A 57,671-nucleotide genomic window follows, 5' to 3' on the forward strand; every position below is an offset into this window, starting at 1 on the left:
GCCTATTTATGGCGGTCAGAGCATGCATCAGCAGTTGCAAGCACTGCGCCGTGGGCCACAGGTAATAGTCGGTACACCGGGTCGTGTGATGGACCATATGCGTCGTGGCACGTTGAAACTGGACACCATCAAGGCGCTGGTGCTGGATGAAGCCGATGAAATGCTGAAAATGGGCTTCATCGATGACATCGAATGGATCTTGGATCAGACTCCAGATGACCGCCAATTAGCCCTGTTCTCAGCGACCATGCCAGAACAGATCAAGCGCGTTGCCAACAAGCATCTGGCAAGCCCAATCAATATCAGTATCGCCGCTAGTCATGCGACGGTTGACTCTATTGAACAGCGCTTTATTCAGGTGTCACAGCACAATAAGCTGGAAGCGCTAGTGCGGGTGCTGGAAGTGGAAAACACCGAAGGCATTATTATCTTCGTGCGTACCCGTAACTCCTGTGTTGAGCTGGCTGAAAAGCTGGATGCGCGTGGTTATGCCTGTTCGCCGCTGCATGGTGATATGAACCAGCAGGCGCGTGAACGTGCGGTTGACCAGTTGAAGAATGGCAAGCTGGATATTCTGATCGCCACTGACGTCGCCGCTCGCGGTCTTGACGTAGAACGTATCGGCCATGTGATCAACTACGATATTCCTTACGATACTGAAGCCTATGTACACCGTATTGGTCGTACTGGTCGTGCCGGCCGCAGCGGTATGGCAATCCTGTTTGTGACCAGTCGTGAAATGCGCATGCTGCGTATGATTGAAAAGGCCACTAACAGCCGTATTTCGCCAATGAAAGTGCCAAGCCCAGAAACTGTGGCAGAACGTCGTCTGTCGCGTTTAGGTGATCAAGTTGCCGAAGTCATCAATAGCCAACAGTTAGACTTCATGAAAGGTGCAGTGGCACAGCTGTGTCAGCAACTGGAAGTCGATACGGATATTCTCGCTGCCGCACTGTTGTATCAGGTACAGCAAGAACGTCCGCTGCAACTGCCAGCCATGCAGGAGCGTCAGCGCGATGTGCAGGACAGCAAATTCCAGAGCGGTGATGACCGCAGCAGCCGTCGCCGTCAAAGCAGCCGAGCCACACCTGGCGATCTTGGCAGCGCCGAAGAACTGAAAGACAATCCAGATATCAAGATGTGCCGCTATATGCTGGAAGTTGGCCGTGATCACGGTGTAGGTGTGGGTAACATCGTGGGCGCCATTGCTAACGAGGCAAATATTGACAGCCGTTATATTGGTCAGATCCAGCTGCTGGATCAGATCAGTACGATAGATCTGCCTGCGGGGATGCCAAAAGATATTCTGATGCATCTGAAAAAAGTGCGCGTCTGTGGTCGTCCAATCAATATCAAAGAAGTTGGCACACAGCTCGATAGTGGCAAAGAGCAGAGCAAACCGCGTCGTAGCCGCAAGCAGGAAGATGAAGGTCATGCGGATCGTGAACGCAGTCCACGTACCGAACGTAGCAAGCCACGCTTTGAAGGCGAACGTCGTCCGAAACGTCGTGAACGCAAAGAGTAATTACCGCTACTACTGATAAAAAAGGAGCTGCAAGGCTCCTTTTTTATGCTTCATTGGCGAGTTGTGTTAAGACCCAAAACGGGTGGACTCAAAGCTATTCAGTAATCGGTGGATCATATAACAGATGCATAAGGTACCGACGATAGCCCCCATAATGCTGCTAACACGATAAAGTGCGCTGAAAACCAGGTCATTGCCGGGGGCGAGATACTGCCCGAATAAAATGCCCAAGGTGGTCATCGCACCAAAACCGACCCCTGAACCAGAGGCCTCTTTTACATGTGCCTGGGCAAACAGCATAGTGCCAAGCCACAATAATGGCGCCACCAGCAGCAATAATCCGGACCAATCGTACAGCAGTAACTGCACTGACAAACCGTAGAACACCCCAAGAATGGTGCCCATCGCCCGCTTTTTCGCATAACCGAGCGCACCGTTCCAATGCATCGGAAATAGCAGCAGCAAAGTCGTCGCCTGGGCGGATAATGAGTCCTTCAAATCAAACAGCTGAAACACCAGGAATGAAATGGTCGCCATACTAGCACCTAGCAGCGCTTCATGACGCATTCGATGTGGCTGTTTCGGTTCTGCCACATGACTGGCTCGCGGCTCGACATCTGGGAAAACTGCCTTCATCAGATAAGCAATTAATACCGATAAGGCACAGGCAATCAGGTTACTGCAGATTAAATCATTCAGGTCAGTAGCGGGATAACTAGCAAAATGCAGCATAATGCTGAGGTTGATGACCCCATTGGCGCCAAACAGAAACAAACTGCCTTTCGACATACAGGCAAAGCGATACAAAAACAGCAAAAAGACCAATGGTGTCATCAGTCCAATATGACCGCCAAACAGACCACCGATAATGCCGACTTCCAGGCCACATAGCACGCCGGCCGCCAACAATTGCCGGGCGGCATGACCGTTCATGGTCGGCACTAACCCTAGTAGCAGCATCGGAGTGACGACATAGAACACCCCATAATTCCAATTCATCGCTTTACAGATCAGAAAACCGATAGTGGCCCCGGTCGCAACCCGCAAACACTGACGCAAGTCATTGGTGGTCAATGGCTTATTACGCAACAACATCGTCAGCCTCAGTAGATGTAATGCAGCAAGCTGATGAATTTGATCTGCAGATGCGCCAGAAATCGCAGCACCCCGTGCTCCGGCAACAGCTGTACCGTGGCTCGCGCACCTGCCGCCAGGCGCAGTTTATCGTTGTGGCTCAAGTCCAGATGTAAGCGTAAACGCTGGGCGTCGCGGACCCAACGATCTGACTCGGTAGGGGTGGCTAGCGAGCCGTCAGCAACAAACTGACCAGCGCTGACCCCCGCGTCAATGCTGCTGACAGTAGCGTTGTATAATTGACCGGGTTCGCCATCAAATGCCACCCAGGCTTCACTGCCAGGGCGAATATCTTTGAGGGTCTTTTCGCGAAAATCGGCAATGATATCGGTCTGTTGAGACACCAGCGCCAACACTGGGTTGGCATTACTGACCACACTGCCCTGCTGCAATTGCAGGTTGGTCACCACGCCATCTTCTGCGGCAGTGACTCGTGTGTAGGCCAGATTCAATGTCGCCGTCGCCAGTTGGTTCTGTGCCTGACGTAATTTCAGATTCTGCTCACCGGGCAACCCACGCGAGACCTTAAGTTTGGACAACTGAGCATTCGCTGATGCCAGTGTTGCCATCTCAGTACGTACGGTGGTTTCAGCCTGCTCCAGACTCTGGCGCGAAACGCTATGATCGTTAAACAGCGAGGCCAAACGTTTGGCTTCACGCTGTGCCTGGGCTAACGCTACGTCACTGGCAGTCACACTCGCGGTTGCCGCGGCTATCGAGGCATCCAGTTCAGCGTTGTCTTGTTTGGCCTGCTCGACGGCCAGTTGCGCTTGTTCCAGCGCCAATTGATAGGGTTGCGGATCAATCACAAACAACAGGTCGCCTTTTTTTACCTGCTGGTTATTCGTCACCGCCACCTGAACCACTTTACCCCCGACCTGCGGTGCTACTTTGGTCACCAAATGCGTCGCCATGGCCTGTGGCGTCAGTGGAATTTTCAAATCCGCCAGCATGAAATAGGCGAAAGTAAGGCCAAACCCGAACATGGAAAATTTAATCATGCGGGCAAACTCTTGGTCCGGCGTCATAAAACTGGAAACTCTCCTGAATCTGTTATTTTTTAGCAGCTAATTTTCGCTGGGCATTAGCGGTGATGCGTTGCAAGGTCTGTTCAAATTGCGCCAGTTCGGCTTCGCTGATGCCATCGAGCAAATCCAGCCGGACTTGCACAATCAGCGTTTCCATTTGGCTCAATATTTGTCGCCCACTGTCGGTCAGCCAGACGATGCGCGCGCGTTTATCCTGATTGCAACAGTAGCGGCAGATCAGTTGCTGCTGCTCCAGTTGTGCCAAGGTTCGCATCAAGGATGGCAGTTCAATCTCCAGCGCCTCCGCCAGCGCTTTTTGACTCACACCATCGCCCATACGCCGTAACTTCCACAAGGCGGTCCAGCGAGGATGAGTCAGCCCCAGCGGCACCAGTTCGGTGTCAGCCACCATGCGCCATAACCGGTGGCTACGGCCAAGATGCTCTGCCAGTGACAGTTCGCGCAGCTGATCGAGCTTTTTATCCATCATGCATCTCTAATTAATTAGCAGGCGAAGCATTATATTTATTTAGCAGGCTAAGTAAATCCCTGTCACGAAATAATCCGAAAGAGTGATCCACCGCTTAAATTCAACAATGGTTAATATGTTCATCTTAAAAACTTTTCGTTTCACACACTTGCGCAAACTTGCGGTAACTATAATTGGCGCTTATCTGACAAAGGATTGGTATTCGGAGGTTAGTTGTGTTTTCCAAACTTAAAGTGGGAACCCGCATTATTCTCGGGGTATGCGTGATGTTGGTGGTGGTAATGACGTTTATCATGCCAATGGTGTTGTCCCAATTTACAGCACAGGTCGCGCAATCAGAGCAACGTGAATTGCAGAAGTTGTATCAAACAGCCGTGGCAGAAATTCAGGGGGCGGGCAAATTGGCAGAAGCGCTTGCCACTGTGGTTGCCCATACGCCGGAAATGCAGGCGGAATTTGCTGCGGGCCAACGACAACAACTCAACGAACGTAGTCAGTTGATATTCAAGCCATTAAAGCAGAACTTTGCCGTACAGCAGTTTCAATTTCACACCCCACCTGCAATTTCGTTTTTACGCGTGCACAAACCAGAAAAGTTCGGCGATGATCTGTCTTCTTTTCGTGAAACTGTAGTGCAAACCAATAATACCCAGCAGCCGCTCATGGGGCTGGAAAAAGGTGTTGCCGGCCTCGGCATCCGCGGCTTAGCCCCTGTCAGTTATCAGGGTAAGCACATTGGCTCAGTCGAATTTGGCATGTCATTCGGCCAGCCATTTTTTGAGGAATTTAAACAGAACTATCAGGCCGAAGTCGCGTTGCTGATCCCGACGGATCAAGGCTTCAAACGTTTTGGCGGCACCTTCGAGTTACCGCAGTTTCAGAATAGTGCGCTACTCACCCGAGTGATGCAGGGACAAGCACAAAATTTCAAGGAAGCCAGTAACGGCATCAGCCATGCCATCTATCTGCATCAGATACAGGACTTTTCCGGTAAAGCCATTGGGGTACTGGCGATCGGGATGGATCGCAGTGATACCGAACAGGCATTATGGAATATCAATCTTAAGTTGGCGGGCATTGGGCTGCTCGCATTACTGATTGGCACGCTGATAGCGGTACTTATCGCACGCAGTATTACCGGCCCCATTGGCGAAGCGACCCGAGCCATGAACAATATCGCCGAAGGTGAAGGCGACCTGACCCAACGGATCAAAGTCCACAGCAAAGATGAAATTGCCGAACTGGCACAGGCGTTTAACCGCTTTGCCAGCAAAATTCACGGGACTATGCAAAGCGTGGCACAGGTGACTGAATCACTGGCAACCTCGGCAGAAGAGATGTCTGGCATTACCGGCAATAGCCGCCGCAGTGCCGACCAGCAGCAGCGAGAAACCGAACAGGTCGCGACTGCCATGAATGAAATGGCCGCAACCGTACAGGAAGTGGCACATAATGCCACCGATGCCGCCACCGCCGCCGAACAGGCAGACAGCGCCAGTGATGCCGGTAAACAGGTCGTGCAGCAGGTGGTGCAACAGATTGATGGTCTGGCAAAGGAAATCAATAACGCTGTTGATACTATCGATAAATTGGCACAAAACAGTCAGGCCATCGATACCGTGCTGGAAGTGATCCGTAACATTGCTGAACAGACAAATCTGTTGGCACTGAATGCAGCCATTGAGGCCGCGCGTGCCGGCGAACAGGGCCGAGGCTTTGCGGTAGTGGCCGATGAAGTACGGTCACTGGCGAGCCGTACCCAGGCATCTACGGCGGAAATTCAACACATCATCGAGCAGTTGCAACAAGGAGCTCGCTCTGCCGTCAGCGTGATGGAAAAGAGCAATCAAACCACCGCACATTGTGTACAGGAAGCCAATAACGCCGGGAAAGCATTGGAACAGATCCGCTCCGCCGTTTCGACCATTACCCAAATGAACATCCAGATCGCCAGTGCAGCCAATCAACAGGTGGCCGTCTCGGCGGAAATTAACCGCAATGTCAGCAATATCAATGATGCCGTCGCCCACAACAGCGACAGCTCAGCTCAGATTGCTGAAGCTAGTGGGGAATTGGCCACCCTATCTGGTCGTTTGCAACAATTGTTGGGGCAATTCCGCCTGTAGCTGATGTCAATAACAGCAAAAAGCCTGCATCAGCAGGCTTTTTTGTAGCACATTATCAACTATTCAGCGGCGCTGGCTTTTGGCCGCACGCCCAGAATATGACAGATGGCGTAGGTTAATTCAGCCCGGTTCAGCGTGTAGAAATGGAAGTCCTTGACACCTTCTCGAGACAACACTTTTACCATATCAATAGCAACGCTGGCACCGACTAAGGAACGAGTAGAAGGATCTTCATCCAACCCTTCAAACTGCTGATGCAACCATCCCGGCAGATTAACGTTGGTCATACCGGCAAAACGCTTCAATTGCTTGAAGTTGGTGACAGGTAAAATCCCGGGCACGATTTCGACATCAATACCGGCCGCCACGCAGCGGTCACGAAAACGCAGATACGCTTCTATATCAAAGAAAAACTGAGTGATAGCGCGGTTGGCACCGGCGTCAATCTTACGCTTGAGGTTGACCAGATCGGCTTGAGCATTAGCCGCTTCTGGGTGTACTTCCGGATAAGCAGCAACCGAGATATCAAAGTCTGCCACGCTACGCAGCAACCGCACCAGATCGGCAGCAAATCGTGTTGGCTTGGGGCTGCCTTCAGGCAAGTCTCCACGCAACGCCACTATATTGCGAATGCCGCTATTCCAGTAGTGCTTTGCTAATTGCAGTAATTCTTCATCACTGGCATCCACCAATGTCAGATGGGGCGCGGCCACCAGATCGGTTTCTTTCTGGATACGTTCGATGACCCCATGGGTGCGATCGCGTACCCCAGAGTTTGCACCGTAGGTGACCGATACAAACTTAGGCTGTAACGGTTGCAGGCGCTGAATGGAGTTCCACAACAAGGTTTCCATTTCCGGCGTGGCAGGCGGAAAAAATTCAAAGGAAACATTGATATCGCCATTAAGCTCGGCAAGGCTCTGGTTCAAGGAGCTGGCGTACTGCGCGTGGTGAAAAGCCATCGAAAATCTTCCTCAAGTTTATCTATCTGGACGTTTGGACGTCTATATGGCTGTATACTAGAGATTCTGTGTTCGAAGTCAAGCCTAAAGATCGTCGCAACTGACAGAAAAGCCATCAGCATTGTGGATCCTATAATTTTAGTTTGGGCTTTACTGCCAATTGAAAAATTCCGCAAGTTAAGTGCCCCGATGCCGAGATGCAGGGAAAAATGCTGAACGCGTGTTATTGATGGTCGCTATCGCTAGAATATATTTCACAAACCGATGAGCTGCTGTGGTACCGATCAGCCCTAACATCACCTGAAGGAACGGCAATTGAGCTACCCAGTAGTAACCGAAATACCTTCGGCAGAAGAGTATTGTCGGTTGCGGTTGGATGTTGGCTTATCAGCAAAATCGACTGCTGCGGCAAGGATTGGCTTAAGTCATGCGCCTTATACCATTTGTGTTCGTGATAACGGCCCATTAATCAGTATGGGTCGAGTGATTGGCGATGGTGGCGGCTTCTTTCACATTGTCGATATCGCCGTAGCCCCGAAATATCAGCGACAAGGTTTAGGCATGCGCATCATGGATAAGATTGAACAGTATCTGGATACCGTGGCACAGGAAGGTTCTTATGTATCGTTAATTGCCGCTAAACCGGATTTTTATGCCAAGCGCGGGTATTTACCGACGGCTCCGGCCGGCTATGGCATGTCTGAAAAGTTTCAGTGGTATGCCTGGCACAGCCTGATGTTGACGTTAGTAACTTAGTCTCTGCTGGTGCGATTAATAGCGGTACGGCTTACGTGCCGATAATATGCTGCTCTTCTTTGGGAAACCGTACTTTGACAAAGATATATCTGTTTGACTGGGGTAACACCCTGATGGTCGATGATCCGCATCAGACGGGCAAAATGTGTCATTGGGAGCATGTCGCAGCTGTCGCGCAGGCGCATGAAACGCTGCAGGTTCTGGCCAAATGCCATCGCCTCTATGTGGCAACCAATGCTGCGGATTCTGCCGCTGATGATGTGCGCCAAGCATTGGAACGCGTTGGACTGGCACAGTACATTAATGGCTACTTCTGCAAAGACAGTCTGGGGCTGAGCAAAGATAACCCGGAGTTTTACCGCACCATCATCCGCTTACTGGGCGTTGCTGCCGACGACCTGGTCATGGTGGGAGATTCGCTTGAAACCGACATCAAACCCGCAGCCGCCGCAGGGCTGAATGTTGTGTGGTTCAATCCAACAGCCGTAAATGACATGTCCGAAGCGGGATACCGCCAAATCCGCCAGTTATCAGAGTTATGCTCCAGATATCAGTGTTAGCGATTGGCTACATCCACGGCCACAGATGCTCTGCTTCAGCCACCGGAGTTGATGGCTAATTCACCATCGCAAACAGCAACAAAAAGGCCTCAATGCTGAGGCCTTTTCGTCATCCATCAGTCTTCCAGCAAATCTCGACAGATTTGCACTAAGTCAGATTGTACTGCCGCCGCCGTGACTTCGCGCCCGGCCCCCGGGCCACGAATAATCAGCGGATTGCCCTGATAGAACGCACTGCGGATCACAAACACATTGTCACCTGGCGTCAAATTCGCGTACGCGTGATTACGCTCAACCCACTGCAATGCCACTTCAGCAGTGGCCCCTTGCTCACCACGTTCCAACGCTGCCACGTAGCGTAATACCTTACCTTGCTCGTTAGCAGCGGCAAACTGCTGTGACAGTTCCGTGTCCAGTTCAGGTAATCGTTGCAGAAACTCTTCTAGCGGGATCTGCGCTAGATGTGCCGGAACCAAAGAACTCAGGCGAATATCCTCAAGTTCCAGTTCCAACCCGATTTCTCTGGCGAGAATCAACAGTTTACGCTGCATGTCTCGGCCGGAGAGATCATCGCGGGGGTCGGGTTCGGTAATGCCTAGCGCTTTAGCTTCCAGTACCAGTTCCGAGAACGGACGTACCCCATCATATTTTTCAAACAACCAACACAGGGTCCCGGAGAAAATACCACCGACCGCTTGTACCTGATCGCCACTGTTATGCAGGTCGTTCAGCGCATGTTGTACCGGTAACCCGGCGCCACAACTGGCGTTATACCGCCAAAATAGGCGACGATTACCCAGCATTTGTTTCAATTCACGGTAAAACGCCAAAGGTCCAGAACCCGCGAGTTTGTTAGCGCTCACCATGTGAATACCGTGGGCAAAAAACTCCGGATATTGCAGTGTCAGACTGGCGCTGGCACTGATATCCAAAGCGACCAATTCGTCACAGGATAAATCATCGGCCTGCTCAAACAGGTGCTCATACTGCCACGGAGTCGCTTCAGCTTCGAAACGTGTCTGCCACTCAGCAACGGCAATACCTTCGTTACAAAACAATGCCTTACTTGAACTGGCCAAGCCGACCAGCACCACTTCGGCTTCGAGTTGCCGATTCAGTTGTGCCGCTGATTTGCCAAACAAGGTCACCCAGGCTTCGCCGATATTGCCCACCCCTAACAGAATGATGCCAATACGTTTACGGGGGCCAGCACAGCGACGATGTACTTTCTGCGTCAATAACGCTACCTGCTGCTGCGGAACTAACGTCACCAGACTCAGACCATCCTGATACAGCGGTCTGGCTTCACGGCTAAGCAATCGGGCGAAGCTACGGCGATAGAGATTGGCGGCGGCGCTGACCAGTGCCACCAGCCCAAAGCCAGTATGGGTTTCGACATTACTGATCCCCAACTCATCGGTAAACTGCAGCAATAGCGCCGCCAATTGTTTCCGCGATTCTAAGGTATACGCCAACTCATGTTTTTGTTTACCCAGCGACCAGTGCGCTAAAGGTTGTAACCCTGCGTGTTCCAGTGTATCCAATAAGGCTTCCCACGGTGCCTGCAACTGCAACGTGACGGTAAAGACTTCATCGAGACTCGTCACCACCGGGGCACTGGCAATATCACTTTGTGGAGCCACCAGCGTAAAGTCAGTCTGCGGCGCATAACTGGAACGCACCGCCAAGCTCACCTGCGTGTTATACAGCGGTTGCAGCGTACGAGAATGTAAGACAGGAGACCCCAAACGCGCTAAGCGGTCAGCTTCAGCCAGTGACATCGTTTGCAGCAGTTTGGCATCCTGAATTTTGTTGGGGTCGGCATTAAATACCCCTTCCACGTCAGTCCAGATGGTGACGCGGTCAATATCCGCCAGGCTGGCAATTAATGTTGCGCTGAAATCGGAACCATTGCGCCCCAGTAACAGCATCTCCCCGTGAGGATTGGCGCAGATAAAACCCGTGATCACCAACCGTTCATCTGGATGCGCCTGCAGCATTTTCTGTACCTGAGCCCGAGACTCTTCCATGCGAATTTTCGGCACGGCGGCTTCATCGGCGATCAATAAGCCGCGGGCGTCGATGTTAGAGGCTGCCACCCCAGATTCTCGCAGCAGCGCCGCCATCAATCGGGCAGACCAGCGTTCACCAAAACCAACCACCTGATTGCATTGATATTCGCTACGAATATCCAGCGATAACAAACTCATCAAGGTGGCCCGATCATTCGCCAGCCGTTCCCGCAGCTGACGCGCTTGGGAATTACTCAATAACTGTTCAATCAGGTTTTGCTGGTAACTCATCAAAACCTGTAGTTCTTCCTGCCACAACTTGCCCTGTTCGCGCAGCGATAATAGTTTGTAGAGAAAATTAGTGGTTTTGCCAGCTGCGGATACCACGATCAGGTCATCGGGACGACCATGAGTCAGTAAAATATGCGCCACACGCCGATAACAATCCGGATCCGCGAGACTGCTACCCCCAAACTTATGTAAGTGACTACGCGCCATCAATCAATGCTCCCCAACTCAACAAGCGGCGACCGCTGCCAAACCAGCAGCGATATCGTCCAGCAGATCCTGTGGATCTTCGATCCCCACGGATAAACGAATAAGTGTATCTTTGATGCCGGCTTCAGCACGGGCTGCCGGTTCCATTGCCCGGTGTGTCATAGTAGCAGGAACCGCTACCAGACTTTCCACGCCCCCCAAACTTTCTGCAACAGAGAAATAGCGCAAAGCGCCAAGAAAAGCTTCCACTTCGGCATCACTGCCTTTCAGTTCGAAACTGACCATAGCACCAAAGCCAAGTTGCTGTTTCGCCGCAATTTCATGACCCGGATGCGTTTTCAGCCCAGGGTAATACACCTTCTGTACTTGCGCGCTACTTTGCAGCAGATCCACAATTTTAGCGGCATTATTTTGGTGCTGCTGAATACGCAGTGCCAGTGTGCGCAGGCCGCGTAATGTCAGATAACTGTCGAATGCACCGCCGGTCAGCCCCAAGGTGTTAGACCACCAGTGTAGCTGTTCTGCCAGCGCCGCATCTTTTGCAATCACCGCACCACCGACAACGTCACTGTGACCGTTGATATATTTGGTGGTGGAATGCACTACGATATCGGCGCCCAGCAATAACGGTTGCTGTAATGCGGGAGACAGGAAGGTGTTATCCGCCACCAACAGTGCTCCCACGGCGTTACAGGCCGCGGCAACACTGGCGATATCGATTACCCGCAGCAAGGGGTTGGAAGGCGTTTCAATCCATACCATCTTTGGCTTACGCGCCAGAGCTTGTTGTAATGCCGCCGCATCGGTCTGGTCGATAACCGCCAGCTTAAACTGGCCTTTTTTGGCTAAATGGGTAAATAACCGATAACAACCGCCATAACAATCATGGGGTACAACCAGCAGATCATCGGGGCTCAATAGACTGGTCACCAACGTAACCGCCGCCATACCACTGGCGGTAATAACTGCTGGACACCCTTGTTCCAGTTCACCAATCGCATTTCCGAGAATACTGCGAGTTGGGTTACCAGAGCGACTGTAGTCAAACTGCCGCGGAGTTTTATGCCCATCAAAGGCATAATTGGTCGAAAGATAGATGGGCGGAACCACTGCACCATGCTGATTATCGGTTTCAATTCCCTGACGGACGGCGATGGTGGCCATTTTCCGCTCTGTCATTTTCGACTCCTTAAATTCTTTTCAAGAAACACCATAAAGATGTCTGGACGGCTAAATTCTACCAAGTCGCTTGTTGGCGTCAATAGGCATCGAGACGTTTAGACGTCCAAATGTATAGAATTCCATTTTTGTGATACAGTATTATGGCCCGACATTTGACTGTCGGATGTAAGAGTTTAAAATCGGCAGCGAATTAGTGACATAGCAGGTGCAACATGACTGAATGGAACGGCGAATATATCAGCCCTTACGCTGAGCACGGGAAGAAAAACGAACAAGTAAAAAAAATCACTGTGTCTATTCCGCTAAAAGTGCTCAAAGTACTGACGGATGAACGCACCCGGCGTCAGGTGAACAACCTACGTCATGCCACCAACAGCGAATTGCTGTGCGAAGCATTTCTGCATGCTTATACCGGCCAGCCATTACCAAATGATGAAGATCTGTCCAAGGATCGCCCGGACAGTATCCCGGCCGAAGCGAAACAGATGATGGAAGATATGGGTATCGAATGGGAAGAAATGGAGTAAATGCACTGTTTCCATCGCTGCTGTTTTAACCCTTCTCTATACAGCCGGGCAACGCCCGGCACAGTACTTCCGTCATGTGGTCGTTAGTCGATCCGATCACCCTGATTCTGGCATCACTGATCATTTTTCTGGGTGCCATCACCCAAAGTCTGCTGGGCTTCGGACTGGCAGTGGTCTCTACCCCGCTGTTATATATCGTTGATCCAGAGTTGGTGCCGGTACCGGTGATCATCCTCAGTTTTTCTATCGCGCTGCTTACCTTATTACGAGAACGCGGCAATCTGGAACTCGGCGGGCTGCAATACGCCTTAGCCGGCAGAATTCCGGGCAGCTTACTGGGCGTTACTTTACTGCTGGCACCACGTGCGATTCTCGGTTTAATCATTGCGGCCATTGTAGGACTGGCAGTGTGGATGAGCCTGAAAAAGCTTACCGTCGCCGTCAACCGCCGCAGCTTGTTCATCGCCGGGCTGTTTTCAGGTATTTTTGGCACCGTAGCTGGCATTGGCGGCCCACCGATGGCGTTATTGCTGACGGGCCGAGACGCCGGAAAATTTCGGGCGGCACTGTCAGCCTTTTTTATGGCAAGTACCTGTATTACCTTGGCTATTCTGGCAGTATCGGGCCTCATCACAGTACGACATCTACTACTATCGGCATTATTACTACCCGCAGTATTTTTAGGCTTTCTCGCCTCCGGCACCCTTATGGGACGGGTGGACAAACGTCGCACCCGCACGCTGACCCTGACCTTATGTAGCGCCAGTGCCTTGCTGCTGGCGCTAAAATCCCTTTGGGCATTAATCTAGTTTGTCGCTACCAAACTCAGAAATGATAGGAGGTCTGCAGCGCACCGCCCACCGCGTTATCGCTGCCGAACATCCCGGTCAAATCCAATCGGAAGAAATTGCCAATCGCAATCCCCGTTCCCACCGAATAGATATCGGTAGTCACATCATTGAGATCCTGACGATAACCTAATCGCAGTGCCAGCCAATCGGTAGCCTTGATTTCACCGCCTACACGCCAATATTTAGGCCCGTCCAACTCCGCAAATTTCTTGTTGTCGGTCAGATCAATATCCGACGTTAATGTCATTGCACGCCACTCATAGGCAATACCTGCGGTGACTGCGGGCTTAATCTGATAGGTAAGCTGCTGCCCTTCTGACGCCATGGTTTGCAGATCTTGCTTCACTAAATTCCGCCCACTCAGCGCCAATGTCAGACCGGCCGTCGGTTGCATGGCAACACCCACGTCGACGTTAAACCCCGTATCGTCATTACGATAATCGTCACTGTTAAAATCATTGACGTCGAAATTGTTGGCAGATACTGCGTAATTAAAGGTATCTAAACGCTGCAACTTAGGCGTAACACCAATACTGACCGGCATATTGCCGACGGTAAAGCTATGGCTTAAGGCAACGCCCAGATCAGATACTGCACCGGCGATCACACGGCCTTGGGATGACAGATCATCCAGCGAAGGAGGAGTCAGAGGATCGATGGCACTGAGGAGCGCCAGATCAGCATCACTGATCTCTGCCAACGCGAATCCATCCAGATAGGTTTTGGCAACGATAGCCATGGACACTTTACTGCTGCTCGGCAGCACGACAGCAAATCCCAAACCGACACTGGCATAAGCACTGTCACCTTGTAACGACTCCAAGTTTCCTAGCAACAGGTCTCGATAATGGATGATGCCCTCGACATCCCGCTGATTAATGGCGTTATCCAAGCCGTCATAGTTATCCTGTAAGTCGTCAAATTCATCCACCATTTTGTCTTTATCTGCCCCATCCGCCCCGATGGCTGGAAGTAACAGACTCACATCGGCGCTCTGACGATCGGCCAGGCCCAACAATGCCGGATTAATAAATCCGGCAACCATCCGGTCACCGGCAGCGACACCAGCACCACCCATCGCATCAGTTCTGGCTTCAAATACATCTTGCCCTGCCCAGACTGAGCTACAACTTAAAGCCGTACCAACCAGCAATGCCAGCGTTTTGAATTTCATCTTCTATCCCACTCACCATGATTTTATTTTCTTGTTAAAGATAGCCGTTAACGCACCATTCTTCAGACAAAAGCGCATAAAAAAGCCCTCAAGTTAGCGAGGGCTTTGATTACTTAACGTAATATTTTCTAGCCGAGATAACTTTGGCCAGCATAGAGGATGAAATGACGTAATGCCAAGACCCCGGTCAAACTACAGAGTGCGCCAATCACCATCACGCCTTTACCATGACGTTGAGCGGCGGGCAACAACTGCGATAACAGTGGGATACCGAAACCCACCGCGACCACCAAAGTCCAGAACACCGCCGCCCAGGTGCCGCTAGTCAGCGAGGCCAACGCCATAGCAGCGGCACCACCTTTAAAGTACAGGGCGCTGAACAACATAAACAGGAACAGAATTTCAATCGCTGCCACCGGCAGTTCAAGTCCGTGCATCCGACTGAGATCGTGATCGTGAGAAGTGGTGTTAAACAGCAACAATGCCACAACGGCGTTGGCTGCCGCCCCAGCAGAGATCCCCGACACCAAAAACAATGCCGGTAAAATTGCCGTATTAAGCATCGGGTAGATGTTCATCGCTGAAATCAGGAATCCGGTATAAGCACCGACGACAACCGCCAGGACCAACAACAACACTTCAATGGCCTTTCTAACACCAGCCAAAGCGTCAGCAATCCCTTGCAGCAAACCAACACCGATGCTTGCCAATTGCTCGCGAAAGACAACCAGTGCATAAAGGAAGGTCAACGGAATGTAGACCAATAAGGCCAGTACGCCAATGGACATCACTGACGTGAAGTTATAGTTGAGCAGAATCAACCAGAAATGGAATGGCCGGGTCAGGTCAAACACCAGACACAACATGCCCAGACAGATAGCCACCGGAGCAATGAGTGCAGCAGCCTTGAGGACGGGACTCTCCTCGTGGTCACCTTTCACCCAACGCATCGCAATCGCAATCAGCAAACTGCCCGCGGAGAGGCCAGCCAAAAACAGATATACGGCAATCACCCAATGCCATGTCACTGGATTGTACTGTGACATATCACCCCAGATATTGTTCATGCTTCAATCCCCCCTTTACGGCCAGGAATACGATAAATCCTTGGCTGAGTGCCAAGATGGAGTTTTTCTCGGTAGGTAGGTGCACTTAGCAGCAATTTGGCCACGTCGCTCTGAGGGTCGTTGGCATCGCCAAACACTAGCGCGTTCGTTGGACAAATCGTGACACAGGCAGGCTGCTCTCCACGCGCCAATCGGGTATCACTGCAGAAATTACATTTTTCGGCAGTTAGTGAGACCGGATTGATAAACCGCACCTTGTATGGGCAAGCAGCGACACAATACTGGCAACCGATGCAGTTATCGTGATTGATGGTGACAATGCCATCGGCATTAATGTATGCCGCGCCGGTTGGACACACCTTAACGCACGGGGCATTTTCACATTGCTGGCATGACACCCGGTTAAACTTGAAATGTAAGTCGGGTATTTCACCAAAAGGACCTTCTACGCGTACTTGCAGACGAGTCACGCCTTCCGGTACCTGATTTTCACTACGGCAGGCGACATTGCACGCCTGACAGCCGATGCACTTGTTTTCATCGTGCACCATGACGTATCTCTTATTCATCATCAGCCTCCCGTTATGCCTTTTCCAGTTTCACACCCGTGGTGTGTACGCACATACCGCACACTGGAGCCGTTGCGTGAGGTAAAAGATTGCCACAATGCACTCCTTTACCACTGGCGAGGGTCAATTCTTTGTTTTTGGAACCAAAGCCCATGTAGGCAAAGACAGTGTCGGGACGAATGCCCTTGGTGACTAAGGCGTGACCAGTTTCACTGCCTACGCTAGACGTCAGGCGGATATCATCGCCATTTTTGATTCCGAACCTGGCAGCCGTTTCCGGGTGGATCCACACCGCGTTATCCGACATCAGGTTGGCGAGCATAGGGATATTGTGAGTGGCGCCGTTGGTATGTACCGCCACTTTGCCTTGAATGAAATACAGCTCGTCCGGTTGCTTCAACTGGGGCTCGTGATAAACGATGGTGCCTCTTCCCGGCGCCATCGCCTCAACTTCGACAGAGTACAACTCAATCTTGCCGCTCGGCGTTTTGAACTTCAGCGCACTGCCATAGGTTCCGTCATCATCGGCCGGGCGGGCACCAGGATAGGCAGCGACAAAGTCGGCCACCATCTGTGGTTCGCGTAACATCAATGGTTTACCGTAACTGATATAGCCTTTGGCTTTAATCTCTTTTAAGAGCGCATCATCCTTGTTGACCTGTGCTAACTGCAGGGTCTGAATATTGTCCCAAGGGTAGTAAGCGTCTAGCCCTAGTTTGATCCCTAACTCGCGGAAGATCTGCCAGCCAGGTTTAGCCTCGCCAATCACATCGACCACCTGCTGACGCACATAGTAGCCGGGATTCTTGCCGGATTTGTCGGCAATCTCTTCATCACGTTCCAGATAGGTACATTCCGGCAGAATGTAGTCCGCAAAGGCAGCGGTTTCGCTGACATACAGATCGCAGCACACAACCAGATCCATCTTTTTCAGGGCCTGTTCCACTTTGCTGCGGTCAGTGACCGTTTGCATCGGGTTGGTTCGCGTCATCACCCAGCCATGAATGGGATATGGTTTCCCGGTCGTCACCGTATCGATAATCGACTGGTAAACGCCGCCCATCTTCCATGTAAAGGCGTATTGACCATCAAGTTGATCGATACGTTTAGCCGCCGGTTTGGGGATCTTAACCCCAGGATTAGCCAGAGCCGGAGCCACATCAGCGCCTGCCAGCTTGTTGTAACTGCTGGCTTTTTTACCCATATAAAGGCCGCCTTTACGTTCAAAATTGCCAAGCAGCACGTTAAGCGCATAGATGGTTCGGCGTAACTCAAATTCTTCGGGGGTAAACGTACTGCGGTGACCAAAATCGACCAGCGCATGCGGTGCAGCCTTGGCCATTTCATGCGCGATACGGCGGATATCTTTGGCCGGGACATCGGTAAGTGATGCCGCCCATTCCGGAGTATATGCCGCGACCTGAGAAGCAAATTGAGCAAACCCTTCAACGTAACGTTCTACAAATGCCTTGTCGTAGAGATTATCGGCAATCAACACCTGACAGAGTGCCAGCGCTACCGCGACATCGCTGCCGGGGCGCACGGGGTACCATTCATCCGCTTTAGAGGCCACCACGGAGAAGCGAGGATCAAACACCACCAGCTTGGCATGCTTGTCCATCTGCGCGTTCATGAGCGCGCGAGTTTCGGACATATTGATCCCTTCATAGAGATTATGACCAAAGTTAATGATGAACTTACTGTTGCTGAGATCGCGTTTTAGTTTAGTGCCATAAATTGCGTGGGCGGCGACTTCATAGGCGCCTGGGCAGGTTGACAAATGGGTGAAGGTGTTCGGGCTGCCAAAGGCATTTGCCATATTGAAGATATGCGTGTGTTCAGAACCCGATTTAGAAGAGAACACCACAGTTTCCGGGCCATATTTGCTTTTCAGTTCATTCATTTTGGCCGCGATTTCGCTGTAGGCTTGCTCCCAACTAATGGTCTGCCATTTGCCTTCACCACGTTCACCAATGCGCTTCATCGGCTTCACAATCCGTTGTGGATCGTAAAGCAGACTGTGACCGGCACCACCGCGAGCACAGACCTTTCCACCAAAAGATTTAGCTGCGGCATTTCCTTGAATAAATACCGTTTTGCCATCTACTACCCGGGCCGCTATCGGGCAACGAGTGGAACACATCTCACAAATACTATAAACGGTTTCCCCACTTCCCTTCAGTGCCGGGGCGCCTATCGCGGCTAAAGAGCCAGGCACCACACTTGCCAAAGCACAGGAAGCACCAGTCGCACCTGCACCTTTTAGGAAAGCCCGTCGATCAAGCTTTATCATGTTTAACCTCCATCATCTCCGTCAGAAGATGAATAGTTTCACTTGGAATCTTGTTATTCAGACACGCGGCTTATATCCCACAAAGTGTCTGTGCTGATTTCAGGTAAATTGTTAATCCACGAATGTTTTACCGATATTGTGGTAAACCACAATGGCATTCCAGATGTGATCTAAGGCATAAGAATTTGGCGATTCCGCCACCAATGTGTGAACGGAATTACATTAATTTAATTACTTAAACGAACCTTAAAATAACTAATCACCGTATGCATAAAATAACAAATATTAATTTTTGTTAACTTCGTCACTTTGAAAAAAATGTGATATCACCTGCAATATCTATTTTCTATAATTTAATAAACTAAAAATCATCATATTGTTTTTTATCATTATTTTTAAACCTCAATCTCGATCAATTAGATTTTTTTCAATGATATTTTTTTCAATTAGAAAAATTTTATGGAAGTGATCGTTATCAAATATTGACACTATTTACTTTGTTAAATTAATTCCTGAAATAAAACAAAGCGCATTCAAACATGAAACGCTTAATTAAAAAATCGCAACATGAGGACATTAATGATGAAAACCAAAATCCAGCTCGGTGTATTACTGCTGGCCACTGTGCTGGCGGCAGGAGCTTCCGCTGCCGATGGCGGCAATCCTAAAAAAGGGAAACATCTTTATAAGAAAGAATGCAAAGTCTGCCACAGTAAAAACGATGCCGCTGGCGAACTCACCCCGATGACCAAAACCATGGCGCAATGGGATCGCTTCTTCGATAAAGACAAACACAAAGCTAAGCCAGAAGTTTTTGAAAAGCTGAGTGAACAGGATCTGAAAGACATCCAACAGTTCCTGTATGACCATGCTGCGGATTCCGCTCAACCTCAAACCTGCGGTTAATCCCGGCCCTTAAGCCAACACAACCCGACAAACTGACAGCAACAGTATGGAGCATGCTCCAGGGCCTGTTGCTGCCTGAAAAAGACCAGAACTTCTGGTCAGGAGATAAAAATATGCGCACTTTAGTCGCGATTGTTGTCGCTCAGGCTTTAGGACTTGCCGCCATGGCTAGCCCTGCTGTTTATGCCGCAGAACAAACAGATAATGCCAAGATTACTGAACTGAAACAGCAACTGGCGGATATCACCGAGGAGCTGGAAAATCTTAACGCTCGGGTCAATAAAACCGAACGTCATGCCGCGCTCGACCGTATTACTTTCACCGGTGATTTCCGAGTGAAAGCCCATTCGCTGCACTACCAAAATGTTACCTGGAATCCAGCAATTCTGGTGAACTTCAGTGACTTTGGCGCACGTGCAATGGCCGGGGAATATGGTAATCCAGCCGATGCCAGCTCACCGCTGGGCCAAATGATGGCAGCCAATCCTAGCCTGGCCGCCGCTTTTCAAAGTGGCCAGTTAAGTGGCGTTATGCCCTATGTATTGGCCGGAAAAACCCAGCAAGACATCGATAACGATCTTCTGTACACCACCCGCTTACGTCTGAATATGAAAGCCCAGGTGTGGGACAACGTGGATTTTGCTGGTCGTCTCAGCATGTATAAAAACTGGGGGGATTCTACCGGGGTGCAGGTATTTGACTCCTGGCGCTCCTACACTATGGATGGCACCGATTCCGGTAACACCTCTGGCGATTGGCTGCGGGTAGAACGTGCCTATTTCGACTGGCGTAACATCGGTGGCTCAGAGTTCTATCTGTCCATCGGTCGTCGTCCGTCAACTTATGGTCCTCCTAGCCAGTATCGTGAAAACGAACTGCGTGGTGGAACCCCATCCGGCCATCTGGTGAATTTCAACTTCGACGGTCTGACACTGGGTTACAAACTGGGTGAAATTACCGGGATTGACGGCCAGGTCGTACGGTTCTGTTACGGTCAGGGCTTCGAGTCTCAATGGGGCAACGGCGAGCTGTTTGGCGATACCGTGACGAAAGACACCCACCTCGGGGGCTTTAACATCGATGCCATCAACGATGGTAACCACTTCCTGCAATTGACCTTGTTTGCCGCTAAAGACATCAACGATGGCTTTAAAGGCACCATGGCGTTTCCGAATCAGTTTGCCTCTATCTTCGCCCCCACTATGTATCAGGATCTGCAGAAGTTTGACAACTTCAACTTCGTCACCCGAGTACAACCCAGTGGTGTGATTGGCGATATGTATCTGGGCGGCATTGGCTATGCCTATGAATCTGATGACGATATGAAGTTCTTTGCGTCTCTGGGCTGGACTCGCACCGTAGGTAACGGTTATGCCGGTATGTTTGGCGGCCTGTTGTCAGACGCAGTGTTCACTGCTGAGCTGAACAGCGATGGCACTGAAATCATCATGTCGCCATCTGCTGCAGACAGCAATGAGAACCATGACGGTTATGGGGTTTACGTCGGCATGCAGATCCCTGCGCCTTACGGCAAAGTCGGTCTGGAATATAACTATGGTTCCAAATACTGGACCCCATTCACTCAAGCACAGGACGACCCTATCGGTAGCAAACTGGCAACCCGTGGCCATGTGGTTGAAGGCTATTACATCTTTGATGTTAATCCGAAGATGTTCATCAAACTGGCAGCACTTTATTACAACTATGAATACACCGGTAGCGGCACTCCCGTAGGCGCGCCACAGAAAGTCAGCGACGTGCTGAACGGTACTGCGTATTCACTGTTGCCAGTGATTGATACCGCTATCGACGTTAATGCTTCCCTGACCGTTAACTTCTAACCCCATACAACAGCCCCGGGCAACCGGGGCAGGAGACACACTTATGAAATCACTTGCGTTACTCCTGTTGCTGGCGGCCGGAAGTGCCAGCGCAGCAGCGCCGCATAAAGATGTACTTAAAGGGCCATACGCCAATGGTCCTGAAGTCACCAAGGCCTGCTTGCAATGCCATGAGAAAGAAGCGAAAGATGTCATGAAAACCTCCCACTGGACCTGGGAGCTGAAACAGCAATTGCCTGGCCGCACGGTAATGCGCGGCAAGAAAAATGCAATTAACAACTTCTGCGTATCTATCGCCGGTAACCAACCACGTTGTACGGTATGTCACGCCGGTTATGGCTGGAAAGATAATAACTTTGATTTCACTGATGAAACTAAAGTGGATTGTCTGGTGTGTCACGACACCACGGGGACTTATGCCAAGACAGTGGCTGGCGAAGCGTTTGAAAACGTTGACCTGGCGAAAGTGGCTCAAAACGTTGGAAAGCCAGTCCGTGATAACTGCGGCTCTTGCCACTTCTATGGCGGCGGCGGCGATGCGGTGAAACACGGCGATCTGGATTCATCTATGGCCTATCCAGATAAAGCACTGGATGTGCATATGAATGCCGATGGTAATGACTTCCAATGTCAGGACTGTCATAAGACCAAAGACCATGACATTAGCGGTAATGCCATGGGCGTATCTCCTGGTGGTGAAGATCATATTGGTTGTACCAACTGCCACGATGCAGCCCCACATGCCAATAAACGTCTGAATACTCACGCCGAAACAGTCGCCTGTCAGACCTGTCACATTCCGTACTATGCCCGTCAGGAAGCCACCAAGCTGACCTGGGACTGGTCAACTGCCGGCGAAGACAGAGAAGATGCCGTCGATGAATATGGTCGTCACACTTACCTCAAGAAAAAAGGTTCATTCACTTGGGGCAAAATGGTGAAACCAAGCTATGCCTGGTACAACGGCAAAGCCGATGCCTATATGGCTGGTGACAAGATGGACCCTACCAAGGTGACCAAACTGGCTTATCCAATGGGTGACATCAAAGATCCAAAAGCGAAGATCTATCCGTTCAAGGTATTCACCGGTAAACAGATCTACGACAAGAAGAACCATATCTTCCTCAACCCGAAAACGTATGGTAAAGGGGGATACTGGAGTGACTTCGACTGGGATAAAGCTGCACGTCTGGGGATGGAAGCCAGTGAAGCAATGAAAGCTGTAGGTGCGACCTATAGTGGTGAATATGGGTTTGCCCCAACCGAAATGTGGTGGCGCATTAACCATATGGTTTCACCCAAGGAACAGGCGCTGAAGTGTAGCGATTGCCATAGCGCTAATGGTCGTCTTGACTGGAAAGCGCTGGGTTATGAAGGTGACCCAATGAAAGTAAAAGGTACTCGCCACACTAAGTAAACCCTAACCCGCGTTCCTTGTTTTGGTCGGTCATGTTGAATGCTCCCGACCGGGACCAACCCCAATCCCTGCTCGGGGTTGGTCCCATCTTTCCAGACAATAAGACCCACTCATAATCCAAACTGTCTCAGTTCGGCTAAACTGAAACTGAATAATTCAGAAAATCTCGGTATCCAGAGAAATAATGGCGCGGAAAAACTGGCACTATTATTGCGGTTATTCCGATAACTGATACAACGGCAACCTTTATGACCCAACCCAGTACTGTCTCCGTCAACGTCAACCGCACCTTAGGCGAACTCAGCGGTGCCTTTGCTGATCTTGGAACCTTCTTACCTTTAGTACTCGGGCTCATCGCGCTAAATCAATTCTGCCCACAAGGTATATTTCTCGGCTTCGGCGTGTTTGCTGTCGCAGTAGCCTTATTTTATCGCCGCCCAATTCCTATCCAGCCAATGAAAGTGATCTCCGCCATGGTGATTGCTCAGGGGCTTACCCCCGGCATGATGCAAGCCAGTGGGATGCTGATGGGGATAATCCTGTTGCTGCTGGCCTTCAGTGGTGCCATCACCTGGTTATCAAAACAGATTTCTCAGGCCATCAGCGTTGGCATCCAGTTCGCTATAGGCATTCAACTGCTGATGATGGGCGGCAAGATGATGACTGTCACCCCGTTGATTGGCTTTGGCGCTTTTGCCTTTATCTTTATTTTGCGTTTTTTGCCATTACGTTACGTGTCCATGCCGTTAGTGTTATTTGCCGGCATGTGGTGGCAATACCACAATGGCAGCGATGTGACAGGTTTTAGCTTTAATAACACCCCTTGGCAATTCCACTGGCCGCTGGCGAGCGAATGGTCGCAGGCACTCACCTTATTAGTGCTGCCACAACTGGCAATGACCCTGACTAACGCGGTCATTGCTACATCAGTTGTCGCCAAAGAGAAATTCCCGGAAGATGCCGAGCGTTTTACGCCAAAAGCCTTTGCCACCAGCTCTGGACTGGCCAACCTGCTATTAGCACCGTTTGGCGCAATCGCCATGTGTCACGGTGCCGGCGGCTTAGCAGTGCAGTACCACTTTGGTTCCCGGCGGTTGTGGGCCCCCCTAATTTTTGGCATCACCTGTATCACCGTGGCCTTGAGCTGGGGCGAATCAGTTGCCTGGTTGCTCAGTCTGATCCCCATGGCCATACTGGGCAGCCTGTTATCCATTGCCGGATTACAACTTGCCTGGTCTAAACGGTTACTTGATGGTCGACCATTTTGTATGGCCGTCATTGCGTCCACGGCCATTGTCAGTCTGGCGGTAAATCCTGCCGCCGGATTATTGGCTGGTTTGGTCGTGGAGTTTTTGCGCAGCCGTTGGGAGATGATCCAAACGATTCGCTGATTCAGTTACGCTGATAAGGCAACCATAGCCGCACCCGACAGCCCTGACGGTCAAGCCGGTTTTCCAGTTGCAGCAGGCCCTGATGTTCCGTCATCACTTCACGGCAGATAGCGAGTCCCAGGCCTAGCCCATGTTCTTTGGTTGTGGCAAAGGACTCCATCAGTTGATTGATTGGTGCAGTTAAGCCAGTGCCACTGTCCCTGATCTCCAGCAATAACCAGGGTTGTTGTAACTGCATCTCTCGCTCACTGGGAAAAGCCTGATAATCGATACGGATCAGCAACTGCTTCTCTGTGCTGGTCTCCATTGCATCAATAGCATTTTTGATCAGATTCACTAACACCTGGCTGAGTCCAACACTGTCCCCCAGCAAAGCTTGTTCCTGCCCCTGCTGCCGCAACTGCAGCGCTACCTGCTGCTGTTCAATGGTTCGCTGGAACAGCGCCAGTGACTCCTGCAATAATGGCAATATAAATAGTGGCGAATTTCCCGAACGCCGCCGCCGTAACAATCCTCGGATACGATGTACGACACTACCGGCTCGCATCGACTGGTTATAGATTTTGGTCAGCACTTCCTGTAACTGCTGATGCTGTAGATCTTGTTGGTCTAGCTTTTCCAGCGCCATCAGTGCGCCTTCGCTATATTGAGTAATCGCGGCAATTGGCTGATTGAGTTCATGCGCCAGTCCAGCACCAATCTCACCAACAATTGCCGCACTTTGCATCCGTTCAAGCTGTAACTCTTTATCTTTAAGCTGTCGCTCGGTCGCCATCAGAAACTCATTTTTCTGCCGAATTTTATATTCCAGCCACAGGTGATACAGGGGTGCCAGAAAAAAGATACACAGTAAAATGATCGCTGGCTCACGATGCAACCTGAACCATTTGCGCGCTGCATCATACAAAGGCGGAGGGCCACCATGTAGCTGTAACTCATTGTAAAGTTTAATTACCGCTAACTGACTGACGGGGGCGGTCCAGCCCATCAGATCGGCGCGAATAGCGGCATCCGCATCGGCTGGCAGATCAAATAATGCCTGTGTAACGGCCTGGGTGATTGGACTGGGGACCAAATCTGATGCGGCAAACGACCAGTTGGGGTACAGGGGGGTACTAGCATCACAATCGTAGCCCTCTGGTCGCTGACGATTGATGACACGAAAATCTTCCCGTTTCACCAAGCCGCCATCTACCATCTCCTCTAACGTACAGTAAGGCGTAATCGCCGCATCTACCGAGCCGTCACGCACCTGATACACCAAGGGCTCCAACGGGAAGCCCAGAAAATGGATGTCCCCAAAAAAAGAGCTGGCTTCAATACCTCGTTTATTGAGTAAACCAACGGCCGCCTGATAACCACCAAGCGCCTGAGGGTCACTGGCAACAATCGACACGCCACGCATATCATTCAATGTCTGGATCGGACTATCCGCCCGCACAATAATCGTTGAGCCAATAGCGTAAGTCGCACCATTGTGTTTACGACTGCGCATGGTCGCTAACCACGACAAAGGCAACTCATTACTGAGACTCAAATACTGCCCAGGATTGGTCACGATGAACTGAATACGGTGATCCAGCAGTTGCTGATCCATTTGAGTAAAATTCAGTGGCACCACTTCAAATCGGTTACCCGGCAGCCGCTGACTGAGATAATCCATCATCGGCTGCCAACGCTGCTTAGCCTCTGTCACGCCATGGTTTGCCAACACCGCCACGCGAAAAACCGCTTCAATGGGGTCATCGCCCATCTCACCATCCGCAATCGAGTGCATAGCCCAGCTGTGGCAACAGCAAAGCGATAACAGGAATAGCCACCAGCGTCGTTTCATAAATTCCCCTGTCGATATCATCGCTTCCAGCCTAATACGCCGGAAACGGCAATTCCTTGAATCACCGCATACACCGTACATAAAGCAAGTGATCTGCATCCAAAAGCCAGCGTTGAGGTTTGTCGCCGCTATCTCAGCGCATTACTCTTGAAACGACAGATTGATGAGGTCGTTGATGCAACAGAAAAAAATTTATCTGGTAGATGATGACGCCGCTATCCGAGATTCGCTGAGTTTTATGCTGGGGCAGTTTGGTTATCAAGTAACGGGCTATGCAGATGGACTGTGTTTTCTACAACAATGTCCACTACAAGAGCCAGGCTGCGTCATTCTGGATGCGCGGATGCCGGAGATCACCGGCCAGGCACTCCAGCAAAAACTGCTGCAGTGTGATAGTCCGTTAGGGATTATCTTTCTCACCGGGCATGGCGATCTGCCGATGGCGGTAGAAGCCTTCCGCCGTGGCGCTTGTGACTTTTTCCAAAAGCCGGTCAACGGCAAGGCCTTGGCAGCGGCTATCGAAAAGGCGCTCGAATATAGCCGCAAGGTCTGGGAAGAGCAGCAGTTACAAGCTCGGTTTAATACTCTGAGTCCCAGAGAACGCCAGGTGTTGCAGCTATTGATCCAGGGGCGGACCAATAAGCAGATGTCAGAATCATTGTTTCTGTCGCTGCGTACGGTTGAGGTGCACCGGGCCAATACCATGAAAAAACTCGGTGTCCATACGCTGGCTGAGCTAATGAAATATACGCCGTTATTTTAGATGCCGTTGCAGATGCGAGGTCACGGCTCTGGCCAGCAATGGCCCCATGACCATCACCAAAATTAACCGACCAGTTTGCATGGTCATCACCAGCGCCATATCCACCTGACTGGAGGCGCCAATAATGGCCACCGAATCTGCGCCACCCGGGCTCATCGCCAAATAGGCGGTTAATGGGTCCATGCCAGTAACATGCGCCAATATGGCGGCCAGCAGTCCACACAATAAAATCAGTACTAACGTGGATAACAATAATCTGGGCAACGCTTTGGCAGCGTAGCGCAGAATAGGTAAGTCAAAACGCGCACCGATACTCCACCCCACGATAGCATAGGACGCCCACAATATCGGCTGTGGTAAGCCAATGGGAAACCAGCCTAATTCTCGTACGGCAATCATCAGCAGTAATGGCATCAACATCGCCCCTGCGGGGATACGGCTGCGAAGACCCAGCCATACGCCACTAGTGATGAACAGCAAGGTAGCAATTAGCGGCAGTAGCTGCCATTCATTGGTCGATGCCTGTTGCACCGATGGCACTTGAACTTGTTCGGCGGGCAGCGACAGACGCGTAACGGCAATGGCCACCAGCGCCACCATCACCACCCGTATATATTGCATCAGCGCCACTAAGCGTACATCCGCGCCAAACTCTTGCGACATCACCGTCATCACCGTCGCGGCGCCAGGAGACGTGCCCCAAACTGCGGTAGCGCCAGGCAAAATATGCCAACGTGCGAGTAACCACCCCAGCAGACTGCTCACTAACAGTACGCCGATGATGCAGGCCACATACAGTGGCCAATGTCGCTGCATTTCAGTGTCAACTGAGGTCGGTAAAGTATTGGCGATCATTCCGCCAACAAGGCCTTGTGCTGCATTAAACCAGCGGATACTGGGCGAGGTGGTATGGTGCGACACTGCCAGCAGTGCGGCCGCCATCATTGGCCCTAACAGGAAAGCGGCCGGAACGGTTGCCGCCTGTAATCCGCCCGCGAGCAGCCATGATAAACCGATCAACGAGACCCAGCGCCACAGGCCAACGTGAGCAAAAATACGGTTAATCGCGATCATTAACGTCATTCAGCCACAAGTGCTAGCAACTCTTCAGTGGTACCCGTTTCACCCAGTCGAGGGAAAATACGCTGAAGACTGTTTTCATGCGTATCACGATGGAGATCAGTCATAGCATCACTGACCAGTGACACATTGTATCCCAGTTCAAACGCCTGACGAGCGGTGGACTCAACGCCAATACTGGTAGCTATCCCGATGATTACCACCTGAGTCACCCCACGTGCCTGTAACTGCTGATGTAAATCCGTATTGATAAAAGCGCCCCAGTTGTTCTTTGTGACATGGATATCGTGGCTATCGGTACCCAATTCAGGAACCAACGTCGCCCAGTTATCCGGACGCTGTCCATCACTGGGTGCCTGAGCCGTTCTTCCAGGTGCACCGCCGGCAACATTCACCAAAACCACCGGCCGTTGCTGCTGCCGAAATGCACCGATGATTTTCGCAGATTTATCGACCACAGCGGCCGCATCATCGCAAGTCGGTAACGCCACGATGCCATATTGCAAATCAATCACGATGAGGGCGGTATGAGGGTCAAGTTGGGAAAACGCCATAACAAACTCCTTGGTTCGGCAATGCGCCACGGTATTGTGAATAACCCGAGCGACAACTGATGAAGTGAGTCAGATCATTAAACAGTGGCAGAGATCCGCATCAGCTTTCAGTCAGCGACAAAGGCGTCGGTAAAACCATCGCAGCTGACATCCTGAGCCACACCTGACAGCGGATCAGTATACTGTAGCCTGCACGCCACCAGCTTAAGTGGCTTGGAAAAATCATCAGCCTGCAGGGGTTGTAACTGCGGATAGTAACGATCATTAAGTAACGGCATTCCCAGCGATGCCATATGCAAGCGCAGCTGGTGAGTTTTACCCGTCACCGGCTCCAATTCAAATAGGCCAATATCTGCGTTAACCGCCAGTAAGCGGATTTCAGAATGGCTGTTGGCTGTGCCTGGTACTATCTGCATGGTAAAGCCTGGGTCGCCGCGCTCGATCCGATTTTTCACCGTCCAACATTTAGGTTGCGATAACCAGCCCTGGGGCAGAGATTCACGCAACGCTGGCGTCAACCGTGCCAATGCCTGATACCGTTTGTGGATCAGCCCATCGCGAAACAAACTGTGGTAGGCATCGCGGGTCTCAGGTGCCACGGACATGAGCATCACCCCTGCCGTATCACGATCCAAGCGATGCACCGGAATGATTGTGTCGATACCGGTGCGAGCACGCAACCTTGCCACCAGGCATTCATTAACGAAGTTACCGCCGGGGGTTACCGGTAAAAAATGCGGCTTATACACTAGCAAAGAATGTTGATCCTGGTACAGGATCTGTTCCTGAAACGGAATACGAGGCTCTATCATGACTTCGCGATAGTAGTAGGCTCGTCTTGCCGCTTGATAGGGCGTCTGTTCATCAATGAGAGAACCATCTTGCCAATGCACCTTACCCTGCTGCATTCGCTCACGCCAGACACTTTCGCTGATTGCCGGAAAGCGTGCCAGCAAAAATGCCAATACCGTAGGTTTATCGGTTTGTTGCTGCGGTAATACCACCCAGGAGGGATGGACTGCGGTGACACGCTGCTTCATGTCTTGTTACTGCACATAACATAGGTTCTCTGCACTTTGTGCTATCAGGAGGATTGTAACTCAAAGCAGGCAGATGACCTACAGCGGCTCCAGTCGTTCGGCAATGGCACCGGACTGCCATACCTGTAGAAACTCCTCACCCAATCGCCGACTAAGACTGAGGGCTTGTTGCCAGGCGGCAATACGGGTGTCACTGTCGAGTTGTTGAAAGTCTTTGCGATCGGGCAATTTACCACCGGGCAAAGAAGCGACAAACGCATCCATGGGGGCCACAACCAACGCGTTGGCCAGATTTGCCCTGGCGCGTCGCCAAGGCAGTGCCTTATCAAACCATCCCGGGGCCATCCAGGAATAGAAATGCGGGTAAAGTGTCAGCCCTTCGTTCTCGGTGAGTGGCAGGTCAAAGTGGCAATCCGTGATACCGCCATCATAGAAAACACCGTCACCCACCCCCGCAATGTGGGTCACCGGAGCTAACCATAGGGGAATACTGCCGGTGGCTTGTAGCACATCGCGGATATTCTTTACGCTCAACGGCTGCAACTGTGTCGGTAAATCACTCAGTTCAGCAAATTGCGAATCTCCAAGCGCATTAGTAAACAGTTGCCGCTGAAAGTGCCAGCTCAGCGAACGACGATTAACCAGGTTAGTCAGCCCCGCGAGCAATAAGCCACTGGCAAGCAGTGGGCGGGCATGACAGGTATTAAGATGACGAGCACGACAAACCACCCAGTGACTGCGGATAAACGTATTGCTGACAATATCGCTCCCCGCTGCCGCACCGAGTAATTGACTCACAATATCTCGAACAGTTTGGCTTACCTGCTCACGCGTAGGATGGGTATCATAGCGCTGCAAAATATAAGCTTGCTCTAATCGTTGCAGCGCCGCTAATGGTTGTTGCTGCGCCAGGCAGGCTAGCCGCCAGGCCCCTGAAGATGCACCATAGGTATGAAGTGGTGTTTGATGCTCTCGAAAAAATTCACTGAATAACACCTCATCCAATCCGGCAATACCCAGCCATTTCGGCCCGCCAGAAGCAGCCAACAGCCGTTGAAACAGCTGTGGCTTTAATCCATGTTTCCCTAATATTTTTAGGGCAATTGGTCCCGCCAGAAAGCGCAGATTCGCCATATTAATTCCGCAAAGATTTTACATTTAAAGTTTCCACAAATTCTAAATTGGCGTAAATTTACATAAACTTCAATGTTACCTTCCGCAATGCCTCTGTTTTCATAAACACTTTAAATTAGCTAGCTAAAAATTAGCCAATATTCATTTTTTTGCTTTTTACATTATATTAACAACATTTTTTTAGCTACTTTCCTCTTGATTTTACATTGTTGAATTTGTTATTAACTGTGGTGCTCAAGTAACAATAATGAAAAAACAACATAATAATTAACTTAAATAATGAAGTAAGGGGTTGTATGCGTCTCTCTGTTATCTCTCTGGCAGTCGCTAGCCAGTTGGTGTTACCTGCGGTGTATGCTGCAGATAATAATACTAATATTGAAAAGATCTCTGTGGTGGGTTCCCGCCTGGCAGTTCGCAGTGCCACCGACACTGCTGTGCCAGTCGACATCATCTCCGCTGAACAGCTCGAAGCTACCGGTATGACCGACACTGCTAAGGCGCTGCAATTTGCGGCACCTAGCTATAGCTTCCCACAATCCTCCGTGACTGACGGTACTGATGCAGTACGTCCGGCCAGTCTGCGTGGACTGTCTCCCGACCATACACTGGTACTGGTTAACGGCAAACGTTATCACGGTTCTGCGTTGGTACATTTGAATGGTACTGCTGGTCGTGGTTCTTCCAGTGTGGACTTAAACACTATTCCGATGTCCGCCATTAAGCGCATTGAAATTCTGCGTGATGGCGCCTCTGCGCAATACGGTTCCGATGCGATTGCCGGGGTCATCAACATCGTACTGAAAGATGCCAGCGAAGGCGGTGAAATATCAGTACAAGGTGGCCAAACCTATGAAGGTGACGGCGAACAATGGACCGCCGGCCTCAACAAAGGTATCAAGTTTAGCGAAAATGGCCACGTGGATATCTCATTAGAAGCCTCACACAAGAATCCTACCAACCGTGCCGGACTCGACATGCGCCAACAATATCCAACACTGGATGATGGCAGTCTTGACCCACGGGAAGAAACCTTTAACCGCCAGAATCATCAGATTGGCGAAGGTAAATACGATAACCTGTCGTTGTTTGTTAACGGTGCCCAGTATTTTGGTGATAACAAACTGTATTTCTTTGGTGGTGTCAGTGATCGTGAAAACGAATCTGGTGCGTTTTATCGTCGTGCCCTGGATTCTCGTAACATCCTTGAAATCTACCCTGACGGCTTCCTGCCAAAACTGGCGCCAAAAATTAAAGACTATTCCGCTACCGTTGGCTATGCCTTCAATGCCGGCGAATGGAAAATGGATGCCGCTGCCGGGTTCGGTCGCAACGACTTCGCTTACTATGTGAAGAACAGTCTGAACGCGTCTTACGGTCCTGACAGTCAGACCAGTTTCTACGACGGTACACTGAGCACCGAAGAAACCAACCTGACCTTAGACGCCTCTCGTTATTTGCCGTTCTATAACGACTCTGAACTGATGCTGGCTCTGGGTGTGGCTTATCGTAACAACAACTATCAGATCGAAGCGGGTGAAGAAGCATCTTATGCCAATGGTGGTTATGATAACCGTGCCGCGGGTAGCCAAGGCTTCACTGGTTTCACGCCAGATTCAGAAGTTGACGAAAGCCGTCATAACACGGGTGTCTATGCCGAAGTTGAAAACCAGCTGACGCAGGATTTCTACTGGGCTGCCGCGTTACGTTATGAGAACTACTCTGACTTCGGTGGTAACACCACCTGGAAACTGGCCACTCGCTACGACTTGACCGACAAACTGGCATTACGTGCGACGGCTAACACCGGTTTCCGCGCACCAAGCGTACAGCAGTTGTACTTCACCAACATCTCTACACTGTTCGTATCAGATCCTGATACTGGTGAACTGGTTCCAACTGAATCTGGCACCTTCAACAGTTTGTCACCCGTGGCTCAAGCCCTGGGCATCAACGAGCTGAAACCTGAAAAATCAACCTCCTTCAGTGGTGGTCTGGTGTACACCGGCGACAATGGCGTGACAGTTACCCTGGATGCCTATCAGATTGATATTGATGACCGAATCATTCTGTCCAGCTCGCTGACACCAAGTGATTCTGCAGCTGTTGCAGAAGCGCTTTCTGGTACCAACGCTCAGTCTGCCCGATTCTTTATTAACGGTGTAGATACCAGAACCAAAGGGGTGGATTTGGTTATCAGCAAAGACTTCCAGCTGGGTAGCTTTGGTGATCTGGCCAGCAGTTTGGTTTATGCCTACAACAAGAATGAAATCCGTGACATTCACTTGCCATCGCTGCTTGATGGTCTGGAAGACCAGCTGTTCGACCACGTTGAACAGGTACGTATGACAGATTCATCACCACAGAACAAAGGCAGCCTGAACTTCACTCATACCTATGGTGATGTCAAAACCACACTGCGCTTTAACTACTTTGGTGATTACAAAGTAGGTCTGTCTACTGGTGATACACTGGATTATGGCTCAAAGACCACGACAGACCTGTCTGTGGCTTATGCCGTGACTGATGATCTGACAGTCACTCTGGGCGCGCAAAACCTGTTCAATATGTACCCAGACAAAGCCAAGACTGAACCAACCGATCAAAGCTTTGGTGGTATCTTCAAATACCCTGTCGGAAATACTCCATTCGGTATTAACGGCGGTTATTACTACGTACAGGCACGTTACACCTTCTAAGGTGGTGCTATGACGTTCAAAAGCCGGCTTTTGCCGGCTTTTTTTATGCCGACAATATACTTTTGCCACAGCCGGAATATACTGGGCGCGCATTGTTGCCGGAGAATGTCATGATCATCGATACGTTAGCTAATCGCTCACTTTACAGTCATCTGCATCCACGCCTGAACGCGGCGCTGGAGTATTTAGCCACTACCGATTTTAGTACTCTTGCCAAAGGCAGTTATGCCCTGGAAGGTAAATCGCTGTTTGCCATTATTAGTGATTACACCACTGTTGCTCGTGGCACCGAACCGTTTGAAGTTCATCGTCGTTATATCGACGTGCAATATATTGTCAGTGGTGAAGAGGAATTTGGCTTTCTGCCCAAGCCAGCGCATCAACAGCCTTGCAGCGCCTATAATGACGAACGGGATTTCGAAGAATACAGTTATGACCTTAATCAAGCGGCCGCCAGCTATGTCGCGCTGAAATCTGGCATGTTTGCAATCTTCTACCCAGATGACGCCCACATGCCATGCTGCACCCTGGGGGCTGAATCACAGGTGCGCAAGGTTGTCGTTAAAGTGCAAATTGCCGACTGATGACATAAAAAAGCAGCGCACATAGCGCTGTTTTTTTTTACGTTTTATCTTTAATAACCAGTGCCATCAGCCTTTTTATGGCAATGAATTTCTGCAGCATCTTTACCCCAACGCAGCATCAGCTCACCACCATGATTCCATAACTGGTGCTTATCATCCTGATACTTAGCACCACTGGCACTGGGGACCTGGGTCAGCATTACTTCTTCATTGCCCACTTTTGCCCGTGCCACATTCGGATCAGAATCAAAGAACTGTGCGACTAACCAGGTAGCGGGCACATTGTCACAGACAAAGGTGAATGGACCTTGTGAAGGTACCAGTAAGTAGCGTGACTGCAATTCTGCAATACGATGTTGATAACTACTCATGGCGCACGCGTGAGCATTTTTCTGTGTCATACAAGCATTACGTTCAGCGGCCCATTGATGCTGGTTATGGTCCAACAATGGCAAATCTTCTAAGGCTGTTTTTTTCTGTGCTTGCTGATAGATATAATCCAGCTTACGATCCAACTGCGACAATTCGCCATCGCCACATACCCATTGTTTTACCTCTGAACTGTCGGTTTGACTTAAATGACAATCAAATGAGGGCTGATCAGTATTCGCCGCCATTACCGCCGGTGCAAATAACCACAGTGCGACTGCACTCAGTATTATTTTCGATAGACCTTTCATCATATGCACTCCTGAACCCCGCCCAAAAACAAGAGCCGATGCAGTGATTATTGCTACCAGCCACACCAACCACCAACATCGATCCATTATTAATAAGGATAATCAAAATTATTCAGAAACATTTCATTATTAAAAATAATTCACGCCAATTGGCTATTTTTTATGCTTTTTTATTTACTTGAGTCTCACTTTATATAAGTGTTGCTTCTTTCAGGAGGGAAATGAGTCCACACTTACCAATGGCTAACTAGCGGCTCATCAATAAGTGGATCAATAAGTGGATTAATAAGACGGAAATGCACGATGAATTTACCTGCTAAGAAGAAGTTAGTTGAATTTTACAGAGCCTATAATGCCGATTAACACTAAGCCTTTTGGCATAAAGCGTAACGCATTCGAATACCAACGCAATTTAGGTAAGCCATGCCGAATTTGAGCATTGTGCCGCATAGCCGCTACCTGATACCACTAATGTTATCCCTATGGTTATTGGTAAATTTCAGCGTAGTGGCAACGCCGTTACCGTTGCGACTGGCCACGCTCGAGTATCCACCTTTTATTTACCAAGAAAATCACCAAGCGAAAGGTTTAATTGTTGAGATTGTGCAGGAAGCTTTCCGGCGGATGAATCAACCTGTTGAAATCGAGTTTTATCCAGTTGCCAGAGGCCTGATGATGATAAATAACGGCGATATCGACGGCTATTTTACACTCAAAAAAACACCTGAACGGGCAAACAAGCTGTTGTTTACCACACAACCCCTTATCCAACAGACATTTGTTTGGTTCACAAGAGCAGACTCAAGGGTAAGTTACCAAGGCAATCTAACGGCCATGGCCCCATTTAAAATTGGTGTCGTTAGCACCGCATCTTATGGTGCTCAATTTGATGCCGCAGTTGCCGGTGGCACGCTGTCGAATATTGAGACCTCGCGGGATTTTATTGGTAACTTAAAAAAACTGATCGCTGGCAGAGTGGAGCTCATCGTCAACAGCTATGATGTCGGCATGGAAATCATCCGGCAACTGCACCATGAGGCGCAAATCAAAACACTTGAACCCCCGATCGAGGTAGTCAACAGTTACCTGGCCTTCACCCGCAAGAAAGAGTTGCAGCAACAGGCTGACGACTTTGACGCGGTTATGCGACTTATGATGGCTGATGGCACGATAAACCGCTTGAAACACCGCTACCCGGCGAATATCTCCATTGGTTATTAAACACTGCTTGGCTCAATGCAAAAGCTCACGGATCCACTCTTGTGGATTTGCCACAATAAACTGATACACAGAACCATCCTGCAACTGCAACTCCAGTGCATCACAACTGATAGGAAAAACTCCCGCGGCTGTACCGCGACATTTTTTGGCACTCACAATAGACGATAACGCAATCTGATAAGGCCCCATGCCCAGTTGTCTATTGAATGGCTCAAATGTGAGCCGCTGATGCTCAAGTACCAGTCTACCGTCGGCTTTAGCAACACCCAACTGCACAGTCGCAGGGGTGGATTTGATGAGACTATCTTGCGAAGTAAATGGTTGCATAACCTAAATCCTTTTAGTTTTCCGAAGATGCAAACGGACAACCGCATCCTCAGCCATTACATAGTATTAATTGTATCTCTTGTAATCAAAACTGCCGCGTTTGACTGCGATATATGTCAATCACTACGTCACCGTTTTAGCCAGTATCGCCAACCATACACGGCCGTTTCAAGCGCCGCTGACACCATCACCGCGACCTCGTCGCCACCACAAGTATCTCGAGCGCGATACGTGCTGATGAAGTCATACCATTGGTAAACACTTCTTTTGCTGATTTTATTAATCGTGACTTACTGTTGAATTGCCCATAATACATTATCAATCTATAAAAAATTTAGGGAAAAGGCGCAACAATTTATCGTTCATGATTAAAAAATCATCTTATTGATATATCCTAAAAAATATCGTGTGCTAAATAGATGTTCATCAGCATTTGCGCTTTTTCCCATTAATCATTCAACACCAAATCATTTCGTTGTCATACAACAATGTTAAATCACCAAAAAACATCAATGATTTTTAACCAAAATCGACAATAAACGAAATTTTTAATGACATCACACACTTTATTATTGAGTTTTTATCAAAAATACCCCATAAATCATCGCAATTCTCCAACCTGAAAATTAACAATTAATTAACAGTATATTACTTTTATATTGTTCCGCATTAATTGCTTATTTTTAGTTATTACCATAGAAAAATGAAAGGTGCTGTAAGGGTCCTCTAATGAGAAGTATTTATTTTTTACCATTTTTATTATCAACACTCTGCGGTTTTCCTGCGTTAGGGGCCAGTTACCATGCCAGTGATTTTATGCTGGGCGACTGGGCAGGCGCACGCACACAACTGCACGATGATGGTGTTGATTTAAATCTGGTATATACCAATGAATCCGGTACCAACCTGTCAGGTGGTGACAAGCATGCCTTTGCATTTGCAGATGAATTTAAGGCAGGTGCAGCATTTAATTTAGCCAAATTGATCAATCTGGAGGGGGGACACTTTTACTTTGCCATGAGTATGCGCGGCGGTGATGCCGATAATCTGAATACTCAAGCAGGCCTAGGAGAATTGCACCAGTCACTGGAAATCTATGGTCGCGGACGCGTCACCAGATTATCTGAAATGCGTTATCAGCAGTTTTTTTTCAATGGTGATCTGGAGCTAAACCTTGGGCGTATGAACTTAGGCAGCCAATTTGGTGGCCGCGAATGCGACTTTATGAATCTTAACTTCTGTAGTACGCAGTTCAACAAGCAAAGTCCTACCGCTTATAACTGGCCTATTTCACAATGGGCGGTGACACTCAAAGCCAAAGTGAGTGATCAGTGGGCAATTAAAACAGGCGTCATTCAACATAACCCTAGTTTTCTAAAAACCAGTCAGGGGATGAATTTTGGAAATCCAGCAGGGACCCAGGGTATGGTGTTACCTATCGAGTTACAGTGGTCGCCCGTGGTGAATACCTTTACCGGCAATTATCGTTTAGGCTACTGGTACGATAGCGCCGAACAGGCAGATCTGATACTGGATGATAATAACAACTATCGGGTGGTGTCTGGTGATTCCGCACGGATGCATAGTAGCATTGATGGTGAATATCTAATTATTGATCAACAAATTACCAGTTTTGATGACAATCCGGCACGAGGTATTTCGCTGAATTTATATGCCGACCGCGGCGATAAACACACCACCAAAATTGATAAACAACTGAATATCGGTATGGATATCAATGGCCCATTCGCATCTCGCCCCAAAGACAAATGGGCCGTCGCGTATGGCTACTTACATGTTAATAATCGTCTGTCTGAAGCAGTTCAAGCTTACAACGAGTTACCAACCACAACGACCGGAATGCCGCTACTCAGCAGTGAGCATACACTTGCGATGCTTTATAAAGTACAACTTTTGCCTTATTTAAGCGTGCAGCCGGAACTACAATATATTTACCGTCCAGGTGCTAATAGCGATAATAGCAATGCCTTAGTTGCAGCGTTGAAAATTCGTTGCAATTTCTAATAGTGTATTCTGGCAGTCAGCAAATACTGGCTGCCTTTTCTTGTCCACTTTATTTATAACCAGTTACTAAAATTTATTAATGATTAATTCTATAATTTATTCTAAGAATTAAATTTCGCTCTTTATTTAATATTGCAATGTAAAAAATAGTATCCGCAATTTTTATTGCTATCTAAAATTATCGCAATAATGCCGTAACAAGTAATATCCTGGGAATTATTTTTGTCATTAATAAAATGATTTCACATGGTAAGGCTATTCAATAATAAAATTGCTCACAAAACTGCTCATTAAGCAATAACGACATTCACCAACCACAAGAGGGAACAACGCGCAAGACAGCCACAGATTGTTGGGTATAAATGAAATGCCAATTTTGGCAAACCAAACTGACCAAGTGTTTAGTCGATGAGTTCCCCTCAACAGTGCACAAAAAAGCCACCAATATTATTGGTGGCTTTTATTTACTGGTGTGTCCCGTCCTGAAATACGTTGACATAAAGAGGACTTCTTTATGGCGACATCAACTAACTCAAGCCGTAAGCGCACGCAACGTGATTACACCTTAGCCTTTAAATTAGGTATCGTAGAGCGTGTCGAAAAAGGCGAGATGACGTACAAACAAGCCCAGAAGCGCTTTGGCATTCAGGGCAAGACAACCGTACTCGTTTGGCTCAGAAAGCATGGTAGACTCGATTGGTCGAAACCTTTTCAGCATCCCCTTATGCCACATTCAAAAGAAACCCCAGCACAAACTATCAAACGCCTTGAGCGTGAGTTAGCCGAAGAGAAACTGCGTAACCAAATCCTCAATGGTATGGTCGATATCATGGATAATGAATACGGAGCTGGTTTAAGAAAAAAGTACTTATCCGGTATGTCTGGCAAGCCAAAGCCAAAAGCGAAATAAACCTGGCAGCCGCATGTCGTGCTGTCGGTATTTCAAGGCAAGGTGTTTACCAGGCAGTTGCCCGGATGAATAGTCGGAGAACGGAATTATCGGTCATCAAAGACTCCGTACAATACTGGCGTAAATATATGCCGCGATTGGGCACACGCAAGCTCTACACATTGATAAAACCTATGCTGATTGAACAGGATATCAAACTCGGACGGGATGGATTCTTTACCTATTTGAGAAATGAGGGCTTGCTGGTTAAACCCAAGAGAAGTTACACCAAAACGACGTTTAGCAAGCACTGGATGAAGAAGCATCCTAACCTGCTGAAAGCAGACGGGCTGCATGATGCAGAGCATGTACTGGTCAGCGATATCACCTATCTTGAGTCAGACCAAGGCGTGCACTATTTGTCACTGGTTACCGATGCCGTATCACGCAAGATAGTCGGTCATCACTTGAGTACAGACATGAAAGCAGACAGCGTGGTGAAAGCGCTGAAAATGGCGGTTAGGGATAAGCGCTATATCGCTAATGCAGTGCATCACTCAGACCGGGGAGCGCAATATTGCGCAGCCGTTTATCAGGATGAACTGATAGCGAACCATATTCAGCCGTCAATGACAGACGGTTATGATTGCTATCAAAATGCACTAGCGGAAAGAGTCAATGGCATACTGAAGCAAGAGTTTTTCCTGTATCGATGTAAAACGCTGGAAGAGCTGAAGATACTTGTTCGAGAATCGATAGCGATATATAACGAAATGAGACCGCACCTGAGTTTAGATATGGCAACACCCAATCAGGTGCACAATAGAAAAGGCCAGCTACGGGAGCTGGCCTAAAAACTGTCAACCTATCTTAGGACGGGACAGTGTGGCTAATGTCTAACCAATTTTAACAATAGGTTTCAGTGTAATCCCTTTTTCGCTGTCTTCAGCCGCCTGGTTAATCTGTTCAAAAGAGTAGAACTTCACCAGTTTGTCGAACGGGAAACGCCCCTGCTGATATAACTTCACCAACTGGGGAATAAATTGTTTAGGTGTAGAATCACCTTCCACGATACCGCGGATGGTCTTGCCGCCCAACAGTAACTCGTTAACGTCAAATTTGGCTTCAGTACCCAGTGCAGGCGCACCAACAACACCAATTGCCCCTAACAATCCCAAACTATCAATGCCCTGACGCAGTACTGCCGGGATCCCTGTAGACTCCAGGGCGTAGTTCACGCCACCGCCAGTGATTTCGCGAATAGTGGCAACTGGGTCCTGTTCCTTACTGTTGATCACGTGAGTCGCCCCCAACTCTTTCGCAAGCTGCAACCGGGACGGAACAACATCAACTGCAATGATGGTAGTGGCTCCAGCGACTTTAGCCGCCAATACCGCAGATAACCCTACCGCCCCCGCACCAAATGAAACAAAGCTGCTGCCGGGCTTAACCTGTAAAGAGTTAATTACCGCACCAGCGCCGGTCTGAATCCCACAACCCAATGGGCCAAGCAGCTCCAATGGCGCATCTTCTGGTACTTTTATCGCGTTAGATTCCAGTGATAACGCGTAATTTGCAAAAGAAGACTGAGCAAAAAAGTGGTCATGCAAGGGGGCGCCGTTGGCATCATGAATGGCGGTTTCGCCATGCGAATCGGCGCCGCTAAAATTACGCGGATAGAATTCATCGCAATATGCTGCATGGCCAGTACCGCAATGATCACAGTGACTACAGTAACCATAAGTCAGTACCACATGATCACCGACTTTCAAATCTTTCACCAGCGGGCCAACCGCTTCAATCACCCCTGAACCTTCGTGGCCAAGCACGGCAGGCAAAGGCACTGGATAATATTGGTCACGGACAATCATGTCGGTATGACACATACCGGTTGCCACAATCTTTACCAGTACTTCATCGTCTTTAGGTGCGCGGATCTGAGCATCTTCCAGCACAAAAGGCTGGCTTTTGCCACGAACAACCGCTGCTTTCATATCGTAAAAATTCTGTGTACTCATAAATTTGACTCCTTTCTGTTACCGCAACGCCCTGCATCAGGTTGTTTGAGCGTCCAGAGAACCCATCGCCGTTATGTTCTGGCGATGAGCAGATTTCAATGAGGTGTCTGAATCGAAGATACTCACGAACACCATATCAACATCACATCATCTATCTATTTGTGATCTTAAGCACAGATTAAGCCGTGATTAATGAAATGAAAATGGCTAAATTCGCAACAAATCTTTCTGATATATCGAAAGATAATTATCCAATGATTAAACCTGCGGAAATCAACATCCTGTCTAAAACGCAGCTGGTGTTTGCCACATCTGGTGCCCTAGCTGACCAAATGTGGCTGAATTGCAGATTCTCTCCTACGCTTTAATTTTTTATCGCGGCAAGGAAATCGCCATGCAAAAGCTAGTGATATTAATGCTCGCTACTGTGTTTAGTATCGGCACCCTTCAGGCAAAAGAAAAAGAAGAAAGTAAAACCCCGCCACCCAAACCAGAAGCTAAAGTTTCGGTCACTGATCATTCGATGCGTATAGATGGCACAAAAATCGACTATGTTGCCACCGCCGGCACCATGTTGATGAAGAACGACAAGGGTGAACCCAAAGCCCTTTTTGGTTTCACTGCTTATGTGAAGAAAGACACCGATTTGCGTACCCGCCCGATCATGTTTGCCTACAACGGAGGCCCTGGCTCTGCCTCACTCTGGTTACATATGGGCATACTCGGTCCACAGAGAACCGTTGTTGTGGATACTGATTTCAGTGACAACGGCCCCTTCAAACGCGTAACTAATGAATATTCGATCCTCGATAAGGCCGATCTGGTGATGATAGACCCGGTAGGTACCGGACTTTCGCACGCCGTTGGCGACGCTAAAAATGAAGATTTCTGGGGTACTGATCAGGATATTGAATCTGTCGCCAGTTTTATCAAACAGTACATTACTGAAAATCATCGTTGGCAATCCCCCAAATACATTCTTGGGGAAAGCTATGGCGGTATGCGTACCGCAGGGGTTTCTCAGTACCTCGTCAGCAACTATATGATTTCGCTTAAGGGCATCATCCTGGTGTCACCATTTTTACAATTTGTCACTGGATTCGATTTCGGCCAGGCAGATCTGCCCCATGTGTTGTTCATGCCTTCATTTGCCACCGCTGCGTGGTATCACAATGCGATTGCCGACAAACCTGCCGATTTGCAGACCTTCATTAGTCAGGCGGAAAAATTTGCCGTAGAAGAGTACGCGCCGGCACTGATGAAAGGAGCCAGATTAACCATTGATGAAAAGCAGGCCATAGCCGATAAGCTGGCGGCTTTTACCGGTGTTAGTGCTAGTTACTGGCTGCTGTCAGACCTGCGCGTGGATCATCAGGCATTTTTGAAAGAACTGTTAAAATCCAAACACATGACAGTCGGACGTATCGACTCGCGCTTTAAGGGTTATAGTCTGGATCCGGTGGCGGATCATATGCGCTATGATCCAATGACCTCTGCGGTGGGACCACAAATTCTCTCCACTTTTATGGATTACTACACCACCGATCTCGGCGTTAAAGACGTCAGTGACTATAAAGTGTTTGGTGATGTCTTCAGCAAATGGGATTTCAGCCACAAGCAACCCAATGGTGGCTTTATGAAAATGCCGTTTCCTGATACCGGTGTGGACCTCGCTTACGCCATGATCCAGAGTCCCAAAATGAAGGTGCTAGTGCAGCAGGGCTATTTTGATATGGCAACGCCATTTTTCACAACCCAGTACATGCTTGACCACCTGAAGATCCCCGATGCGTTACGTGGAAATATCAGTACCGCATACTATATGGCGGGCCATATGATGTATGTCAATCCACCGTCAATGGCGAAATTCAAGCAAGATCTGGCGGCGTTTATCGATCAGAAGTAATACCCGAGGTCATCATTGCGACACGCTGGCAGCAACACATGCTGCCAGTGCATTTTCTAATATGATTTATTGGCACAGCGCTGCCAATGCTGCACGGGCGGCCAACTGCTCACCCTGCATCATGATTGTTTCAGCCGCCACATAGTCATTTATGCCGTCTGCCGCATGTTCACCGTATAACACGACATTATTCAGCACTGAGGCCACGGCGACATCACGTAAACGTCCTACCGTGAATAGCGCGGCAGTTTCCATATCTGCAGCTAAAACTCCCAACTTATGCCACTGGCGGCAGATAGCCAATTCCTGATCTGTATAAAAACTGTCATGGGAGCGCACGATACCCAGATGATGACGTTGCAGATATTGTTGCAGATAATCACTTAAGCCATTCACCAATAACCGATTCGCCAGCGCTGGATAGGCAACAGGCGCATAACTGGCGGAGCCACCATCATCGCGCACGGCCGCTTCCGCCACAATTAAGTCACCTAAAGCAATTTGCGGTTGCAACGCACCGGCAGAGCCCACCCGAATAAACTGCCTGCCACCGCATTTAATCAACTCTTCCAACGCGATAATGGCTGAGGGCGCACCGATGCCAGTGCTGCAAACTGCGATAGGATGCCCCTGAAACTGACCATTAACACTGGTAAATTCGCGATTACTCGCCAACGGTTTGGCGTCTGCTAACAGACTAGCGATACGCGTCACACGCGCCGGATCGCCACAAAGGATCACCCTTTCACTTACCTGCCCCGGCTGCAACAAGATGTGCGGTTGTCCAGTCATATAGCGCCTTCCTGAGCAAATGCATGGCGGCTGCCATTGTATTTAGCTGTCTTTACCCACGCCCGAGTACCATTGGCGGCAATAAACAACAGAATGGTGTATTCAATCGACATAGCATATACGCCCTGAGCGGCATAAATACCCACACTGATAACGTTAATCAGCACCCATAAAATCCAATTTTCAACGTATTTGCGTGTCATCAGTAACTGCGCCACAACCGACAACACGGTCACCATGGCATCCCACAAAGGGAATGGATCCGGCTGCAAACTTGGCAGTTGTACGGTCAAGCCCAGGAAATTCAGCGCCGCGACGCACCAGCTTGCCAGTGTGAAAAATACCGCATCGATATACAGCGTTAATAAACTGACGGCCACAATGACTAACAGCAAGGTCAGCATCAGCTTATTGCGTGCCAGCCAGCGTACCTGCAACGCTTCACCCTGACTTCCCGCAGGGTGGGTCCAGGCGTACCAGCCATAAACGTTGGCACAGAAGAAAAACACTTGCAGCAGTAACAGACCGTACAACTGAATTTGAAAAAATATCACCGCAAACAAAGTGACGTTGATCAGTCCGAACAGGTAATTAATGGTTTTTTCCTGACTGGCATACCAGATACATAACAGTCCGAATATCGTCCCGATGGCTTCAATCCACGACATCGCATAACCGCTGCCAATCGGGATATTTACCACGGTGTTATTAATGTCGAACCAACTGACTATATCCATGCTTATTTGAATGTTAATGGTGGTTAAGTAAGAGATGGTACGTTTGATAACAGGTTATCGCCAATTATCTTGGCAACAATAAAAAAGGGCTGTTACAAGTATCACAGCCCTCTTAACGCGACACGAACGTCAGCTCATTTAAAGACACAATGCTTGGCGTAATCTTTCGCTTCATTAGCAGACCAATCGCCTGATGGCTTCTCTTTCATCTGTTTGCACCAGGCTTCACTGCCCACTTCTGGAGAACAAGCACCTAAAAAACCAACTAAGACCAGTGACAGGGTGACAACAGTAAATTTAGACATTTCGGGTTCCTTGCATTGAAGAGTTATCCTGGCTTTAGCTTACCAGACCCATCAGCATTTCCACAGTGTTAATCAATGGTGCAAGCGCTTGCGGATCCATTGAACGGCCTCGGCTTTACGCTCCAATGGATACCAGGCAATCTCACCGGATACAAAGGGGCCGAGCAAACGTACGGCATTACCAACCCAATCAGGCCCGCCGACAAGTACCAGTGCGTCAAAGTTCGGTAACTGCACTTCGCCAACTCCCGACAACGATTTGGTTTCCCAGCCTTCCAGCAATACATCCGCTTCAATATACAGGCACACCTGCCCCCAATTATCACGGGCACTCTTAATTGCCGGTTGCAGCTTAGTACGGTAATCCACGGCGGTTAGTCGCCCACTGACAAATAAACTGATAACGCCTTTGGCAATTTCTGGGATCTGACACAGCATAAGCGCTCCTGCAGATAAAGTTAACCGCGTTATAGCAGCCGCCATCACGGCTCAAGACCTGCGAGATGCTGCGGTTAGTGATAGACTGGCACTCTGATTATTCCTCACTGTTTTTATCACAAACTGTGCCCATGATTACAATTTCTAACCGCCTACAAATTGCCGAGCAGGAACTGGAGTGGCAGTTCATCCGGGCAAGCGGCGCCGGTGGGCAACACGTGAACAAAGTCTCCACTGCGGCGCAGTTGATCTTTGATATCCATGAGTCATCGTTACCGGATGACTATAAAACCAAACTGCTGGCACTCAGTGATCACCGCATTAGTCCCAGTGGTAAAATCATCATCAAATGCCAACAGAGCCGCAGTCAGGATGACAATCGCCAACAAGCATTAGCACAATTTTGTGAGTTGCTGTTGAGTGTAACGCGAGTACAGAAAAGACGCATTGCCACCAAAGCTACCAGAGCCAGTCAGATCCGGCGGGTAGATTCAAAAAAGAAACGTGGTGCGGTTAAAAGTATGCGCCAGGAAAAGATCCGCAACTAACGCTGGAATGAGAGTCGACAAATGCCGCCGGATTTGCTCAAATCAAGCACAGGCGCCAATGCTAAGGCCAAGGAACATCACCAATGAGAGACAAAGCAAAAATACTGCTGCTGAACGGACCGAATCTCAATTTATTGGGCAGACGGGAACCGGAAATCTACGGCTATCAGACCTTAAACGACATTGTGACTGAACTGATGCAGCAAGCATCAGATGCCGGATTTACGCTGGAACATCTGCAATCCAATGCAGAATTTCAGTTAATTGATGCGATCCACGCAACCGATGCGGCATTTGTGGTGATCAATCCCGGTGGTTTTACTCATACCAGTGTTGCACTACGTGATGCGCTATTAGGCGTAGATTTACCGTTTATCGAAATCCATCTGTCCAACATTCATGCCCGTGAACCTTTTCGGCATCACTCTTATCTGTCAGATAAAGCGAAAGGAGTCATTGTCGGTCTAGGTGCACAGGGCTACAGCTTTGCCCTCACTGCAGCAATTCGCCATCTGCAACAATAACTTAGCGTGGGTGATGTACAACATCACCCATACCGCTACCTAGCAGCCAAGGATCGCTCCAAATCACATCAAATGGCGTCAACACGCGGCAGTGGTTCGAAAATCCTAGTACCATTTTAGTGATCCGACGCACCTACCGGCACATACTGTTGAATACTCCAGTCGAAGCGATAAAGCTGCCCCTGCCACTGATATAACGTCCCGCCATCTTGCTGAATAACTCTGGCATTAGCGGGCAATTCACTACGCGTTTGCACGCCGCTATCCTGAGTCCGATAGCCAGTAGATACCGATTGCGGCAGCACTGCGGCGGCAGAAGGCTGCTGAGCAACCGGCGTTGGGGCTAGCACTGGCTGCAACGGTGGCGCAATATAAACTGGCTGTTGCCCACGATAACTGTCTAAGATCCAGGGGGTCAGCCATAAGGCGGTCAGCCCCAGCGTCCACCCCCAATGATCGTGATGCGAGTGCCCGTAATGTATCGGTCGACCATGCGCTGAGGTTGCCGGAACACTGACAATACTGAATAGCACGGCACACAGCATCGCTACGTACCAGCGTTTATTTGTATGAAATGCCAACATACCACCTCCTACAACAGTGCATTGCTAATTTAATCATATGCTACTCCTGCTGCAGTAGCCATGCACTGGTGCAGGCCAAATGTTGCCCACTTTTCGGCGCCAGCAGTTACCCCAACTTAATAAAAATGCTATAGTGCGCGCCATCACATTTTTTCAGCGTCGGGCATAATTCCATATGAGTTTTAAGGATTTACGCAGTTTTCTCGATCACCTTGAAAGTCAGGGTGAGCTGAAACGTATCAGCCATCCCGTTGATCCGCATCTTGAAATGACAGAAATCGGTGACCGGGTATTACGTCGAGGTGGACCGGCGCTGTTATTTGAAAATCCTGTCGGTAAGTCCATGCCGGTATTACTGAACCTGTTTGGTACTCCGCGACGAGTCGCCATGGCACTTGGCAAAGATGATCCCATGGCATTACGGGAAGTGGGCGAACTGCTTGGCTTTTTAAAAGAGCCTGAACCACCACGAGGATTCCGCGATGCGTTGGACAAGCTGCCGTTGTTCAAACAAGCGCTGAATATGCCCCCCAAATCAGTGCGCAAAGCGCCGTGTCAGGAAGTCGTCATCAGTGGTGATGCGGTAGATTTGACCCAGTTTCCAATCCAACATTGCTGGCCAGGAGATGCCGCGCCACTGGTCACTTGGGGACTGACCATTACCAAAGGTCCACGGCAGAAGCGACAAAACATTGGGATTTACCGGCAGCAATTACTTGGCAAAAACAAATTGATCATGCGCTGGCTATCACATCGTGGTGGGGCGCTCGATTTTAAAGATTTCACCGAAAAATTCCCTGGAGAGAAATACCCGGTCGTTGTGGCACTCGGTGCCGATCCGGTTACAATTCTTGGAGCGGTAACGCCCGTTCCCGATACCATGAGTGAATACGCCTTTGCCGGACTGTTACGCGGTGAGCGCACTGAAGTGGCGAAAGCACTGACCTGTGATTTAGAGGTTCCGGCCACCAGTGAGATCATTCTGGAAGGTTACATCGATCCGACAGAAACAGCGGTAGAAGGCCCTTACGGCGATCATACCGGCTATTATAATGAGACCGATACGTTCCCGGTATTTACCGTCACACACATTACGCATCGCCGAGACCCGATTTACCACAGTACCTATACTGGCCGGCCACCCGATGAACCGGCCATGTTAGGGTTGGCCTTAAATGAAGTGTTTGTGCCAATTCTGCGCAAACAATATCCGGAAATCGTCGATTTTTACCTGCCACCAGAAGGGTGTTCCTATCGCATGGCAGTAATATCAATGCGCAAACAATATCCGGGGCATGCCAAACGGGTAATGATGGGCGCCTGGTCTTTCCTGCGGCAGTTTATGTACACCAAATTTATCGTGGTCGTCGATGATGATGTTAACTGTCGCGACTGGAAGGATGTGATCTGGGCGATTACCACCCGGATGGACCCGATCCGCGATACCGTACTGGTAGACAACACCCCGATTGATTACTTGGATTTTGCCTCTCCGGTATCGGGGTTAGGTTCCAAGATGGGCTTAGATGCCACCAACAAATGGCCGGGGGAAACCCAGCGAGAATGGGGTACGCCGATCAAGATGGATGCAGAAGTACAGCAAAAAATTGATCGTATATGGGAACAGTTGGGTATTGATGATACCCCGACGTTGTAAATGTGACACACCGGCCTGGACCGGTAGATGAAGGTAAGCCGATGAACAGCATTCGCTGCAAAATTGAAAAAGTGACGCCCTTTAATGACGCCGTATATCAGGTACAGTTGCGTCCAGAACTTCCCTTTGCGTTTGCCGCAGGACAATACCTCAGTATCGTCATGAGTGAAACAGATAAACGTCCATTCTCGATTGCGTCCGCTCCCGGCTGTGAACTTCTGGAACTGCACATTGGGGCAGCGGTAACTGAAAACTATCCGATGCAGGTGGTCGAGCGCTTAAAAAGCAGTGAAACCATTGATATTGAAGCTCCGGCGGGTGACGCATTTCTGCGGCATCAGAGTGACAGACCACGTTTGCTCATTGCCGGTGGCACCGGGTTTTCTTATATCAAAAGCATTGTAGAGCAGCAAATCGCCCTAGGTCAGCAGATTGAGACTAGCTTATACTGGGGTTGTCGTACGCCTGAAGCCATGTATTACCAATCTATTGCCCGTGAATGGCATCAGCAATTTCCGTGGTTGCATTTTGTGCCAGTGGTTGAACAGGCCCCCGCTGACTGGCAAGGCAAGACCAATCTATTGCTAGCACAGCTTAAAGAGGACTTTATCAGTCTGATCGGTTACGACATCTATATTGCTGGTCGCTTTCCGATGGTCGGGGCAGCGCGCGAAATGTTCCGCGACATGGGGGTTGAAGAAGAACATCTTTACGGTGATGCCTTCGCCTTTATCAAGTAATGCCGCCACGCTATTAAAGAAGCCCGCATTAGCGGGCTTCTTACATTATCAGGTACTCTTGCCTTCGGTGTAGACAGGATCGCGGTCGTCTATCAATTTATCCCGTTCAAAAAACTGTGCCAGCACTTTGGCTTGCGCGTGTTCATCCACCTTAAATACCTGCATCAGATAACGCAGGAAATTTTCGTCATCACACATGGTCTTACCGGGCGTGTCAGAGATTTTCGCTACCGGTTGGCCGTTCAGTTGGGTCAGTTTCATCACGATATTAATTGGCTCGTTGACAAACATGTCGCCCATCAACCAAGTGCCGATCCCAAACGAGGTATTAATACGGCCGCGGAAATGCCGGTAAATTTTCACTGCGCGCTCAAAGTCCAGGGCATCCGAAAATACCAATCGCTTGTATTGCGGATCCACATCCAGTTCTTCCAAGCGCTTAATAATTTTTTCGCCCCAAATGATCGGATCGCCACTATCGTGACGGAAGCCGTCGTAAAGTTTGGCCAGATAACGGTCGAGATCGCGACAGAACGCATCTACGCCAATCACGTCAGTAAGCGCTACACCCAGATCGCCACGATATTCCTTGACCCAGTTTTCCAATGCCATCTTCTGACTATCCACCAGCCGATAATTCATCGCCTGGTGACTCTGCAGCCATTCATGCGCCATGGTGCCCTGACATCGCAGGTTCAATTCCAGCGCCAAATGTGGATTGGAAGTCCCCGCAAAGTTGTCAGGTAACTGCTGTTGTAACTGAGTGAGGATCTGTTTCTGCGCCCTAAAACTAAAACGTCGGCGAGTCCCAAAATCAGTAAACAGGAAATCACTGAGATCTACCTCATCGCCGAGCCGTTCCAGCATCGCGATTTTTTGGCTGGTAGCGGCGGCAATGGCTTCACAATCAACTTCCGGATAACGGGTGCGGTTACGGATTTCCGATACCAATGCTAATACCGGGATCTCCATCGGCGATACATGCATCAGCGGCCCGTGAGCCTCAATCACCAGTTGGCCATCGATAGCACTGACCTTAAGGAATTTGGGATTGAAACGATATAACCGCAAAAACTCCAGATAGTCAGCTTTCAGAAAGGGATATTTGCGCAGATGCGCCAACTGCTCTTCAGAGGCACTGCAATCAACGAGCTGTTCAAAGGCTTCTTGCAGTGGCTTCACATAGGCACTGAGATCTTCATTACTGCGGCAGCGAAAGGTCCAGCGAGATTGGGTGGCAGGTTGCTGATGCAGATATGCCTGTTGCATCGTCAGTTTATAAAAGTCGGTATCCAGCAAACTCTGAATCGCCGGTTCTCCAAACATAATCAATGGCTCCCATTGAGTGTGGCAGCCAACACCTGACTGTCTTTCACCAGAATAATACCGGCCTGTCGCATTTCCTCGCAGGCGGCATCAGCACCCTGCGCGCTAATCGCCCGACAAGCGGCCAGATTCAAATAGACCTTAAAACCGGCCGCCGCCAGCTGTAATGCTGTGGTTTTGACACAGAAATCTAAGGCCAGACCACCAACGATAACGGTGTCGACGGCTTGGCATTTCAACCATTCAATAACGCCAGTTGAAATACGCCCGGCCAGATCATGATAACAAGCACCATAAGGATGCATGGCCGTTTCGACGCCTTTGTACACTAGGAAATCGTACTCGGCTGGCGCAGGTAATCCTGGGATCAATTCAAACCCTTCAGTACCGGGCTCAGCGTGGCGCACCCAAGTCAGATCAGCATCTGGATAATCCAGCGGCTGCAACATTTGCTCATGACTGGCAACTACCCATTTTGCCGCAGCGCAATGGGCATCTTTGGACGCGACCCTTAACTGTGCGAGTTTTGCCTGGGCATTGAGTTCCGCAGCTATTTCATCGCCACCAACGACAGGTAACTCATTAGGACATAAAGGCGTAAAGGTGCGTTGAGCATCGACATCAAAAGCGGCAATCATAGGTAAATCCCGTTCAAAAACCGATAACGGCACTATACCAAATGTACGCGGCGGCTCTAAGCAATAATGGCAACTGCTGGGCATAAAACTGCTTTATCTGCAAAAAGGTTTCAATCATTGCCAAGGCAACTTATCTGCAAATGCTCATAAGCAGTTAACTCAATAAATAATCTGGCAAATTGCCAAACATCAATCACACTTTAGGTTGCCGCAGCCGCGGTAACTTTCCAAATCCAATCCCAAAGGTACAACTAGATGAAAATTGCTTCCATCCAGGGAAAAATTGCAACTGTGGCAGGGATATGCCTTTTGGGTTCCGCTATCGTACTAATCGGTTATGCGCTGTTCTCCGCCAAGAATACCGAGTCTTTGGTCTCCGCTCGGGTTAGCCCGTTGGTCGAAAAGCAAGCCAGTGAGAGCCTGCAAACACTGGCAGGTGAACGCGCTGACACCATCGCCACTGAATTTGAACATGCACTCGATATTTCTGGGACACTTGCCAGCAGTTTTGAACTGGTGCATGCCAATTCCGGCGCAGTACAACTCAGCCGTCGCAGTGTTAATGAGATACTGCGCAATGTGCTCACCAAAAATAAAAATTTAAATGGCACATATAGCTGTTGGGAACCCAACGGACTGGATGGGCGTGATAGCGATTTCATCAGTAGCGAAGATGGCAACAATCCGCAAACCGGTAGGTTTACACCTTATTGGACCCGCAACGCACAAGGTAATATTGCCGTGCAACCGTTGGTTGAATATGACACTGACAGCCGCCATCCAAACGGCGTGTTAAAAGGGGGCTGGTACAGTACCCCCCGTTCAACCTTACAGCAGAATGTCCTCGATCCGATCCCATATATTGTTCAGGGCAAACAAGTCTGGCTGGCCACTATCTCGTCCCCTATCGTATCTAACGGTAAATTCTATGGCGTCGTCGGGGTCGATTATGACCTGACGTTCGTGCAAACACTCACTAATAAACTGCAACAGGAACTCTATAGCGGCAGTGGCAAGGTCTCCATTATCAGCTATCAGGGACTCTTGGTCGCCAGCAGCAGCCATGCGCAGGATATCGGCCAGCCACTGTCAAAGATAATGTCGTCTGATCAGGCAGATTCATTGATAAAACAAGTACAACAGGGTGAATCTCGGGTCTGGAGCGATAGTGAAAATATGAGTGTACTTGCGCCGATCGTCATGGGTAACACTGGCAAACCCTGGGCAGTAATGATCTCAGTGCCAAAAGCTCAGGTCCTTGCCGAAGCTTTAGCTCTGAATGATGAACTCAGTGCCAACAGTAAAAGCACTACTACTTGGCAATTTGTGGTTGGCATCGTGGTGACATTGCTGGCACTGGCCGCCTTATGGGTTGCCGCTGGCAATATTGCCCGACCTATTCGCCGCGCCGTCGATTTGGCACTGACCATCAAGGACGGGGATTTTTCGCAGAAAATGGAGCATAAATCTGCCGATGAAGTTGGTCAGCTTTCCAGCGCACTCAACCAGATGTGCACCAGCCTGTTACAACGTGCGATGCTGGCGAAGCAGATCAGCGAAGGCGACCTCACCGTTGATGTAGCGCTGGCGTCTGAACGTGATCAGCTCGGATTAGCGCTGCGGGAGATGGTTAGCCACCTAAGTCAACTGGTCAGTCAAATCCAGCGTAGTGCCGACAGCATTGGTAGCAGCTCGACCCAAGTGTCGCATCTTAGCGAAGTGTTGTCAGATGGTGCGATGCAATCAGCTTCCTCGATCACGCAGATGGGGGCGGCGATGGTTGAAATCTCCAGCCAGACGAATGCTAATGCTGACAATGCGGATAAAGCTAATCGTATCTCCCGCGAGTCAACGACCGCTGCCGAAACAGGCAGCGAACACATGGGCGAAATGGTGGCGGCGATGGAAGCCATCCATGCATCGGGTGAACGCATTCACCAGATCATTAACGCGATTGATGAAATTACTTCTCAAACCAACTTGTTGGCATTGAACGCAGCCATTGAAGCAGCCCGTGCGGGCGACGCAGGTCGTGGCTTTGCCGTGGTGGCAGATGAAGTCAGACAACTCGCCAAACGCAGTGCCGATGCGGCCAGTGATGCCGCCAAATTGATTGATGAAAGTTCCGCTAACACCCAATCCGGTATTGAGATCTCCAGACGCACCGCCGAAGCTCTGGAACAGATCCGTCGTAGCACCGGCGAGGTATCAGAACTGGTTGCCAGTATTGCCATTGCGTCTGAGGAGCAGGTTCAGGGGATTAATGAAACCACTACCGGATTGAATCAGGTCGATGGTGTTACGCAGCGTAACAGTGAAAATGCCCGCGATTGCAAAAATTCCGCAGCAGAACTATTGCAGGAAGCCACGCAACTGAAGCAGTTATTGCAGCGCTTCAAAGTAAGGTAATCGGATCGGACATTATGAGGAACCCGTCGCAAGACGGGTTTCTTTTTTATGGGTTATACCGTCATGGTTCCCTGCAATATCGTCACGGCATCGCCACTTAACGTGACCCGACCATGCGCTTGCAGCTGCATCCGCACTACGCCGCCACGAACAGAAGCCTGATAACCAGTCATGGTCTCAAGCCCTAATTTTTGGCCCCAATATACTGCCAGCGCACAGTGTGCAGAGCCGGTTACTGGATCTTCGTTCACCCCAACCCAAGGTGCAAAATAGCGACTGACAAAATCTTCGGGCCGACGCCCCGCTATCGCTGTCACCACAATCCCTCTTCCAGGGATATTTTTCAGGGCAGTGAAATCAGGAGTCAGAGCCACCACCGTTGCTTCTTCGGTAAGTTCCAATAACAGCTTCTGGCCAAATGCGGCGCTGGCAATCACATCCGCAGGTTTCAGCGACAGGGCTTGCAACAACGTTGGCGGTAGTGGCACTTGATAATCCAAAGTCGCCCGCGGAAAATCCATCGTCAATTGCGATTTTTCTGCAGTCACGATAAGGGGTCCGGAAAGTGTATGGAACACAACGCTCGTTCCCGGCGTTAGTAGCCCTTGCTGCCGTAAAACATGGGCGGTGGCTAAAGTCCCATGACCGCAGAGAGCCACTTCAGTATCAGGAGTAAACCAACGCAGACGCCAGTCATCCAGACTGAGAAAAGCCGTTTCCGATAACGCCATTTCATTGGCCACTGACTGCATCAGCGATACATCCAGAGGGGCTTGGGTAATACATACTGCAGCCGGATTGCCTTTGAAGGGCTGAAGCGTAAAGGCATCTACCTGATAAATATCCAAATCCACGAATTATTCCCCCTAGCGGTTGTCACTAAACAGTAGTGCAATTCAACGACTTAATGACGGCGTGTTCAATCACGGTTAGCACCTTATGACAGCTGCAATAGCAAACGCTGCCAGTGCTGATAACGGAAGTGAACGAATTTAAAGGTAACAATCTTGTTATCAGCCGATAAAACCGGCACTCTGTATCTAAGTTCCAGCGTCTGGCCGCCAAAGCCCGACCTCAAGGCCCTCAGAGTATAGACTTGCAGCAACCTCCTTCACAAAATATGGAGTTCGAGCCGCCACCAGGAAAGGTCTGGATATATACCACATTGGTACGTTGGCCAGTGTTGAGCGATCTGTTACTGATCCTTATGTGGCTGTTGCTCTGGCAGGTGTCATCCTTGATGGAATATGAGCCCCACGCCAGCATCTGGTTTCCGCCTGCGGGGGTGACATTTTCAGCGATTTTATTGCTGGGCATTCGGGCGATTCCCGCCATTGCCTTTTGCTGCATCGCCGTGACTTTTTGGGAGGATGCAAATTATGCCACCCATTTGCCGGTCCATCAGTTATTAGAAACCGGCGCCCTGTTTGCGCTGGCACATATCTCGGCCTATACCCTAGGTGCCAGCCTGCTTAAGTGGTTAATCAGCCATCGGGATCACCATCAGCTACCCTCGTTATTGCTGGCATTTACAATCATTGGACCCGCATCGGCATTACTGGCCAGCTATCTCACTCAGACAGCGTTAATGATAAGTGGCGTAGTACAAAACTCGCCTGAAAGTCGCCAGCTGTGGTTGCCGCTATGGGTGGGAGATCTGTTAGGCATTATCGTACTCACGCCACTGATGCTCGGCATCTTACGCAGAGTATACCCTCGTTGTGGCGGTTGGGTGAGTGAGCTTGGGTTACGACAAACTCCGGGCTCAGTTTGGGAATTTGTGCTGAAACTCTTGAGTGCGGCGGTGCTGATTGTGGTAGTAATGATGCTCACCGCGGCATTTCACATAAAGGAAATGGCATTTGCCATTTTTTTCCTGAGTATTCCGCAGATGTGGATTGTTTACACGGAAACACCATTTCGTAGTGGAATAAGTATTGCGTTGATGAGCTGCTTAACCGCGGTAATGATGAAATATTTGGCACTGGGTGAAGACGCGCTCATTTTTCAATTTTCCATCAGTGTCCTCGCCGCCAGTAGCTATTTTGGCTTACTGATCCCCGTGCTGGCGTCCAGTAACAACCGATTGCGGGAACTCACCCGTAAAGATGTTCTGACTCAAGCCTATTCCAGGCAGCATTTCTTTCCCCAGGCGGAATTAGAGATCCAACGCGCTCGCTATTACCGACACCCCATCTCACTGGTGGTATTTGATATTGACCATTTCAAACAAATTAATGACCGATTTGGTCATTCCATTGGCGATATTGCGTTAATTTCGCTGGCAAATTTAGTGGCATCGCAGTTACGTCAGGCTGATATGTTAGGGCGATTTGGCGGTGATGAGTTTTTGTTGCTATTGCCTGGCAGCGATATCAACGATGCGATCGCCACCGCTGAACGCTTAAGAACCTCATTACCACAGATACAGATAAAAGGCTTGCACGCTCCCATCACCGGCAGCTTCGGCGTGACGGAAATCGGCAGTGAAGACACCATTACCTCCGCATTTGAAACCGCCGACAGGTTACTGCTGGAAGCCAAACGCCAGGGACGCAACAAAGTGTTAAGTCCTAGCTAAATAGACGTTTTCCCTGGTTTCGACACTGCTTAGCTGTGGCATAATAGCAGCCACACTGGGCATAGTCCCATCGGAGACCGCTATGCAACTCATTCACTGCAACTATGCCCAACATGGCAATGCAGTTCAGCAGATTTTTAATTTTGCCATCGCCAACACCACGGCCCTCTACGAATACCATCCACGAGACAATCAACGCATTGCGCAGTGGTTTGCCGCCAAAGAGAGTGGCCATTGGCCGGTGATTGCAGCGGTTGATGACGCCGGTGAACTGTTGGGCTTTGCTAGCTACGGACCGTTTCGGGGTTATCCCGCTAACAAATACTCTGTCGAACATTCAGTGTACGTTGCGCCTGAACACTACGGCAAAGGAATTGCTACCGCACTGATGCAGCGTTTAATTGCACTGGCGACAGAACAGCAACTGCATGTGATGGTGGGTGCCATAGATGCCGCCAATACTGCCAGCATCGCTCTGCACCAAAAACTAGGATTCAGTCACTCGGGAACCTTACCGCAGGTTGCCTTTAAATTCGGGCGTTGGCTGGATCTGGCCTTTTACCAACGGCTACTGCCAACCCCCGCAGCCCCCACTGATGATTAATCCTTCAGCTTATAACTGACCTCAACCCGATCGCTGAAAGTCACTTTGCCATACTGGTAACTTTGATTTTCAGCGCTGTCCATCATTGCTTTGCGACTGACACTGAGTACCGGCATTGGCGTCTGATCAAAATAGCGAATCGACCAGATACCATCGAGTTTGGCACCGAATCCGGTCGCCAGCGCCTCCGCCTTATGTTTAGCATCACTTATCGCCGCCGCTCGCGCTTGCAGGCGCATGTTTTTTTCCTGACTGGATTTCAGACTGATCTGTCGCACGCTGTTAATCCCTTCCTGCAGCGCGTTATCCAGCACCGGATTCAGCTGCTCAATCGGGACTTCTAAGGTCACAGAGCGACTGGCGCGATAGCCCGACAACTTTGCGTCACCGCCGCGCTCCGGATAGACATATTGCGGCTGCAAGTTGAGATTGGCACTGCTGATTTTATCTTTGCTGACCCCTGCCTGCTGCAATCGTCCGATAAATGCCGCAACCGCTTTATCCGCCTGCTGTTTAGCGTCGGTGGCTTGTTCCGCCTTAATAACCACCTCCACCGTGACCTCCGCTAGATCCGGCTCAACTTCAATCTGACTTACGCCTACCGTTTCCAATAACGGCCGCTCTTGGGCTCCGACATCATCTGCCAGACTCAGCATTGGCAACACCAATGCTAATGCCATTCCCGGTAACATCGCCTTGTTCATCAGAGTGTTCCTTTGGTTGTA

Annotated in this window: 51 protein-coding genes (1 of these 51 only partly in view); 24 read left to right on the top strand and 27 right to left on the bottom strand. The window is 49.6% G+C overall.

Features of this window, described 5'->3' with window-relative positions; translation table 11 throughout:
• Positions 1-1,525: the 3' portion of a DEAD/DEAH box helicase gene (locus tag KDN34_RS15095; RefSeq protein WP_212594530.1), read on the top strand. Its footprint begins 320 nt before the window's first position; 1,525 of the gene's 1,845 nt are visible here — the last part of the coding sequence; the start codon falls outside the window, past its left edge; its stop codon occupies positions 1,523-1,525.
• Positions 1,526-1,591: 66 nt separating this feature from the next.
• Here the strand turns inward: KDN34_RS15095 and KDN34_RS15100 are convergent, their stop codons facing one another.
• Genes KDN34_RS15100 through slyA form a run of 3 tightly spaced genes read right to left on the bottom strand, consistent with a single transcriptional unit; the run spans position 1,592 to position 4,174 of the window.
• Entirely contained in the window at positions 1,592-2,620 is a 1,029-nt protein-coding gene (locus KDN34_RS15100; RefSeq protein ID WP_212594531.1) for a DUF2955 domain-containing protein, read from the bottom strand.
• An 8-nt stretch (positions 2,621-2,628) separates the two neighbouring features.
• Positions 2,629-3,687: an HlyD family secretion protein gene (locus KDN34_RS15105; RefSeq protein WP_212594532.1), complete on the bottom strand. Its 1,059-nt coding sequence runs from the start codon at positions 3,685-3,687 to the stop codon at positions 2,629-2,631.
• Between the two features lie 25 nt (positions 3,688-3,712).
• Entirely contained in the window at positions 3,713-4,174 is a 462-nt protein-coding gene (gene slyA / locus KDN34_RS15110; protein ID WP_212596681.1) for a transcriptional regulator SlyA, read from the bottom strand.
• 218 nt (positions 4,175-4,392) lie between these two features.
• Here slyA and KDN34_RS15115 point away from each other — a divergent pair, with 218 nt between their 5' ends.
• Positions 4,393-6,303 carry a methyl-accepting chemotaxis protein gene (locus KDN34_RS15115; protein ID WP_456114991.1) on the top strand — a complete coding sequence of 637 codons (1,911 nt, stop codon included), beginning with the start codon at positions 4,393-4,395 and terminating at the stop codon, positions 6,301-6,303.
• Positions 6,304-6,362: 59 nt separating this feature from the next.
• Here KDN34_RS15115 and metF read toward each other — a convergent pair whose 3' ends face one another.
• Positions 6,363-7,265, bottom strand: coding sequence for a methylenetetrahydrofolate reductase (gene metF / locus KDN34_RS15120; protein WP_212594533.1), 903 nt, complete (start codon positions 7,263-7,265; stop codon positions 6,363-6,365).
• A gap of 315 nt (positions 7,266-7,580) precedes the next feature.
• Here metF and KDN34_RS15125 point away from each other — a divergent pair, with 315 nt between their 5' ends.
• Together KDN34_RS15125 and KDN34_RS15130 are read left to right on the top strand one after the other, a co-directional pair.
• Entirely contained in the window at positions 7,581-8,021 is a 441-nt protein-coding gene (locus tag KDN34_RS15125; protein WP_212594534.1) for a GNAT family N-acetyltransferase, read from the top strand.
• A gap of 74 nt (positions 8,022-8,095) precedes the next feature.
• Positions 8,096-8,581: an HAD family hydrolase gene (locus KDN34_RS15130; protein WP_212594535.1), complete on the top strand. Its 486-nt coding sequence runs from the start codon at positions 8,096-8,098 to the stop codon at positions 8,579-8,581.
• A gap of 116 nt (positions 8,582-8,697) precedes the next feature.
• Here KDN34_RS15130 and KDN34_RS15135 read toward each other — a convergent pair whose 3' ends face one another.
• Both KDN34_RS15135 and metB read right to left on the bottom strand, forming a co-directional pair.
• Positions 8,698-11,091: a bifunctional aspartate kinase/homoserine dehydrogenase II gene (locus KDN34_RS15135; protein WP_212594536.1), complete on the bottom strand. Its 2,394-nt coding sequence runs from the start codon at positions 11,089-11,091 to the stop codon at positions 8,698-8,700.
• An 18-nt stretch (positions 11,092-11,109) separates the two neighbouring features.
• Positions 11,110-12,270 (bottom strand): cystathionine gamma-synthase, encoded by a 1,161-nt coding sequence (gene metB, locus KDN34_RS15140; RefSeq protein ID WP_212594537.1) that lies wholly within the window; start codon positions 12,268-12,270, stop codon positions 11,110-11,112.
• Between the two features lie 215 nt (positions 12,271-12,485).
• Between metB and metJ the strand changes: the two genes are divergently transcribed.
• Entirely contained in the window at positions 12,486-12,800 is a 315-nt protein-coding gene (gene metJ, locus KDN34_RS15145; RefSeq protein ID WP_212594538.1) for a met regulon transcriptional regulator MetJ, read from the top strand.
• A gap of 74 nt (positions 12,801-12,874) precedes the next feature.
• Positions 12,875-13,609: a sulfite exporter TauE/SafE family protein gene (locus KDN34_RS15150; protein ID WP_212594539.1), complete on the top strand. Its 735-nt coding sequence runs from the start codon at positions 12,875-12,877 to the stop codon at positions 13,607-13,609.
• A 16-nt stretch (positions 13,610-13,625) separates the two neighbouring features.
• On the opposite strand, the gene KDN34_RS15155 is transcribed toward KDN34_RS15150, so the two are convergent.
• The 4 genes from KDN34_RS15155 to phsA form a co-directional block, all read right to left on the bottom strand.
• Positions 13,626-14,825, bottom strand: coding sequence for a conjugal transfer protein TraF (locus KDN34_RS15155; protein WP_212594540.1), 1,200 nt, complete (start codon positions 14,823-14,825; stop codon positions 13,626-13,628).
• 128 nt (positions 14,826-14,953) lie between these two features.
• Positions 14,954-15,892, bottom strand: coding sequence for an NrfD/PsrC family molybdoenzyme membrane anchor subunit (nrfD, locus tag KDN34_RS15160; protein WP_212594541.1), 939 nt, complete (start codon positions 15,890-15,892; stop codon positions 14,954-14,956).
• Positions 15,889-16,461 carry a 4Fe-4S dicluster domain-containing protein gene (locus KDN34_RS15165; RefSeq protein WP_212596683.1) on the bottom strand — a complete coding sequence of 191 codons (573 nt, stop codon included), beginning with the start codon at positions 16,459-16,461 and terminating at the stop codon, positions 15,889-15,891. The genes nrfD and KDN34_RS15165 overlap by 4 nt, the downstream gene beginning before the upstream one ends.
• 13 nt (positions 16,462-16,474) lie before the next feature.
• On the bottom strand, positions 16,475-18,754 hold the full coding sequence (gene phsA, locus KDN34_RS15170; RefSeq protein WP_212594542.1) for a thiosulfate reductase PhsA: 2,280 nt from the start codon (positions 18,752-18,754) through the stop codon (positions 16,475-16,477).
• Between the two features lie 579 nt (positions 18,755-19,333).
• Between phsA and KDN34_RS15175 the strand changes: the two genes are divergently transcribed.
• From KDN34_RS15175 to KDN34_RS15190, 4 genes are all read left to right on the top strand, one after another.
• Positions 19,334-19,660: a c-type cytochrome gene (locus tag KDN34_RS15175; protein ID WP_212594543.1), complete on the top strand. Its 327-nt coding sequence runs from the start codon at positions 19,334-19,336 to the stop codon at positions 19,658-19,660.
• 113 nt (positions 19,661-19,773) lie between these two features.
• On the top strand, positions 19,774-21,501 hold the full coding sequence (locus tag KDN34_RS15180) for a DUF3373 domain-containing protein (RefSeq protein ID WP_212594544.1): 1,728 nt from the start codon (positions 19,774-19,776) through the stop codon (positions 21,499-21,501).
• A gap of 43 nt (positions 21,502-21,544) precedes the next feature.
• Positions 21,545-22,918: a tetrathionate reductase family octaheme c-type cytochrome gene (locus KDN34_RS15185; protein ID WP_212594545.1), complete on the top strand. Its 1,374-nt coding sequence runs from the start codon at positions 21,545-21,547 to the stop codon at positions 22,916-22,918.
• Positions 22,919-23,166: 248 nt separating this feature from the next.
• Entirely contained in the window at positions 23,167-24,309 is a 1,143-nt protein-coding gene (locus tag KDN34_RS15190) for a putative sulfate/molybdate transporter (RefSeq protein WP_212594546.1), read from the top strand.
• 1 nt (position 24,310) lies between these two features.
• On the opposite strand, the gene KDN34_RS15195 is transcribed toward KDN34_RS15190, so the two are convergent.
• The gene (locus tag KDN34_RS15195; RefSeq protein WP_407695775.1) at positions 24,311-26,143 is read right to left on the bottom strand and encodes a sensor histidine kinase; all 1,833 of its coding nucleotides are present in this window, start codon (positions 26,141-26,143) and stop codon (positions 24,311-24,313) included.
• 175 nt (positions 26,144-26,318) lie between these two features.
• Between KDN34_RS15195 and KDN34_RS15200 the strand changes: the two genes are divergently transcribed.
• A complete protein-coding gene (locus KDN34_RS15200) occupies positions 26,319-26,906 on the top strand; it encodes a response regulator transcription factor (protein WP_228730363.1) in 588 nt (195 codons plus the stop codon).
• Here KDN34_RS15200 and KDN34_RS15205 read toward each other — a convergent pair.
• The 4 genes from KDN34_RS15205 to KDN34_RS15220 all read right to left on the bottom strand — a co-directional run bounded on the left by KDN34_RS15205 (position 26,898) and on the right by KDN34_RS15220 (position 30,714).
• The gene (locus tag KDN34_RS15205; protein ID WP_212594548.1) at positions 26,898-27,989 is read right to left on the bottom strand and encodes an AbrB family transcriptional regulator; all 1,092 of its coding nucleotides are present in this window, start codon (positions 27,987-27,989) and stop codon (positions 26,898-26,900) included. The two genes, KDN34_RS15200 and KDN34_RS15205, sit on opposite strands and share 9 nt — an antisense overlap.
• Positions 27,986-28,540 (bottom strand): isochorismatase family protein, encoded by a 555-nt coding sequence (locus tag KDN34_RS15210; RefSeq protein WP_212594549.1) that lies wholly within the window; start codon positions 28,538-28,540, stop codon positions 27,986-27,988. The genes KDN34_RS15205 and KDN34_RS15210 overlap by 4 nt, the downstream gene beginning before the upstream one ends.
• Before the next feature lie 107 nt (positions 28,541-28,647).
• Positions 28,648-29,580, bottom strand: a complete 933-nt coding sequence (locus tag KDN34_RS15215; protein WP_212594550.1) for a pseudouridine synthase — start codon at positions 29,578-29,580, stop codon at positions 28,648-28,650.
• A 78-nt stretch (positions 29,581-29,658) separates the two neighbouring features.
• Positions 29,659-30,714: an alpha/beta hydrolase gene (locus KDN34_RS15220; protein WP_212594551.1), complete on the bottom strand. Its 1,056-nt coding sequence runs from the start codon at positions 30,712-30,714 to the stop codon at positions 29,659-29,661.
• 296 nt (positions 30,715-31,010) lie between these two features.
• On the opposite strand from KDN34_RS15220, the gene KDN34_RS15225 reads away from it, so the two are divergent.
• Together KDN34_RS15225 and KDN34_RS15230 are read left to right on the top strand one after the other, a co-directional pair.
• Positions 31,011-33,413, top strand: a complete 2,403-nt coding sequence (locus KDN34_RS15225; protein ID WP_212594552.1) for a TonB-dependent receptor plug domain-containing protein — start codon at positions 31,011-31,013, stop codon at positions 33,411-33,413.
• A gap of 110 nt (positions 33,414-33,523) precedes the next feature.
• A complete protein-coding gene (locus KDN34_RS15230) occupies positions 33,524-33,997 on the top strand; it encodes a YhcH/YjgK/YiaL family protein (RefSeq protein WP_212594553.1) in 474 nt (157 codons plus the stop codon).
• Between the two features lie 50 nt (positions 33,998-34,047).
• Here the strand turns inward: KDN34_RS15230 and KDN34_RS15235 are convergent, their stop codons facing one another.
• A complete protein-coding gene (locus KDN34_RS15235; protein WP_212594554.1) occupies positions 34,048-34,680 on the bottom strand; it encodes an MliC family protein in 633 nt (210 codons plus the stop codon).
• 420 nt (positions 34,681-35,100) lie between these two features.
• Between KDN34_RS15235 and KDN34_RS15240 the strand changes: the two genes are divergently transcribed.
• Positions 35,101-35,898 (top strand): substrate-binding periplasmic protein, encoded by a 798-nt coding sequence (locus tag KDN34_RS15240; protein WP_212594555.1) that lies wholly within the window; start codon positions 35,101-35,103, stop codon positions 35,896-35,898.
• A 12-nt stretch (positions 35,899-35,910) separates the two neighbouring features.
• Here KDN34_RS15240 and KDN34_RS15245 read toward each other — a convergent pair whose 3' ends face one another.
• Positions 35,911-36,225: a hypothetical protein gene (locus KDN34_RS15245; protein ID WP_212594556.1), complete on the bottom strand. Its 315-nt coding sequence runs from the start codon at positions 36,223-36,225 to the stop codon at positions 35,911-35,913.
• A gap of 729 nt (positions 36,226-36,954) precedes the next feature.
• On the opposite strand from KDN34_RS15245, the gene KDN34_RS15250 reads away from it, so the two are divergent.
• Positions 36,955-38,250, top strand: a complete 1,296-nt coding sequence (locus KDN34_RS15250) for a carbohydrate porin (protein ID WP_212594557.1) — start codon at positions 36,955-36,957, stop codon at positions 38,248-38,250.
• A gap of 514 nt (positions 38,251-38,764) precedes the next feature.
• Positions 38,765-39,993 (top strand): IS3 family transposase gene (locus KDN34_RS15255; RefSeq protein ID WP_212594558.1). Its coding sequence is split into 2 segments (ribosomal slippage): positions 38,765-39,116 and positions 39,116-39,993, totalling 1,230 coding nucleotides; the frame shifts between segments, so codons are not numbered across the junction.
• A gap of 42 nt (positions 39,994-40,035) precedes the next feature.
• Here KDN34_RS15255 and KDN34_RS15260 read toward each other — a convergent pair.
• Positions 40,036-41,157: an NAD(P)-dependent alcohol dehydrogenase gene (locus KDN34_RS15260; protein ID WP_212594559.1), complete on the bottom strand. Its 1,122-nt coding sequence runs from the start codon at positions 41,155-41,157 to the stop codon at positions 40,036-40,038.
• A 394-nt stretch (positions 41,158-41,551) separates the two neighbouring features.
• Between KDN34_RS15260 and KDN34_RS15265 the strand changes: the two genes are divergently transcribed.
• Positions 41,552-43,063 (top strand): S10 family peptidase, encoded by a 1,512-nt coding sequence (locus KDN34_RS15265; protein ID WP_212594560.1) that lies wholly within the window; start codon positions 41,552-41,554, stop codon positions 43,061-43,063.
• Positions 43,064-43,129: 66 nt separating this feature from the next.
• Here KDN34_RS15265 and KDN34_RS15270 read toward each other — a convergent pair whose 3' ends face one another.
• The 4 genes from KDN34_RS15270 to KDN34_RS15285 all read right to left on the bottom strand — a co-directional run bounded on the left by KDN34_RS15270 (position 43,130) and on the right by KDN34_RS15285 (position 45,335).
• Positions 43,130-43,855 carry a nucleoside phosphorylase gene (locus KDN34_RS15270; protein ID WP_212594561.1) on the bottom strand — a complete coding sequence of 242 codons (726 nt, stop codon included), beginning with the start codon at positions 43,853-43,855 and terminating at the stop codon, positions 43,130-43,132.
• Positions 43,852-44,592 (bottom strand): nicotinamide riboside transporter PnuC, encoded by a 741-nt coding sequence (pnuC, locus tag KDN34_RS15275; RefSeq protein ID WP_212594562.1) that lies wholly within the window; start codon positions 44,590-44,592, stop codon positions 43,852-43,854. Before pnuC ends, KDN34_RS15270 begins: the two co-directional genes overlap by 4 nt.
• 134 nt (positions 44,593-44,726) lie before the next feature.
• Positions 44,727-44,897, bottom strand: coding sequence for a DUF3012 domain-containing protein (locus tag KDN34_RS15280; protein ID WP_212594563.1), 171 nt, complete (start codon positions 44,895-44,897; stop codon positions 44,727-44,729).
• A 72-nt stretch (positions 44,898-44,969) separates the two neighbouring features.
• Entirely contained in the window at positions 44,970-45,335 is a 366-nt protein-coding gene (locus tag KDN34_RS15285) for a SpoIIAA family protein (RefSeq protein WP_212594564.1), read from the bottom strand.
• Between the two features lie 131 nt (positions 45,336-45,466).
• Between KDN34_RS15285 and arfB the strand changes: the two genes are divergently transcribed.
• Positions 45,467-45,883, top strand: a complete 417-nt coding sequence (gene arfB, locus KDN34_RS15290; protein WP_212594565.1) for an alternative ribosome rescue aminoacyl-tRNA hydrolase ArfB — start codon at positions 45,467-45,469, stop codon at positions 45,881-45,883.
• 83 nt (positions 45,884-45,966) lie between these two features.
• A complete protein-coding gene (gene aroQ, locus KDN34_RS15295; protein WP_212594566.1) occupies positions 45,967-46,407 on the top strand; it encodes a type II 3-dehydroquinate dehydratase in 441 nt (146 codons plus the stop codon).
• Between the two features lie 116 nt (positions 46,408-46,523).
• Here the strand turns inward: aroQ and KDN34_RS15300 are convergent, their stop codons facing one another.
• The gene (locus tag KDN34_RS15300) at positions 46,524-46,991 is read right to left on the bottom strand and encodes a hypothetical protein (RefSeq protein WP_212594567.1); all 468 of its coding nucleotides are present in this window, start codon (positions 46,989-46,991) and stop codon (positions 46,524-46,526) included.
• A gap of 175 nt (positions 46,992-47,166) precedes the next feature.
• Between KDN34_RS15300 and ubiD the strand changes: the two genes are divergently transcribed.
• Both ubiD and fre read left to right on the top strand, forming a co-directional pair.
• Complete coding sequence (gene ubiD / locus KDN34_RS15305) at positions 47,167-48,648, top strand: 4-hydroxy-3-polyprenylbenzoate decarboxylase (protein ID WP_212594568.1); 1,482 nt, start codon at positions 47,167-47,169, stop codon at positions 48,646-48,648.
• A 41-nt stretch (positions 48,649-48,689) separates the two neighbouring features.
• A complete protein-coding gene (fre, locus tag KDN34_RS15310) occupies positions 48,690-49,388 on the top strand; it encodes an NAD(P)H-flavin reductase (RefSeq protein ID WP_212594569.1) in 699 nt (232 codons plus the stop codon).
• A gap of 48 nt (positions 49,389-49,436) precedes the next feature.
• Here fre and pncB read toward each other — a convergent pair whose 3' ends face one another.
• Entirely contained in the window at positions 49,437-50,714 is a 1,278-nt protein-coding gene (gene pncB / locus KDN34_RS15315; RefSeq protein ID WP_212594570.1) for a nicotinate phosphoribosyltransferase, read from the bottom strand.
• A 2-nt stretch (positions 50,715-50,716) separates the two neighbouring features.
• Entirely contained in the window at positions 50,717-51,352 is a 636-nt protein-coding gene (locus tag KDN34_RS15320; RefSeq protein ID WP_212594571.1) for a nicotinamidase, read from the bottom strand.
• Positions 51,353-51,607: 255 nt separating this feature from the next.
• Between KDN34_RS15320 and KDN34_RS15325 the strand changes: the two genes are divergently transcribed.
• Complete coding sequence (locus KDN34_RS15325) at positions 51,608-53,761, top strand: methyl-accepting chemotaxis protein (RefSeq protein WP_212594572.1); 2,154 nt, start codon at positions 51,608-51,610, stop codon at positions 53,759-53,761.
• A 53-nt stretch (positions 53,762-53,814) separates the two neighbouring features.
• Here KDN34_RS15325 and KDN34_RS15330 read toward each other — a convergent pair whose 3' ends face one another.
• Positions 53,815-54,615 carry a PhzF family phenazine biosynthesis protein gene (locus tag KDN34_RS15330; protein WP_212594573.1) on the bottom strand — a complete coding sequence of 267 codons (801 nt, stop codon included), beginning with the start codon at positions 54,613-54,615 and terminating at the stop codon, positions 53,815-53,817.
• A 242-nt stretch (positions 54,616-54,857) separates the two neighbouring features.
• On the opposite strand from KDN34_RS15330, the gene KDN34_RS15335 reads away from it, so the two are divergent.
• Together KDN34_RS15335 and KDN34_RS15340 are read left to right on the top strand one after the other, a co-directional pair.
• The gene (locus KDN34_RS15335; RefSeq protein WP_212594574.1) at positions 54,858-56,342 is read left to right on the top strand and encodes a sensor domain-containing diguanylate cyclase; all 1,485 of its coding nucleotides are present in this window, start codon (positions 54,858-54,860) and stop codon (positions 56,340-56,342) included.
• A gap of 82 nt (positions 56,343-56,424) precedes the next feature.
• Positions 56,425-56,946, top strand: coding sequence for a GNAT family N-acetyltransferase (locus tag KDN34_RS15340; RefSeq protein ID WP_212594575.1), 522 nt, complete (start codon positions 56,425-56,427; stop codon positions 56,944-56,946).
• Here the strand turns inward: KDN34_RS15340 and KDN34_RS15345 are convergent.
• Entirely contained in the window at positions 56,943-57,650 is a 708-nt protein-coding gene (locus KDN34_RS15345; RefSeq protein WP_212594576.1) for an oxidative stress defense protein, read from the bottom strand. The two genes, KDN34_RS15340 and KDN34_RS15345, sit on opposite strands and share 4 nt — an antisense overlap.
• Between the last annotated feature and the right edge of the window lie 21 nt (positions 57,651-57,671).

Source organism: Shewanella yunxiaonensis (genome assembly GCF_018223345.1).
Classification (GTDB): domain Bacteria; phylum Pseudomonadota; class Gammaproteobacteria; order Enterobacterales; family Shewanellaceae; genus Shewanella; species Shewanella yunxiaonensis.

What these genes read in the sequence shown, in the direction of transcription:
- KDN34_RS15100 (WP_212594531.1), bottom strand. Translation starts at nt 2,620, where the DNA reads ATGTTGTTGCGTAATAAGCCATTGACCACCAATGACTTGCGTCAGTGT.
- KDN34_RS15105 (WP_212594532.1), bottom strand. Translation starts at nt 3,687, where the DNA reads ATGACGCCGGACCAAGAGTTTGCCCGCATGATTAAATTTTCCATGTTC.
- slyA (WP_212596681.1), bottom strand. Translation starts at nt 4,174, where the DNA reads ATGGATAAAAAGCTCGATCAGCTGCGCGAACTGTCACTGGCAGAGCAT.
- metF (WP_212594533.1), bottom strand. Translation starts at nt 7,265, where the DNA reads ATGGCTTTTCACCACGCGCAGTACGCCAGCTCCTTGAACCAGAGCCTT.
- KDN34_RS15135 (WP_212594536.1), bottom strand. Translation starts at nt 11,091, where the DNA reads ATGGCGCGTAGTCACTTACATAAGTTTGGGGGTAGCAGTCTCGCGGAT.
- metB (WP_212594537.1), bottom strand. Translation starts at nt 12,270, where the DNA reads ATGACAGAGCGGAAAATGGCCACCATCGCCGTCCGTCAGGGAATTGAA.
- metJ (WP_212594538.1), top strand. Translation starts at nt 12,486, where the DNA reads ATGACTGAATGGAACGGCGAATATATCAGCCCTTACGCTGAGCACGGG.
- KDN34_RS15150 (WP_212594539.1), top strand. Translation starts at nt 12,875, where the DNA reads ATGTGGTCGTTAGTCGATCCGATCACCCTGATTCTGGCATCACTGATC.
- KDN34_RS15155 (WP_212594540.1), bottom strand. Translation starts at nt 14,825, where the DNA reads ATGAAATTCAAAACGCTGGCATTGCTGGTTGGTACGGCTTTAAGTTGT.
- nrfD (WP_212594541.1), bottom strand. Translation starts at nt 15,892, where the DNA reads ATGAACAATATCTGGGGTGATATGTCACAGTACAATCCAGTGACATGG.
- KDN34_RS15165 (WP_212596683.1), bottom strand. Translation starts at nt 16,461, where the DNA reads ATGAATAAGAGATACGTCATGGTGCACGATGAAAACAAGTGCATCGGC.
- phsA (WP_212594542.1), bottom strand. Translation starts at nt 18,754, where the DNA reads ATGATAAAGCTTGATCGACGGGCTTTCCTAAAAGGTGCAGGTGCGACT.
- KDN34_RS15175 (WP_212594543.1), top strand. Translation starts at nt 19,334, where the DNA reads ATGATGAAAACCAAAATCCAGCTCGGTGTATTACTGCTGGCCACTGTG.
- KDN34_RS15180 (WP_212594544.1), top strand. Translation starts at nt 19,774, where the DNA reads ATGCGCACTTTAGTCGCGATTGTTGTCGCTCAGGCTTTAGGACTTGCC.
- KDN34_RS15185 (WP_212594545.1), top strand. Translation starts at nt 21,545, where the DNA reads ATGAAATCACTTGCGTTACTCCTGTTGCTGGCGGCCGGAAGTGCCAGC.
- KDN34_RS15190 (WP_212594546.1), top strand. Translation starts at nt 23,167, where the DNA reads ATGACCCAACCCAGTACTGTCTCCGTCAACGTCAACCGCACCTTAGGC.
- KDN34_RS15195 (WP_407695775.1), bottom strand. Translation starts at nt 26,143, where the DNA reads ATGAAACGACGCTGGTGGCTATTCCTGTTATCGCTTTGCTGTTGCCAC.
- KDN34_RS15200 (WP_228730363.1), top strand. Translation starts at nt 26,319, where the DNA reads ATGCAACAGAAAAAAATTTATCTGGTAGATGATGACGCCGCTATCCGA.
- KDN34_RS15205 (WP_212594548.1), bottom strand. Translation starts at nt 27,989, where the DNA reads ATGACGTTAATGATCGCGATTAACCGTATTTTTGCTCACGTTGGCCTG.
- KDN34_RS15210 (WP_212594549.1), bottom strand. Translation starts at nt 28,540, where the DNA reads ATGGCGTTTTCCCAACTTGACCCTCATACCGCCCTCATCGTGATTGAT.
- KDN34_RS15215 (WP_212594550.1), bottom strand. Translation starts at nt 29,580, where the DNA reads ATGAAGCAGCGTGTCACCGCAGTCCATCCCTCCTGGGTGGTATTACCG.
- KDN34_RS15220 (WP_212594551.1), bottom strand. Translation starts at nt 30,714, where the DNA reads ATGGCGAATCTGCGCTTTCTGGCGGGACCAATTGCCCTAAAAATATTA.
- KDN34_RS15225 (WP_212594552.1), top strand. Translation starts at nt 31,011, where the DNA reads ATGCGTCTCTCTGTTATCTCTCTGGCAGTCGCTAGCCAGTTGGTGTTA.
- KDN34_RS15230 (WP_212594553.1), top strand. Translation starts at nt 33,524, where the DNA reads ATGATCATCGATACGTTAGCTAATCGCTCACTTTACAGTCATCTGCAT.
- KDN34_RS15235 (WP_212594554.1), bottom strand. Translation starts at nt 34,680, where the DNA reads ATGATGAAAGGTCTATCGAAAATAATACTGAGTGCAGTCGCACTGTGG.
- KDN34_RS15240 (WP_212594555.1), top strand. Translation starts at nt 35,101, where the DNA reads ATGCCGAATTTGAGCATTGTGCCGCATAGCCGCTACCTGATACCACTA.
- KDN34_RS15245 (WP_212594556.1), bottom strand. Translation starts at nt 36,225, where the DNA reads ATGCAACCATTTACTTCGCAAGATAGTCTCATCAAATCCACCCCTGCG.
- KDN34_RS15250 (WP_212594557.1), top strand. Translation starts at nt 36,955, where the DNA reads ATGAGAAGTATTTATTTTTTACCATTTTTATTATCAACACTCTGCGGT.
- KDN34_RS15260 (WP_212594559.1), bottom strand. Translation starts at nt 41,157, where the DNA reads ATGAGTACACAGAATTTTTACGATATGAAAGCAGCGGTTGTTCGTGGC.
- KDN34_RS15265 (WP_212594560.1), top strand. Translation starts at nt 41,552, where the DNA reads ATGCAAAAGCTAGTGATATTAATGCTCGCTACTGTGTTTAGTATCGGC.
- KDN34_RS15270 (WP_212594561.1), bottom strand. Translation starts at nt 43,855, where the DNA reads ATGACTGGACAACCGCACATCTTGTTGCAGCCGGGGCAGGTAAGTGAA.
- pnuC (WP_212594562.1), bottom strand. Translation starts at nt 44,592, where the DNA reads ATGGATATAGTCAGTTGGTTCGACATTAATAACACCGTGGTAAATATC.
- KDN34_RS15280 (WP_212594563.1), bottom strand. Translation starts at nt 44,897, where the DNA reads ATGTCTAAATTTACTGTTGTCACCCTGTCACTGGTCTTAGTTGGTTTT.
- KDN34_RS15285 (WP_212594564.1), bottom strand. Translation starts at nt 45,335, where the DNA reads ATGCTGTGTCAGATCCCAGAAATTGCCAAAGGCGTTATCAGTTTATTT.
- arfB (WP_212594565.1), top strand. Translation starts at nt 45,467, where the DNA reads ATGATTACAATTTCTAACCGCCTACAAATTGCCGAGCAGGAACTGGAG.
- aroQ (WP_212594566.1), top strand. Translation starts at nt 45,967, where the DNA reads ATGAGAGACAAAGCAAAAATACTGCTGCTGAACGGACCGAATCTCAAT.
- KDN34_RS15300 (WP_212594567.1), bottom strand. Translation starts at nt 46,991, where the DNA reads ATGTTGGCATTTCATACAAATAAACGCTGGTACGTAGCGATGCTGTGT.
- ubiD (WP_212594568.1), top strand. Translation starts at nt 47,167, where the DNA reads ATGAGTTTTAAGGATTTACGCAGTTTTCTCGATCACCTTGAAAGTCAG.
- fre (WP_212594569.1), top strand. Translation starts at nt 48,690, where the DNA reads ATGAACAGCATTCGCTGCAAAATTGAAAAAGTGACGCCCTTTAATGAC.
- pncB (WP_212594570.1), bottom strand. Translation starts at nt 50,714, where the DNA reads ATGTTTGGAGAACCGGCGATTCAGAGTTTGCTGGATACCGACTTTTAT.
- KDN34_RS15320 (WP_212594571.1), bottom strand. Translation starts at nt 51,352, where the DNA reads ATGATTGCCGCTTTTGATGTCGATGCTCAACGCACCTTTACGCCTTTA.
- KDN34_RS15325 (WP_212594572.1), top strand. Translation starts at nt 51,608, where the DNA reads ATGAAAATTGCTTCCATCCAGGGAAAAATTGCAACTGTGGCAGGGATA.
- KDN34_RS15340 (WP_212594575.1), top strand. Translation starts at nt 56,425, where the DNA reads ATGCAACTCATTCACTGCAACTATGCCCAACATGGCAATGCAGTTCAG.
- KDN34_RS15345 (WP_212594576.1), bottom strand. Translation starts at nt 57,650, where the DNA reads ATGAACAAGGCGATGTTACCGGGAATGGCATTAGCATTGGTGTTGCCA.